Source organism: Chryseobacterium sp. LAM-KRS1, from assembly GCF_013184525.1.
Lineage (GTDB): Bacteria > Bacteroidota > Bacteroidia > Flavobacteriales > Weeksellaceae > Chryseobacterium > Chryseobacterium proteolyticum.
On the sequence record NZ_JAAOIZ010000005.1, the window covers coordinates 57672 to 115342 of the forward strand.

Annotated in this window: 55 protein-coding genes and 1 pseudogene (2 of these 56 cut by a window edge); 13 read left to right on the top strand and 43 right to left on the bottom strand. The window is 38.3% G+C overall.

Annotated elements, in window-relative coordinates; genetic code table 11:
* The 4 genes from G9C87_RS14865 to G9C87_RS14880 form a co-directional block, all read right to left on the bottom strand.
* On the bottom strand, positions 1–378 hold the start of the coding sequence (locus G9C87_RS14865) for a sulfate adenylyltransferase subunit 1 (RefSeq protein ID WP_172282545.1). 861 nt of this gene lie to the left of the window's left edge; only the first 378 of its 1239 coding nucleotides appear in the window; it begins with the start codon at positions 376–378; its stop codon lies off the left edge, out of view.
* A 54-nt stretch (positions 379–432) separates the two neighbouring features.
* Positions 433–1341 (bottom strand): sulfate adenylyltransferase subunit CysD, encoded by a 909-nt coding sequence (gene cysD / locus G9C87_RS14870; protein WP_172282547.1) that lies wholly within the window; start codon positions 1339–1341, stop codon positions 433–435.
* Positions 1342–1350: 9 nt separating this feature from the next.
* On the bottom strand, positions 1351–2064 hold the full coding sequence (locus tag G9C87_RS14875) for a phosphoadenylyl-sulfate reductase (RefSeq protein WP_172282549.1): 714 nt from the start codon (positions 2062–2064) through the stop codon (positions 1351–1353).
* A gap of 79 nt (positions 2065–2143) precedes the next feature.
* Positions 2144–2560: an RrF2 family transcriptional regulator gene (locus tag G9C87_RS14880; RefSeq protein ID WP_172282551.1), complete on the bottom strand. Its 417-nt coding sequence runs from the start codon at positions 2558–2560 to the stop codon at positions 2144–2146.
* A 230-nt stretch (positions 2561–2790) separates the two neighbouring features.
* On the opposite strand from G9C87_RS14880, the gene G9C87_RS14885 reads away from it, so the two are divergent.
* The gene (locus tag G9C87_RS14885) at positions 2791–4119 is read left to right on the top strand and encodes a hypothetical protein (RefSeq protein ID WP_172282553.1); all 1329 of its coding nucleotides are present in this window, start codon (positions 2791–2793) and stop codon (positions 4117–4119) included.
* Positions 4120–4163: 44 nt separating this feature from the next.
* Here the strand turns inward: G9C87_RS14885 and G9C87_RS14890 are convergent, their stop codons facing one another.
* Entirely contained in the window at positions 4164–4658 is a 495-nt protein-coding gene (locus tag G9C87_RS14890) for a GNAT family N-acetyltransferase (protein WP_172282555.1), read from the bottom strand.
* Positions 4659–4881: 223 nt separating this feature from the next.
* Between G9C87_RS14890 and G9C87_RS14895 the strand changes: the two genes are divergently transcribed.
* The 3 genes from G9C87_RS14895 to G9C87_RS14905 all read left to right on the top strand — a co-directional run bounded on the left by G9C87_RS14895 (position 4882) and on the right by G9C87_RS14905 (position 9305).
* Complete coding sequence (locus tag G9C87_RS14895; RefSeq protein ID WP_172282557.1) at positions 4882–6276, top strand: aminopeptidase P family protein; 1395 nt, start codon at positions 4882–4884, stop codon at positions 6274–6276.
* 11 nt (positions 6277–6287) lie between these two features.
* A complete protein-coding gene (locus G9C87_RS14900) occupies positions 6288–8459 on the top strand; it encodes a S9 family peptidase (RefSeq protein WP_172282559.1) in 2172 nt (723 codons plus the stop codon).
* Positions 8460–8699: 240 nt separating this feature from the next.
* Positions 8700–9305: a DNA-3-methyladenine glycosylase gene (locus G9C87_RS14905; protein ID WP_172282561.1), complete on the top strand. Its 606-nt coding sequence runs from the start codon at positions 8700–8702 to the stop codon at positions 9303–9305.
* A gap of 19 nt (positions 9306–9324) precedes the next feature.
* Here the strand turns inward: G9C87_RS14905 and mug are convergent, their stop codons facing one another.
* The 3 genes from mug to G9C87_RS14920 form a co-directional block, all read right to left on the bottom strand.
* Complete coding sequence (mug, locus tag G9C87_RS14910) at positions 9325–9825, bottom strand: G/U mismatch-specific DNA glycosylase (protein ID WP_172282562.1); 501 nt, start codon at positions 9823–9825, stop codon at positions 9325–9327.
* A 129-nt stretch (positions 9826–9954) separates the two neighbouring features.
* On the bottom strand, positions 9955–10791 hold the full coding sequence (locus G9C87_RS14915) for an SDR family NAD(P)-dependent oxidoreductase (RefSeq protein WP_172282564.1): 837 nt from the start codon (positions 10789–10791) through the stop codon (positions 9955–9957).
* 76 nt (positions 10792–10867) lie between these two features.
* Positions 10868–11773 (bottom strand): helix-turn-helix domain-containing protein, encoded by a 906-nt coding sequence (locus G9C87_RS14920; RefSeq protein WP_172282566.1) that lies wholly within the window; start codon positions 11771–11773, stop codon positions 10868–10870.
* Positions 11774–12167: 394 nt separating this feature from the next.
* Between G9C87_RS14920 and G9C87_RS14925 the strand changes: the two are divergent.
* Positions 12168–12485 (top strand): annotated as a pseudogene (locus G9C87_RS14925) (DMT family transporter).
* Positions 12486–12769: 284 nt separating this feature from the next.
* Positions 12770–15661, top strand: coding sequence for an AsmA-like C-terminal region-containing protein (locus G9C87_RS14930; RefSeq protein WP_172282568.1), 2892 nt, complete (start codon positions 12770–12772; stop codon positions 15659–15661).
* A 73-nt stretch (positions 15662–15734) separates the two neighbouring features.
* Here G9C87_RS14930 and G9C87_RS14935 read toward each other — a convergent pair whose 3' ends face one another.
* From G9C87_RS14935 to G9C87_RS15065, 27 genes are all read right to left on the bottom strand, one after another.
* Complete coding sequence (locus tag G9C87_RS14935; protein ID WP_172282569.1) at positions 15735–16160, bottom strand: hypothetical protein; 426 nt, start codon at positions 16158–16160, stop codon at positions 15735–15737.
* A 109-nt stretch (positions 16161–16269) separates the two neighbouring features.
* A complete protein-coding gene (xth, locus tag G9C87_RS14940) occupies positions 16270–17055 on the bottom strand; it encodes an exodeoxyribonuclease III (RefSeq protein WP_172282571.1) in 786 nt (261 codons plus the stop codon).
* Between the two features lie 33 nt (positions 17056–17088).
* Positions 17089–17550 (bottom strand): PA2169 family four-helix-bundle protein, encoded by a 462-nt coding sequence (locus G9C87_RS14945; protein WP_172282573.1) that lies wholly within the window; start codon positions 17548–17550, stop codon positions 17089–17091.
* A gap of 146 nt (positions 17551–17696) precedes the next feature.
* Positions 17697–19991 (bottom strand): multicopper oxidase domain-containing protein, encoded by a 2295-nt coding sequence (locus tag G9C87_RS14950; RefSeq protein ID WP_172282575.1) that lies wholly within the window; start codon positions 19989–19991, stop codon positions 17697–17699.
* Between the two features lie 23 nt (positions 19992–20014).
* Positions 20015–20467 (bottom strand): heme-binding domain-containing protein, encoded by a 453-nt coding sequence (locus G9C87_RS14955; RefSeq protein WP_172282577.1) that lies wholly within the window; start codon positions 20465–20467, stop codon positions 20015–20017.
* Position 20468: 1 nt separating this feature from the next.
* Positions 20469–21113 (bottom strand): DUF3347 domain-containing protein, encoded by a 645-nt coding sequence (locus tag G9C87_RS14960; RefSeq protein ID WP_172282578.1) that lies wholly within the window; start codon positions 21111–21113, stop codon positions 20469–20471.
* Between the two features lie 57 nt (positions 21114–21170).
* Positions 21171–21665 (bottom strand): DUF305 domain-containing protein, encoded by a 495-nt coding sequence (locus tag G9C87_RS14965; RefSeq protein ID WP_172282580.1) that lies wholly within the window; start codon positions 21663–21665, stop codon positions 21171–21173.
* Positions 21666–21680: 15 nt separating this feature from the next.
* On the bottom strand, positions 21681–22559 hold the full coding sequence (locus tag G9C87_RS14970; RefSeq protein WP_172282582.1) for a DUF3347 domain-containing protein: 879 nt from the start codon (positions 22557–22559) through the stop codon (positions 21681–21683).
* Between the two features lie 120 nt (positions 22560–22679).
* Positions 22680–22985: a hypothetical protein gene (locus G9C87_RS14975; protein WP_172282584.1), complete on the bottom strand. Its 306-nt coding sequence runs from the start codon at positions 22983–22985 to the stop codon at positions 22680–22682.
* A gap of 441 nt (positions 22986–23426) precedes the next feature.
* Positions 23427–24866: a SusD/RagB family nutrient-binding outer membrane lipoprotein gene (locus G9C87_RS14980; RefSeq protein ID WP_172282586.1), complete on the bottom strand. Its 1440-nt coding sequence runs from the start codon at positions 24864–24866 to the stop codon at positions 23427–23429.
* An 11-nt stretch (positions 24867–24877) separates the two neighbouring features.
* Entirely contained in the window at positions 24878–27898 is a 3021-nt protein-coding gene (locus G9C87_RS14985) for a SusC/RagA family TonB-linked outer membrane protein (protein WP_172282588.1), read from the bottom strand.
* A 147-nt stretch (positions 27899–28045) separates the two neighbouring features.
* Positions 28046–28747 (bottom strand): LytR/AlgR family response regulator transcription factor, encoded by a 702-nt coding sequence (locus G9C87_RS14990; protein ID WP_172282590.1) that lies wholly within the window; start codon positions 28745–28747, stop codon positions 28046–28048.
* On the bottom strand, positions 28728–29798 hold the full coding sequence (locus G9C87_RS14995) for a sensor histidine kinase (protein WP_172282591.1): 1071 nt from the start codon (positions 29796–29798) through the stop codon (positions 28728–28730). The genes G9C87_RS14990 and G9C87_RS14995 overlap by 20 nt, the downstream gene beginning before the upstream one ends.
* Positions 29799–29876: 78 nt before the next feature.
* The gene (locus G9C87_RS15000) at positions 29877–30272 is read right to left on the bottom strand and encodes a DoxX family protein (protein WP_172282593.1); all 396 of its coding nucleotides are present in this window, start codon (positions 30270–30272) and stop codon (positions 29877–29879) included.
* 77 nt (positions 30273–30349) lie between these two features.
* Positions 30350–31384, bottom strand: a complete 1035-nt coding sequence (gene arsB, locus G9C87_RS15005; RefSeq protein ID WP_172282595.1) for an ACR3 family arsenite efflux transporter — start codon at positions 31382–31384, stop codon at positions 30350–30352.
* A 10-nt stretch (positions 31385–31394) separates the two neighbouring features.
* Positions 31395–32012 (bottom strand): protein-tyrosine-phosphatase, encoded by a 618-nt coding sequence (locus tag G9C87_RS15010; RefSeq protein WP_172282596.1) that lies wholly within the window; start codon positions 32010–32012, stop codon positions 31395–31397.
* 33 nt (positions 32013–32045) lie between these two features.
* The gene (locus tag G9C87_RS15015; protein ID WP_172282598.1) at positions 32046–32519 is read right to left on the bottom strand and encodes a DUF6428 family protein; all 474 of its coding nucleotides are present in this window, start codon (positions 32517–32519) and stop codon (positions 32046–32048) included.
* 57 nt (positions 32520–32576) lie between these two features.
* The gene (locus G9C87_RS15020) at positions 32577–32903 is read right to left on the bottom strand and encodes an ArsR/SmtB family transcription factor (protein WP_172282600.1); all 327 of its coding nucleotides are present in this window, start codon (positions 32901–32903) and stop codon (positions 32577–32579) included.
* 127 nt (positions 32904–33030) lie between these two features.
* Positions 33031–34155 (bottom strand): ABC transporter permease, encoded by a 1125-nt coding sequence (locus G9C87_RS15025; RefSeq protein WP_172282602.1) that lies wholly within the window; start codon positions 34153–34155, stop codon positions 33031–33033.
* A complete protein-coding gene (locus tag G9C87_RS15030) occupies positions 34152–35258 on the bottom strand; it encodes an ABC transporter permease (protein ID WP_172282604.1) in 1107 nt (368 codons plus the stop codon). Before G9C87_RS15030 ends, G9C87_RS15025 begins: the two co-directional genes overlap by 4 nt.
* Positions 35259–35260: 2 nt before the next feature.
* On the bottom strand, positions 35261–36004 hold the full coding sequence (locus G9C87_RS15035; protein ID WP_172282606.1) for an ABC transporter ATP-binding protein: 744 nt from the start codon (positions 36002–36004) through the stop codon (positions 35261–35263).
* A complete protein-coding gene (locus G9C87_RS15040; RefSeq protein ID WP_172282608.1) occupies positions 35994–36935 on the bottom strand; it encodes an ABC transporter ATP-binding protein in 942 nt (313 codons plus the stop codon). Before G9C87_RS15040 ends, G9C87_RS15035 begins: the two co-directional genes overlap by 11 nt.
* 77 nt (positions 36936–37012) lie before the next feature.
* A complete protein-coding gene (locus G9C87_RS15045) occupies positions 37013–37942 on the bottom strand; it encodes an HlyD family secretion protein (protein WP_172282610.1) in 930 nt (309 codons plus the stop codon).
* A 15-nt stretch (positions 37943–37957) separates the two neighbouring features.
* Complete coding sequence (locus G9C87_RS15050; RefSeq protein ID WP_172282612.1) at positions 37958–39244, bottom strand: TolC family protein; 1287 nt, start codon at positions 39242–39244, stop codon at positions 37958–37960.
* 99 nt (positions 39245–39343) lie between these two features.
* Positions 39344–39970 carry a TetR/AcrR family transcriptional regulator gene (locus G9C87_RS15055; RefSeq protein ID WP_172282614.1) on the bottom strand — a complete coding sequence of 209 codons (627 nt, stop codon included), beginning with the start codon at positions 39968–39970 and terminating at the stop codon, positions 39344–39346.
* Positions 39971–40116: 146 nt separating this feature from the next.
* A complete protein-coding gene (locus G9C87_RS15060) occupies positions 40117–41250 on the bottom strand; it encodes an FAD-dependent oxidoreductase (protein ID WP_410499371.1) in 1134 nt (377 codons plus the stop codon).
* A 52-nt stretch (positions 41251–41302) separates the two neighbouring features.
* Positions 41303–42133 (bottom strand): AraC family transcriptional regulator, encoded by an 831-nt coding sequence (locus G9C87_RS15065; RefSeq protein WP_228457022.1) that lies wholly within the window; start codon positions 42131–42133, stop codon positions 41303–41305.
* Positions 42134–42257: 124 nt separating this feature from the next.
* Here G9C87_RS15065 and G9C87_RS15070 point away from each other — a divergent pair, with 124 nt between their 5' ends.
* Positions 42258–42536 carry a hypothetical protein gene (locus G9C87_RS15070; protein ID WP_172282617.1) on the top strand — a complete coding sequence of 93 codons (279 nt, stop codon included), beginning with the start codon at positions 42258–42260 and terminating at the stop codon, positions 42534–42536.
* A gap of 106 nt (positions 42537–42642) precedes the next feature.
* On the opposite strand, the gene G9C87_RS15075 is transcribed toward G9C87_RS15070, so the two are convergent.
* Positions 42643–43833 (bottom strand): MFS transporter, encoded by a 1191-nt coding sequence (locus tag G9C87_RS15075; protein WP_172282619.1) that lies wholly within the window; start codon positions 43831–43833, stop codon positions 42643–42645.
* Between the two features lie 87 nt (positions 43834–43920).
* Here G9C87_RS15075 and G9C87_RS15080 point away from each other — a divergent pair, with 87 nt between their 5' ends.
* The 5 genes from G9C87_RS15080 to G9C87_RS15100 all read left to right on the top strand — a co-directional run bounded on the left by G9C87_RS15080 (position 43921) and on the right by G9C87_RS15100 (position 47448).
* Complete coding sequence (locus tag G9C87_RS15080; RefSeq protein ID WP_172282620.1) at positions 43921–44769, top strand: AraC family transcriptional regulator; 849 nt, start codon at positions 43921–43923, stop codon at positions 44767–44769.
* Positions 44770–44876: 107 nt separating this feature from the next.
* Positions 44877–45164, top strand: coding sequence for a DUF6150 family protein (locus G9C87_RS15085; protein ID WP_172282622.1), 288 nt, complete (start codon positions 44877–44879; stop codon positions 45162–45164).
* Positions 45165–45342: 178 nt separating this feature from the next.
* On the top strand, positions 45343–45762 hold the full coding sequence (locus tag G9C87_RS15090) for a cupin domain-containing protein (RefSeq protein WP_172282623.1): 420 nt from the start codon (positions 45343–45345) through the stop codon (positions 45760–45762).
* 219 nt (positions 45763–45981) lie between these two features.
* Positions 45982–46734 (top strand): SDR family oxidoreductase, encoded by a 753-nt coding sequence (locus G9C87_RS15095; RefSeq protein WP_172282625.1) that lies wholly within the window; start codon positions 45982–45984, stop codon positions 46732–46734.
* A 39-nt stretch (positions 46735–46773) separates the two neighbouring features.
* Positions 46774–47448: a succinate dehydrogenase cytochrome b subunit gene (locus G9C87_RS15100; protein WP_172282627.1), complete on the top strand. Its 675-nt coding sequence runs from the start codon at positions 46774–46776 to the stop codon at positions 47446–47448.
* Between the two features lie 227 nt (positions 47449–47675).
* On the opposite strand, the gene G9C87_RS15105 is transcribed toward G9C87_RS15100, so the two are convergent.
* The 6 genes from G9C87_RS15105 to G9C87_RS15130 all read right to left on the bottom strand — a co-directional run bounded on the left by G9C87_RS15105 (position 47676) and on the right by G9C87_RS15130 (position 56033).
* A complete protein-coding gene (locus G9C87_RS15105) occupies positions 47676–48425 on the bottom strand; it encodes a DeoR/GlpR family DNA-binding transcription regulator (RefSeq protein WP_172282628.1) in 750 nt (249 codons plus the stop codon).
* A complete protein-coding gene (locus G9C87_RS15110) occupies positions 48419–49603 on the bottom strand; it encodes an MFS transporter (RefSeq protein WP_172282630.1) in 1185 nt (394 codons plus the stop codon). Before G9C87_RS15110 ends, G9C87_RS15105 begins: the two co-directional genes overlap by 7 nt.
* 146 nt (positions 49604–49749) lie before the next feature.
* Positions 49750–50442: an MgtC/SapB family protein gene (locus G9C87_RS15115; RefSeq protein ID WP_172282632.1), complete on the bottom strand. Its 693-nt coding sequence runs from the start codon at positions 50440–50442 to the stop codon at positions 49750–49752.
* Positions 50443–50713: 271 nt separating this feature from the next.
* On the bottom strand, positions 50714–51373 hold the full coding sequence (locus tag G9C87_RS15120) for a phosphatase PAP2 family protein (RefSeq protein ID WP_172282634.1): 660 nt from the start codon (positions 51371–51373) through the stop codon (positions 50714–50716).
* A gap of 232 nt (positions 51374–51605) precedes the next feature.
* On the bottom strand, positions 51606–53069 hold the full coding sequence (locus G9C87_RS15125; protein WP_172282635.1) for a RagB/SusD family nutrient uptake outer membrane protein: 1464 nt from the start codon (positions 53067–53069) through the stop codon (positions 51606–51608).
* Positions 53070–53075: 6 nt separating this feature from the next.
* On the bottom strand, positions 53076–56033 hold the full coding sequence (locus G9C87_RS15130) for a SusC/RagA family TonB-linked outer membrane protein (RefSeq protein WP_172282637.1): 2958 nt from the start codon (positions 56031–56033) through the stop codon (positions 53076–53078).
* Positions 56034–56597: 564 nt separating this feature from the next.
* Here G9C87_RS15130 and G9C87_RS15135 point away from each other — a divergent pair.
* The gene (locus tag G9C87_RS15135) at positions 56598–57416 is read left to right on the top strand and encodes a DUF2490 domain-containing protein (protein ID WP_172282639.1); all 819 of its coding nucleotides are present in this window, start codon (positions 56598–56600) and stop codon (positions 57414–57416) included.
* Between the two features lie 4 nt (positions 57417–57420).
* On the opposite strand, the gene G9C87_RS15140 is transcribed toward G9C87_RS15135, so the two are convergent.
* Positions 57421–57671 carry the final stretch of a DNA polymerase III subunit alpha gene (locus G9C87_RS15140; protein WP_172282641.1) on the bottom strand. It continues 2803 nt past the right edge of the window, so only the last 251 of its 3054 coding nucleotides appear in the window; the start codon falls outside the window, past its right edge; its stop codon occupies positions 57421–57423.

A 57671-nucleotide genomic window follows, 5' to 3' on the forward strand; every position in this document is an offset into this window, starting at 1 on the left:
AGAATGTCTTCTTGTTTGTTCAATGACTCCTTTACGTGCATCAATAAGGATGACCATCAGATCCGAATTGGAAGCTCCTGTGATCATATTCCTGGTATATTGCACATGGCCGGGAGCATCGGCTATAATAAATTTTCTTTTAGCTGTTGAAAAGTACCTGTAAGCGACGTCAATGGTAATTCCCTGCTCTCTTTCAGAACGTAAACCATCTGTTAAAAGCGCCAGGTCCACTCCATCTTCATTTTTATTTTTAGAATGTTTTTCAAGGACTTCCAACTGATCCTGTAAAATACTTTTGCTATCGTACAACAGTCTTCCGATAAGGGTACTTTTACCGTCATCAACACTTCCTGCTGTTATAAATCTTAAAATATCCATATCTGTTAGTTATAAATGATAAATGATTAGTGATAAATGATAGATGATACACGATTAAAAGTAGCCTCCTTTTTTTCTATCTTCCATAGCGGCTTCTGTTACACGGTCGTCGATCCTTGTTTCTCCACGTTCGGAAATGCGGGTTGCAACAATTTCTTCGATCACTGCATCTATGGTTACAGCATGAGATTCAACCGCTGCGGTACAGGTCATATCGCCTACCGTACGATACCGTATTTTTTTTGTAGTAATAAAATCGTGGCTTTCTAAGGAAGCATGTTCCGAATTGGCAATCCATTGTCCGTTAAAATCTACCACTTCCCTGTCATGCGAAAAGTAAATTGATGGCAATTCAATTTTTTCTCTTCGGATATAATTCCAGACATCAAGTTCGGTCCAGTTGCTGATCGGAAAAATTCTTACATTTTCTCCCTTATGAATTTTTCCATTGAAGATATTCCATAGTTCGGGGCGCTGGAGTTTAGGATCCCATTGTCCGAATTCATCACGCACAGAAAAAATTCTTTCCTTCGCCCTTGCCTTTTCTTCATCTCTGCGGGCACCTCCTATGCAGGCATCAAATTCAAATTCTTCAATGGTATCCAGTAAAGTATAGGTTTGCAGCCAGTTCCTGCTTGGAAATTTGCCTTTAGGTTCTGTAAGGCTTTTAGCTTTTATCGTATCTTCTACTTTTCTTACAACAAGGTCCACTTCCAGCTCTTTCACCAGTTGATCCCTGAAATTAAGGACCTCCGGAAAGTTATGTCCGGTATCCACATGAACAAATGTAAAAGGGATCTTCCCATGACGGAATGCTTTTGAAGCAAGATGAGCCAGAACAATACTGTCTTTTCCTCCACTGAACAACAATGCGGGCCGCTCAAACTGTCCCGCGACCTCCCTTAAAATATAAATAGACTCAGATTCTAACTGGTCGAGATAATTTAAATGATATTTTGACATGTTTTTTCTTTATTTATGGATATGTAAACCGCATTCTTTTTTACTGGCATCTTCCCACCACCAGCGGCCTGCCCTGAAATCCTCACCTTCTTTTACGGCTCTTGTACAGGGCTCACAGCCAATGCTGACGAATCCTTTTTTATGCAGATGATTATAGGGTAAGTGGTTCGTCTGAACATACTCCAGGACCTGGTCTGAAGTCCAGTGAAGCAATGGATGGAATTTGATGATCCTGTTATCTTCGTCCCATTCCAATTGCGGCATATTTTGTCTGTTGGCAGAATGTTCGGATCTCAATCCTGTAATCCATACTTTATAACCCTGCAATGCCTTTTTCAAAGGGTGTACTTTACGGATTGTACAGCATGCCTTCCTCTGCTCCACCGATTGATAAAATGAGTCCGGTCCGTTTTGTGAAACAAACTCTCTTATTTCTTCCGTATCGGGATAATAGGCTTTGATGTTCTTTTTAAAGAAAGCCCTGCTGGCTGTCCATGTTTCATAGGTTTGTTCAAAGAGCCTCCCGGTATCCAACGTGAAAATATCAATATCAAGATTTTTTATCAGGTGAGTGATTATTTGATCTTCGTAGCTGAAGCTTGTTGAAAAAATAACCTCACCCGGAAACCTTTCTGCAAGTAATTGTAGAAACTCAGTATTAACAGCATGGTCAGAGACTTCTTCAAGCAGTTTTTCGAATTCTTTTTTCAGATTATTTTCCATTTGAGATTGAAATTATTCCTGCAAATATATATAATCCTATTAATCCTACCAAATTAGTAGTATTTAAAATTAAAAAAAACTAACTTTTTTTCATAAACGTAGTCAGAGTGGCCTCCATCATGCTTTTTCTTGTTTTTTCCCTTACGATAATAAATTCATTTCTTAGATAACAGGTTTCTTCATCCACACAATCATCACAGGGTTCATAAAAGTTTAAGGAAACACATGGCGCCAATGCAATAGGACCGTCGAAAATCCTGTAAATATCAGCCAGAGAGACTTCGTCAGGAGATTTCAGTAAATAATATCCTCCTGTTTTTCCCTGTTTGCTGTTCACCAGTTTTACCCTCTTCAGCTCTAAAAGAATTTGTTCTAAAAATTTTCTGGGAATATGCTCATCTTGTGCTATAACAGACGTAGGCAGAAAGCCCTGATTGTAATTTCTTGCTAACCTGACCATTGCTTTTAAAGCATATTTGCAACGTTTGGACATCATAATGACTGCAAGTTATAACATTTTCTTTTATTAATGAAATGTTTTTCAGGTGGGAATATATAGCCATTTTGTAAAATTGTTGATTGGCCACCCGTCAGGACAGTAATTATTTATTCCGAAGAGATCTTGAAAAGCTGCATAGAGAACTTTTTTCATAGTACATATTAAGTTTTAAAAGACCCCTACTCGCTTTAAGATTAACCTGTTATCTTTATGATCAAACTATTGATATGAGACAAAGACTAGAGTTCTTAAGTATTTTAATGGTACTTATTTTTCTGGTTGGCTGCCAGCAATCCCTTCAAAATAGAGTGTCTTCCAAGAAAGGAACGATAACAAAAAAGATCATATATACTGCACCTTTATATCCAAGCTATAATGCTAATTATGTGCCTCCTGTGGGATTGAAACCTTTTGAGCTGAGCCAGGACTATCCTAAAGAATTGGTTTTAGAAAATTATCCCTGGCAAAGTATTGATTTCACCAAAGATCCTCAGCTTTACATGCATACGGTTTTACACTATTGTCTGGAAGGTAATACAGACGTGAATTTCAGAGGTCAGGAAAACCGGATCAGAAAATGGTACCATGCTCCATGGCTTCACGATGATGAAAAATATGCAGGTACTGACTATATAGGAAATGGTCGGGAGTATATCCATGGCCTGACAAGAGAATTTGCAACCCCAAAATACAAACTGCACGATCTTCAGGATGTTGAGCTGGAAAACTGGGCAGTCGGTATGTATAATTCTCCGGGAGGATATACGTTAGGGCAAGTCTGGCCGGGAGCAAAACAAAGTCCTGATCCCGGGAAATCCCATTTCCCCGAAGGAACGGTAAGTTTTAAGCTGCTGTTTACGGATGCCGATACCAAAAAGCTTCCCTTCCTGAACAATACGCTTGAATGGAAAGCAAATATCTATTTGTGCAATCCCAATGCCGAGTGTGCCAACAAAAAAAGGATTGATCGTACTGTTCGGTTACTGCAGATCGATATTGCTGTAAAAGATCATAGAGCATTAAAAACGGGTTGGGTATACGGCACATTTATGTATGACGGATCAGCGAAAGGAAAAACAGTCTGGGAGAGAATGGTTCCGGTAGGATTAAGTTGGGGGAATGATTCGGGTGTGGTGAAGGATCTTAACCGGGATGGTGCATTTATCAACCGGAAATTAACGGAATCATTTATTAATCCTGCATTGATCGGGTCGAAAGAAAATTATTATGCTGCTTTTCTCAAATATCATGGATTGGGTGGAAGGCTTAATGGTCCGATTGATAATCCTGTCTCATCCTGTATCTCTTGTCACGGAAATGCAGCAGTAAATGATAGAGGCGTTACTTTGCCTCTTGGTGATTTTAAAAGTTCTACAACACGGCAGAATTATTCCCCGGAATCATTCAGGCAATTTTTTAAAGATATCGCGCCGGGTGCAAATGGGATCAGCTACAAAGGAGAAAATTATGTAACCACCGATTATTCATTGCAGATTTCAACAGGGATTAGAAATTACTATGCAAATAAGAAATCTCTGAGTGGGAATGAGAAGTGAGATGTTTTTCCGCAAACCGGGCAGAATTAAACAAACATACTTATTTAATTTTTCTGAAATATAAAATAGGCCAATTCCTCATTTTCCCTTGCCAGGTTTTCCATCCTGTTAAAGCCATTTTTAACAAGAACTTTTTGTGATGCGATATTATCCAGATCAGTTACGGCAACGATATCTTTTGTTTCTCTTAGTGAAAGACAATACCCGACAAGGGCTTTGCATACAAGAGTTGCTACCCCTTTTCCCCAATAATTTTCACTGAGTACGTATCCGATTTCGGTTTGTTCAGGATGATCTGCAAAGATTCTGGCAACCCCCATTCCTATAAAGTCATTATTTTCAGCATTAAAAATTCCCCATCTGCTGAGTGAACCTTCTTTGTAATCTGATAAAGCTTTTTCGAACATTTCTATATATTCCTGATGGGTTTTATGGGGCAGAAAGCTGGTAACATTTTTATTTTCGAAAAGAGAAAGAAAAAGAGGTAATTCCTGAGGAGTAAACTCACGTATGATGATGGTATCGTCTTGATAATGCATAAGAATATTTTAACGATTATAAAATTACATAAATAACTGTAAAATGGGTAATGATATTAATCAGAAAATGTTTAATATCATTGCTGCTTGTTAAGCCCTGTCATAGGTTTGTTATCCTTTTAAAATCCAATTTTCACCTGTTGTTTATTTTTTCAGGGACAAGGTCTTTGGGAATATAACAAAATCGTAACTTTAAACCTTACCAAAAAATTGTATTTATCTTATGTTTTCAGTACAGACTTATCAGGATAGACGAACTGCATTACAAAGCAGTATAAAGAACGGGATTCTTTTGTTTTTAGGGAATATAGAGAACCCTGTTAATTTTGAACATAATCCTTATTATTTTCGCCAGGATAGTACTTTTCTGTATTATTTTGGAATTCAGGAACCTCGTATTGCCGCTATCATTGACATCGATGAAAATAAAACGATTATTTTCGGCGACGAGTTGAGCATCGATGATATCGTATGGATGGGAAGACAGGAAACACTGAAAGAGAAAAACCAGAAATCAGGAGTATCAGAAACTTTACCCTACAGGGAACTTTCCCAATACATTCTGAAGGCAAAAACATCTAACCGGAAGGTGCATTATCTTCCACCATATCAATCTTTCAATAAAATTTTGCTAAGTGATCTTTTGGGAATTAAAGTAGCAGAATTACAGCCCTCTGTGGAGATGATCAAATCGATCGTAAAACAACGTTCGGTAAAGGAACCTCAAGAGATCCTTCAGATAGAACAGGCTGTAAATGTATCCAATGACATGCATCTGCTGGCAATGCGTATGGCAAGACCCGGAGTTAAAGAATATGAAATTGCCAATGCAATTCAGCACCTGGCAGGAGATAAAGAATGCCAGATGTCCTATCCGCCAATCGTAACGATAAACGGAGGCATCCTGCACAATCACTACCGCCTTAATACTTTGAAAGAGGGAGACCTTTTCCTGAATGACTCGGGAGCTGAAACAGCAATGGGATATGCCGGGGATCTCACCAGAACATTTCCTGTGAGTACAACTTTCAGTACCCAGCAAAAGGAAATCTATGAGGTAGTTCTGAATGCTTTTGAAAATGCCCAGCGTCTTTTAAAACCAGGCGTAAAATTCAGGGATATTCATTTACAAGCGTCCCGGCATCTGGTAGACGGGCTTGTCGATTTAGGATTAATGAAGGGAAATCCGGAAGAAGCAGTAAAAAATAATGCCCATACCCTATTCTTTCAGTGTGGATTAGGTCATATGATGGGGTTTGATGTTCATGATATGGAAGACCTTGGGGAACAATATGTAGGATATACCGAAGATGAACCAAAGGATACAAAAACATTTGGGCTAAAATCTTTACGCTTAGGTAAATCTTTAGAAACCGGGTTCGTGGTAACGGTTGAACCGGGTATTTATATAATTCCTGAATTGATCGATATATGGCAGGCTGAAAATAAAAATGCAGAATTTATTAATTACGATAAAGTTAATGAATACCGGAATTTTGGAGGCGTACGTATCGAAGATGATTTCGTGATTACGAATGAGGGATACAAACTTCTGGGGAACGGATTGATTAAAACTGTGGAAGAAATTGAGAATTACAGAAAAGAACATATATCTTAATTAATTATTATATGAGAAGCATAAAAAAACTGATTAACATTGCACTGTGTTTCCTGTGTCTGTCGCCTCTTGCGGCGCAAAAAACACAATGGACGCCTGATGGCAATGCTTATTATTCATTTACCAAAAACGGAATTGAAACCGTAAATTTATTAAATCCCGGAAAGAACCAGACATTTTTAAGTTCGAGCGAATTAATTCCACCAGGAAGTTCAGAAGCTCTGGATGTACAAAGTTTCGAAGTGTCTCCGGATGAAAAAAGCCTTTTGCTTTTTGCCAATACCCGGAAGGTATGGCGGGACAATACCCGTGGTGATTACTGGATTTTTGATAAAGCCAGTAAAAAGCTGACACAGCTTGGAAAAGGATTACCCGGTGAATCGCTGATGTTTGCCAAATTCTCACCGGACGGGAAAAAGGTAGCTTATGTATCTAAGCATAATATATACATCGAAGATCTTTCCAACAACAAGTACAGTAAAATTACGAATGACGGAACAGACAGGATCATCAACGGAACTTTTGACTGGGCCTATGAAGAAGAATTCGGGACTCAGGATGGATTCAGATGGTCTCCGGATGGAAGTAAAATTGCTTATTGGAAACTGGATGCGCGTGGAACCAAGAACTTCCTCATGATCAATAATACCGATAGCCTATATTCTTTTACGATTCCGGTAGAATATCCTAAAGTTGGAGAGAACCCTTCTGGTTGTAGCATTTGGTTATATGATTTGGCTTCAAAGTCCTCAAAAAAAGCAAATATTGCAGGGGATGAAATGCAGAACTATATTCCGAGAATGGAATGGGTGTTGGATTCCAAATCTATTATTTTACAGCAGTTGAACAGAAAACAAAACCAGAGTAAGGTAATTGTGGCCGATGCCAATTCAGGAAACAGTAAAACCATTTATACCGAAACGGATCCTGCGTGGATCGATATCAAATCCCGTTGGAACGACAATGATCCGAGCGGATGGGACTGGATCAACAATGGTAAAGAATTTTTATGGTTATCTGAAAAAGACGGATGGAGACACATTTATAAAATAGACCTGAACGGAAAAGAAACACTGATTACAAAAGATGATTTTGATGTGATAAAACCGGAATTTTTTGATGTTCCAAACAAACTGATTTACTTTTTAGCATCACCAAAGAATGCCACTCAGGAATATTTGTACAAAGTGAGCATGAACGGTGGGAAATCCGAAAGGGTTACTCCTGAGTCTTATCCTGGAACTAACAAATACAGCATTTCATCCAATGGAAAACTGGCGATATTTAGTAACAGCAGTGTTAATGCCCGTTCCAATGGTTCCATTATATCGCTTCCTGATCATAAAGAACTGGTAGCTGCAAAAAATTCCACCAAAGCAGACCCTTCGAGATCTAAGGCAGAATTTTTCCAGATTACAACACAGGATGGAATTACTCTGGACGGATGGGTGGTAAAACCTAAAAACTTTGATCCGAATAAAAAATATCCGATCGTCTTTACAGTATATGGAGAACCTGGAGCCCAAACTGTAACCGATAGCTTTTATACGGGCTGGAACGGCTTATATATCGGAGATATGGCACAGGATGGCTATTTATATGTTTCACTTGAAAATCGTGGGACTCCGGCTCCAAGAGGTCGTGAGTGGAGAAAATCTGTTTACCGTAAAATAGGACAGCTGAACATCCGTGATCAGGCAATGGGAGCTAAAGCTTTATTTGCAAAATGGCCTTATATTGATACTTCCAGAGTTGCCGTATGGGGCTGGAGCGGTGGCGGTTCTTCCACACTGAATCTTTTGGGACAATATCCGGACATTTATCAGACAGGGATAGCGATTGCTCCGGTGGCTAATCAATTGTTCTATGATAATATCTACCAGGAAAGATATATGGGACTTCCACAGGAAAACAGAGAAGATTTTGTAAACGGATCTCCTCTTGCTTATGCTAAAAATCTGAAAGGAAACCTTCTGCTGGTTCACGGAACAGGAGATGATAATGTGCATTATCAGAATACAGAGGTCTATGTGAATGAGCTGATCAAGTACAACAAGCAGTTCCAGCTGATGTCCTACCCTAACAGGACACACTCAATCAGTGAAGGAGAAGGAACTTCGCTTCACCTGGCTACATTGTTTACTCAATATTTAAAAGAACATTGTCCTCCCGGACCTAGATAAAAAGAATCCCACAGTAATGTGGGATTTTTTATTTCTTTTTATAGCAGATGTAACCTAAGAGCTATTTTATTTTAAAAACCAGTGTGCAGATTCCACGGCTAACCTTGTTATTATGCACTACTTTTATTTTAGTGAATAGGTAGGATCTTAAAGTTCAAATCTAATAAGAATCTACAGACGATTAGCAGATTGCTGTTTATATCGTTAATTTTGTTGTATTAAATTTTAAAACCCATTGTTTTGAAACTACCACTCTCCTATTATCAGAACCAGGACGTTATATTTCTCGCTCAAAACCTTTTGGGAAAAGTGCTTTTCACGCAGATCAGTGATCAGGTGACGGCTGGTATTATTGTTGAAACTGAAGCTTATTTCGGTGCTCTTGACAAGGCTTCCCATGCCTATGGAGGACGGCGTACGGACAGAACAGAAACACTGTATCATGAAGGAGGTGTTTCGTATGTATATCTGTGCTATGGAATTCACCATCTCTTCAATATTGTAAGCTCGGTACGGGATGAGCCGCACGCGGTATTAGTAAGGGCAGTCGAACCATTGGTAGGGAAAGAAATTATGGAACAAAGAAGAAATATGCCTTTTACAAAAGCAGCAATCTCTTCCGGACCGGGTTCAGCAGCCAAAGCTCTGGGAATTGACCGCACATTCAACAAAAAAGATTTGACGGGGGAAGAAATCTGGATCGAAGATCATGGTATTCGTTATTCGCCTGATGATATCGTAGCATCTCCACGTGTAGGAGTTGCTTATGCCCAGGAAGATGCCCTTCTGCCCTGGAGGTTTTTTGTGAAAAGCAATCAATATGTAAGCAAGCCAAATAAAATATAAAAATTTATATTAGTACTTTTTACTTTTGAATTTCGTGATACAATTCTGAATAAGAGTGAACAAGATCTTCAAAGGTAAAGCCACGGTTCAGGCCACTTGGATTTGGTAATATCCAGACTTTAGCTCCGCAGAAATCCTCGGATTGTTTTCCCCATGAGATTTGTTTTTTTCCAGAAAAGACCTGATAAGCTGCCTTCCCCAAGAAAGCTACATATTTGGGGTGGAAAGTTGTGATTTTAGATTTAAAAATTTCAAGAGACTGGTCGAATTCCTCCTTTGAAAGCTCATCTGCCCGCGATGTGGGTCTTGCTACAGCCGTAGTGAGACCATATCCAAAATCCAGAATCGTGGTATCATGTACTGCTTCAATCTGGTAGGGAGTAAAACCGGATTGATGAAGAATCTTCCAAAAACGATTGCTTCTGCCTGAAAAATGGTGGCCATCGTCCGCAGATTTTAAGCCCGGATTGATTCCACAGAAGATAATATTGAGATCCTTTGCTATAATATCGGTCAGCATTGTAAGAACTGGATGTTATTGTTTAATGATCGCAATTTAGAAATTTTTAATGGTCCGCTCCTGTTTTATATAAAACAACCTCCATAAAAAAGCTTGCTGGTTTATGGAGGGTCTTGATAACTTAGTTTTTTATCCGGGAAAATCTGTAGAAAAAGAAATATCTTTCCATCTGCTCATTTCCTGGGAAAGCTGTTCTATTTTACTTTGAGCTCTGTTGAAAGAATCACTGCCCAAAAATAAATTGACAGCCGGTGCAGGGTTATTAACTATTTCTAAAAATACATCTGCTATTTTATCCGGATCTCCCGGCTGGTTTCCGTTCAATTTATTCATTCTTTCATGGGCCTCCCGAAGGTAATCATAATCCTTTATGCTGTTTTTATTATAAGCTATGGAATCTGTATTGGCAAAGTTTGTCCGGAACCACCCGGGAAGTACATTCGTTACATAGATGCCAAGAGGTTTAAGGTCATTGGAAAGGGCTTCAGAAAGTCCGCTAACTGCAAATTTTGCAGCACTATACATCGACCAGCCTGTTCCGGGAGCAAAGCCGGCTATAGATGAAATATTAATAATATGCCCTGATCTCTGATCTCTTAAATACGGTAAAGCCTGCTGAATAACTTTAACGACAGCAAAAAAGTTAACTTCAAAATTGTCATTAATTTCCTCTGACGTAAGTTCTTCCAACGCACCGCCAAGTCCGTACCCGGCATTATTGACCACAACATCCAGCCTCCCAAACTTTTCATAGGTTGTCTTCAGGGATTGAGCAATAGAACTCTCTTTTTTAAGGTCAACTTCCAGTGGAAGAAATTTTTCTCCATACTGAAAAAGTGGTTCTAATGAGCTTACAGACCTGGATGTAGCGGCAACGCAATGGCCTTTAATTAATAATTGTTGAGCTACTGCAACCCCCATCCCTTTTGAAGCTCCGGTGATATACCAGATTTTTGTACCTGTCATGATTTCTTTTTTTTTACAAAGGTAGATCCCGTTACCCGGCCTTACTTTGTGATATTAAAACCATTTTTTGTCAGATTCAAACCTGTCTGAAGGCAGATGGATTCATACCCGTTTGTTTTTTAAAGAAATTATTAAAGTGAGCCTGGTCCTCGAACCCCAGAACATAGCTTATTTCTGCGATATTCCATTGGGTATGTTTTAGCAGGGATTTACCCTCTGAAGTGAGCTTAGCAAAAATGTGTTCCGTAGTTGTAAGGCCTGTTACAGTTTTTATAGCTCTGTTGAGTGAGTTGACATGGATTGAAAGCCTTTTGGCAATTGTACGCGGAGATCTTAACTCGAACCGGTCTGTTTTGGATTCTATCGGGAACTCTCTGTCGAGCAATTCGTGGAATAGAGCCGTAATGCGTGAATTTGCATCGGAATGTAAAGAAATATCTTCACTGGGACGGAATTGCATGGCAAGATAAATCACTTCACTGATATAGCTTTTGATCAGTTCATGTTTGTAGATGTATTCTGTATTATTTGCTTTATAGATTTTTTCGAAGATCATACGTATTTCTTCAGACTCTTCGGAATTGAGTTTAAATACAGGATGGTCTGCCCCTGAAAATAAAGGCAGTTCCCTGAGGTTGATCCGCTGGGTATCCTGAAAAAACTCTTCTTTAAAGACACAAAACCATCCGCTGCTTTCGGGTTTCAAAGGATCGTAAGTATAAGGCATTTTAGGATCAAAGAATAATAAAGTATCTCCTTCAACTGGTATGCTTTTGTCACTGTAATGGAATACATTATTCCCTTTAAAAAGCATGATCTTGTAAAAGGTTCTCCGGATATAGCTTGGTGAACTTGTTCCGTTAATCATATTTTCTTCAATACTAAAAATATTGAATAGACCACTGTCCTTTCCTGGACTCTGGGAAAGATGCTTAAGCTTATGTTTGTAAAATTCCTCAAGTGATTCCGTTGATTTTCCCATGGTAATGCTAAGAATGAAAATATCTACCTAAAGATAAGCTATTCTCCCTAAATCTGCTATTGTGTAAAAAGGAAGATCTACAGTAAAATATATATGTGACGTTTCATCCGTTGAAAACTACACTTCACCCGCACATTATGTCAGATCACTTTATTTAATCTGTTGAAAACTAGTATTTACTATTACTTTTACAAAGTAAAAATGCTGTACACTTCATTACTCAAAGTTTTCAGTTTTTATGATTGGCAAACATGATTAAGAATCAATAAAAATCTGTACAGTCTATCCTTTCATGCCGGAAAGGTTCATTCTAATTTAATCATGTTTGGTAGGATTGGTGTATTTCCAATCCTACTTTTTGAGAACATTATAACAGACGAAAAAATAATAAATTATGAACTGGATTGCATTAATTATCGCAGGGATTTTTGAAATCGGATGGCCTTTGGGAATCAAAATGTCGCAACAGCCTGATAGCAATAAATTCGGGTGGATCTTTCTATCTGTCATTTGTATGACGATCAGCGGTGCTATGCTGTGATATGCACAGAAAACCATTCCTATTGGGACAGCCTATGCGGTATGGACAGGAATCGGTGCGGTAGGCACTTTATTGGTAGGGATTATATTCTTTCAGGATTCGGCTAATATCTTCAGATTGTTGTCTGCATTGCTGATTGTAGTTGGAATTGTAGGACTTAAATTGTTTTAGAGTTAAAACTCTTTCGAATTTATAGAATTTAAAAGTACCTCCTAGAGGTACTTTTTTGTTAAAATTATTGTAAACTTTCATAGATCATATAAACTATAATTTGATTGCAATCTATTGTTGTAATTATTTGTTTATTAATGTATTGTTGTTTTTATAGTGAAGTATTTGTTTACATGTTTGAAACAGTGCTTTAGTGATGAATGGCTTGATTTTAGATGGTTGTTAATTATTATTTACTCATAAGAGGAAAATAATATCGAAATCAAAATTATAATAGCAATTTTATGGAAAAGTTTATAAAAATAATTTTGAAAGTTTTGAAATGGCTGGGAATTTCTATAGCATCCATTCTTTTTCTGATGTTCATCATCCCTATATTGTTTCCGGGAACTATTTCCCAGCAGGTAAAAATATTTGCCAATAAACATCTTGCGGGTAAACTGGATTATAAAAAGACCCGCCTCTCCTTTTTCAGGCATTTCCCATCGCTAACGGTTTCTGTGGATCAGCTTATCCTGAAAGGTTCAAAGCCATTTCAGGAAGATACTCTACTTGCCGCTAGAGAAGTGGCCGTGGGAATCAATCTTAAAAACCTGATCTTTGACCGTGAGGTGAAGATTGATGAAATATATGTAACGAATGCCAACGCGAATGTTTTCGTCAACAGTAAAGGAGAAGCCAACTATAATGTTTATGTTTCCAAGCCCTCACAAACACCTAAGGATAGTACAGAAGAAGGGGCATCTATAAAGCTGGACCTTATCAAATTCAGAAACTGGAATATCAAATACAATGATCATTCTGCCAGAGTGCTGGTAGATGCCAAAGGCTTGAATTACACAGGTAAAGGTGGATTCAGCAAAGATATTTTTGATCTGCAAACCGATCTGGAGATCAATAAAGTAGACTTTGCCCTCAATAGAATCTATTACGCCAAACAAAAAAGTTTGCGTGCAGATCTCATTACGCGGATCAATACGAATGCATTAACTTTTGTATTAAGGAAAAACGAATTAAGGATCAATGATCTGCCCTTAAAATTTACAGGTTCTCTTAGTATTTTGAAAGACGGATATAATCTCGACATCAATGCTGCATCTGAAAAGACAACGATCCGTGATATGATCTCGGTACTGCCGCCGCAATATCTGGACTGGGCAAAAGACACTAAAATTGAAGGAAACAGCGATCTGTTTTTCAGCCTGAAAGGAAGATTCAGTGAACCTAAAAAGCTGAAGCCAAGGTTAAATGCCAGACTGCTGGTAAAAGATGGATTTGTCTCCAATGGAAAAGCTCCTGTTCCTATGAACAACCTGAATATGGATCTTATGGTAGATCTTCCTTCATTAGATGCGGAACAGATGAATCTGAATCTCAGGAATCTGAGTTTTGATCTGGGTAAAAATAATAATTTCCGTGCGGTTGTAAGAACGAAAGGGCTTAATGAAATGATGGTGAATGCCGATGTAAAAGGCGCTGTTGATCTTCAGACTCTTGATCAGGCATTAGGTTTGAAGAATATTGATGTTCGTGGGCTTATGGATACGAATATCAAGGCAAACGGGATTTTCAGCCTGGATAAAAAATTATTCCCAAAGACGGAGGGTTATCTTCATTTAAAAGACGGTTGGCTGAAGACGAAATATTACCCTAACCCTATTCAGAATATCAACCTGATCGCCAACATTAATAATACAGACGGAACCTTTAAAAGCCTTGGAGTGAAATTAGATCCTTTTAGTTTTGATTTTGAAGGGAATCCTGTCTATGTTAATGCTGATCTGCATGATTTTGAAGACCTGCTTTATAAAGTTAAAGCAAAAGGTGTTTTGAATGTGGGCAGAATCTATAAAGTGTTTGCAAAAGAAGGATTTGATGTAAGCGGACTGATTATGGCGGATCTTTCCCTGAACGGACGTCAGAGCTATGCAACTACCGGCCAATACAGTAAGCTGGATAACAAAGGAACTTTGATTCTTAAAAATATAAAGGCTACTACATCGTATCTTCCCAAATCATTTTATATCAAAGAAGGAAATTTTCAGTTTGAAAATGAGAAAATGTGGTTCAGAAAGTTTTTGGCCACTTATGGAAAATCGGATTTTGCATTAAACGGATATCTGCTCAATACGATCAACTATTTTATTGAAAGAAAGGGAACCCTTCACGGAAAGTTTGGGTTAAACTCCAATTATATTCTTATTGACGAGTTCATGGCACTTAAGGATGGAGATAATGCAGATAAATCGATTGAAGTGGAATATGCAAAAGTTGAAAATCCTAAAAGCAGCGGTGTGGTAATTATTCCGAAAAACCTTGATGTCTCTTTGGAAGCCCATGTTAAAAAAGTCGAATTTAAGGGACTTGATCTCAATCATCTTCAAGGTCTGGCTTCTGTAAATATGGGTCAGGTGTATCTTAAAAATACTTCTTTTGATATCATTGGAAGCCGCATGAATATTGATGCACGTTATCAGGACGAATCTCCATTAACGGCTAATTATGACATTGCGCTTAAGGTACTGGATTTTGATGTACAAAGGGCTTATAAAGAAATTGATATGGTCCGGGAAATGGTTACTGCTGCTAAGAATGTAAAAGGGATTGTGTCTCTTGATTATAAACTTAAAGGAGATTTTGATAAAAATATGAGGCCTATTTATCCGTCCCTTGAAGGGGGTGGTATTGTAAACCTCCGGGATGTAGAGGTAAAAAATCTTAAGATGCTTTCGGTAATTGGTGATAATGTTGGTGCAAACGCTTTTAATAATCCGGATATGAAAGGAGTTAATATCGAAACCGTGATCAAAAATAACCTGATCCACGTTGATAAATTCACCTTTAAAGTATCTGTCCTAAGACCTTCTATCAGTGGAACAACAAGTTTCAACGGGTTACTGGATCTGCGGGTAAGAATAGGTCTTCCTCCGGGAGGATGGATCGGCTTTCCGGTAGTTGTAACGGGGACCCATGACAAACCTAAAATAAAAATCTTCAGTAAAACCGGACAAGGAATCGTTGATGCTTTGTATAATACGAAATCGAATAAAGTAATACGCCAGGAAAGGCGTGCTGAAAAAAAATCCAGAGTGCAGCAGCGTAAAGAGAAGGAAGCACAGGAAAAAAAAGCTGAAAATGCTGAGAAGCAGATTAAAAAAGATATTAAAGAAAAATAAATAAAATCAGAGCCCGCTATAAACAAATAACGGGCTCTGGTCATCAACAGCCTGACCGGCAGGCTTTATTTTTTTAAATACTGTAAATGATTTTCTTACCTTTCCTTAGTGTATAACTATCCTTTTCTTTATTCAGGTTATACGTTCCTTTTTTACTTTTATACACCGATGTGTTTAAGTATTCAAGGGTTCTGTTGAGAATGATACTTCCCTTGGATTCAGGAAGGAACAATTCCGCCTTTTTCTTGTCCTTACTCAAGATAACTACAGCATTGGAAACGTAGGATTTCTGAGGATTAGCTTCTCTCAGCTGTATCTTTTCTTCAAAAAGCTTTACGCAATCATCTTTTAGAACGGAATAGGTATAACCGGCTGAACCGATGCACCCGTGTTGGTCTTTATCCCCACCTGCTACTTTTGGAGTTGTTTTCTGAGCCCATCCTGTAGTGGTAAACGTCGCAGTGATCATTACTGCCAGTAATAATTTTGTATTTTTCATGTGTTTGTATTTTATAAAACGTTCTATAATATTACGAAAAATCTTTTAACTAAAATTAAAAGATTTATTATTAATATGCCTGGAATAAAAGATAACAGGAAAGATAGGGTTATTGTTTCCCTTCTTTTTCTAATTCTATCCACACCGGGGCATGATCACTGCTCTTTTCCCAGCCACGAACATGCCGGTCAACACCGCCCGATTTTAACCTGGATGATAGATAAGGGCTCAACAGAACATGATCAAGCCTGATTCCGGCATCGCGGTCATATGCTTTGTAGAGGTAATCCCAGAATGTATAGATCTTTTCTTCAGGAAACAAGGTTCTGATAGAATCAAGCCAACCTTTTTTAAGCATTTTCTCAAAAGCTTTTCTTACTTCGATCCGATATAATGCATCATTTTCCCATCGTTCGGGTTTATGTACATCAAATGGTGTCGGAATAATATTAAAATCACCAATAACAACGGCGGGCAGGTCCATTTTTATAAGCTCATCTGTTCTTTTTTTCAAACGATCGATCCATGCCAGTTTATATTCGAATTTTGGTCCCGGATAAGGATTGCCATTGGGGAGATACAAACAACAAATAACAATCTGATCAATGATTGCTTCAATATAGCGGCTTTGAATATCTTCCGGATCCCCTGGCAAAGCCCTCTGAACCTCTGTGATTTCATATCCTTTTGAAAGTATGGCTACTCCATTCCAGCTTTTCTGGCCATGCCAGATGGCATTATATCCTGCATCATTTATTTCTTTTAGGGGAAAACGTTCCTGTGGCGCCTTCAGTTCCTGGAGGCATACCACGTCCGGTTGTGCTTCTTGTAACCAGCGAAGCAGAACAGGCAGCCGCCCATTTACTCCGTTTACATTATACGTAGCTATTTTCATGGTCCTTATGAGTTGTTGAATAGTATTTATAAGTTAATCCTTTTTTTTATAATCCTCAATTTTTTTAAACTGGGCGTAGGACTGTTTTATGTTGTGCAGTTGTTCTTTTACGGTCTCCAGGCTCTTATCATAAAGGTGTCCGCTATCGATAGCTTGTTGATAGGCCTCTATTGCCGCTTTTTCTCCAAAAGCAACATTTTCCAGGGTAGATTCTACCTTGTCCCCTACGAGAAAAGAGTTTTTAATGTCAATCCATGTTCTGTGAAGTGATCCTGCAACAGAAGGTGAATCTTCGGGAGTTCCTCCTTTTTCGGTAATCAGGTTGATCAGTTCATTTTTCATGATTTTTGATTGGGTGATCATCTTATCGTAATCATCTTTGATGTCCGGATAAGACTCCCATACCTTTCCTTCTACTTTTTCAAATCCGGCAATCCGGTCGTTGCTGATGTGCAGCAGATCGTTAAGGACTGCTACGGTTTCTTGATTTTCCATATTTACTTTTTTTTTGTGGTGTATTCAATTCGTACAAGAATTATGCCCCAAGGGTTAAAATATTCTGGATTTCAGGCATATATTCATTCAATAAAAATGGCTCGGGAGCAAAGCTCCCGAGCCATTTTGTTTTTAAAGTACCACCTTTAATAATTTAAGGTAATACCTGCTCCAAAGCCCATATCACTATCATAATGGGTTCGGATGTTGATATTTTTGTTGATGATATAGCTGAGCCCTGCCATATATTCCCTATCGGTATTTATCATGAAGTCTCCTCTCAATCTTCTGGAGATCGGAATGTCTTCACGCATGAGCTGCAGACGCACAATACCATCATGATACACTTCTGCCTGAAAATTAACCAGCATCGGTAAAGTGTACATAAAACCTAAACTGAATGCCCTGCGGCTATCTTTTTCGTTTTTTTGCCCGAAGATATTGGTTTCGTGTTCGTCAATTCCCATTTTCCGGTAACGGTAGTCAAAACCAATAAACGGCATAAACCACTGCATTTTACCTATATATCTGCCCAGATGGGTTTCTACTTCATAACCGTGCATGCTGTTGTATCCCAGACGCCATTCCGTTCCTAAAGACCATCTTGCATTCTGCAGCATGGCCTGTCCGTCATTACCATTGGTAGCAAAATCATTCTGCGCCATAAAGTGTGGCATATTGCTTTCCATCTGCAAAGCCATATAGGCTTTTTCCTTGTCTGGGAGTAAAGGATTCTTATAATCACCAACAGCAAATACCCTGTTCATTCCGGACATCATATGGTAAAGAATATGACAGTGGAAGAACCAGTCCCCTTCTTCATTGGCCAGGAATTCGATGGTATCGGTTTCCATCGGCATAATATCGAGAACATTTTTCAGAGGAGATTTTTCCCCCTTACCATTGATCACCCTGAAATCAAATCCATGCAGGTGCATCGGGTGTCTCATCATGGAATTATTATAAATCGTAATACGCAGGATCTCTCCTTTTTTAACCGGAATTTTATCTGTTTCGGAAAGAACTTTATTGTCCATACTCCATACGTATCGATTCATATTTCCTGTAAGCGTAAACCTGAGTTCTTTTACCGGGGCATCTTTGGGAAGCGTGGTATCGAAAGGAGATTGTAGCATGGCATAGTTTAGCGTTTTAATTTCACCCAAAGCATTGGCATTATACCGGTTGGGATCATTATCCATATTCATGGTATGTTTGCTGTGGTCTTCTTTTGGTTCTTCCTTTTGCTTGCCTTTTTTCTTAGCTTCTCCTGTAATTTCGGGATACATCACGACATTCATATCCATTTGGTTTAAGCTCATTTTCATGCCCATATCATTCAGGTCTCCGTTCATTTTCATCATCCCGTTCATCATTTTCATTCCTTCAAAATATTTTAATTTTGGAAGTGGTGAAATAAGCTGTTTTATCCCATTTCCAATGTAATAACTGGCTGACTGGGTTCTGTCTTCAGTAGTAGCTAAAAACTCGTAAGAAACACCATCTTCAGGAATTGTTACAACTACATCATAAGTCTCGGAAACGGCAATGATCAAACGGTCGACTTCTACCGGTTCAACGTCATTTCCATCGTTGGCGACAACCGTTATTTTTCCTCCTGCATAGCGAAGCCAAAAGTAAGATGATGCACCACCGTTTGATATTCGTAACCTTACTTTATCGCCGGCTTTTAATGTTTTACCATCAACGGTTTTTAAATCTGTAGCGTTATTCCCGTTCATTAATATTTTATCGTAATACACATCACTTACATCCATTGCTGTCATACGCTTCCATTCATTGGCGATTTTGGTTTTAAAATAACCTTCCTTGATAGCTTCGACATAAGATTGTGTTGCATTCTTTTTTATTCCTGCCCAATCATTGGCGTTATGAAGCATTCTGTGAATATTGTCCGGATTAAGGTTTGTCCATTCACTTAAAATAACAGGAACGGTTGGCAAATCGTCGATTCCTTTTCTAAATCTTTTATCCTCTTCACGCTTTTTCAGGATGAGGCTCCCGTACATACCAATTTGCTCCTGCATTCCTGAATGAGAATGGTACCAGTGAGTACCGTTTTGAATCACTGGAAAGCGATAAGTGTAGGTTTCACCTGGTTTTATTGGGTTTTGGGTGAGAAAAGGCACACCATCTTCCTTATTGGGTAAAAAGACTCCGTGCCAGTGCAGCGAAGTATTTTCTTTTAACTGGTTGTGGACCACTATTTCAGCAATGTCACCTTCCGTAAAGGTCAATGTAGGCATCGGTATTTGCCCGTTTACTGCAATGGCTCTTTTTTCTTTACCTGCGTAATTAACTATGGTATCTTTTACATATAGCTCGTAACGGACGACTTTTTGCGCGAAAATAGTCTTCGAGCACAGGAGTATAAATACTGTCAGAAGTACCTTTAACGAGATATTTTGGGATATATTCATTGTATATTTCTTTTATATGAAACTTATTCTTGCTTTTCCAGCCAATCTGTTATCAGCTTTATCTGCCGGTCATTCAGTTTTGCATCTTTATGCATAAGCGTGTAGGATGACATTGGCATTTTTTTAGTTTCAATCTGTTTTTTAATTGAGTTTATTAATCTTTCCTGCTTTCGACCCGAGTAAGTGGCCCATTCGTTAAAATTCAAATCCTCTTTTGCATCTTTAATGTGTTTGTCTACTAAACTTCGTGCAGGCTGTATGTAATCGTACCACTGATAATTGGTATTGTTACTATGACAATCATAACACGAGGTCTGTAATAGGGTTTTTACTTCAACGGGCATTGTCTTATGGGTCTTTATAAAATCGGTTTTGTAAACCTGCCTTTTATCTGCATTCCGGGCAGGCTGATAAAATTGTACAGCAATAAAAACCAGCAGCATAATAGCTGCAAAAATCTTTAGTACTATCTTCATTTTAATATTCCTTTTTTACGGAACCACAAGTGAGCATCTTATTACCGTAATAAGGGTTTTTAATTTCTTTTGCTTCGCTGATCCAGATGGCACCTTTTCCATCGTTGAACATCGGGCAGTAATCCTGATACAATTTTTGGGTCGTTCCAAATGTTGCAATAAGATCAGCCATGTCATTACTTAATGACATCATGTGTTCCCTTTGGTGATCTATTTTTCCTGCATTATCTCCAATATGCTCCGCATTCTCTTTAGCGTCTTCTGCAATTTCCATATATGCTTTATGCTTATCTGCAGGGATAGTTTTCATATCTACCTTCTCTAGGGTAGCTAATAACTGTTTTCCGGCAGTAGCAACAGCTTGATCGTTATCGGCAACAAGTGCATTTTTTAAAATTAAATAATCTTTGATTAAAGGATCTATAGAAAAATTCTTAACAGGGTCTTTGACAGCTGTCTTTTCATTTGATTTATTGTTGATTTCTTCTACTGTATTGGTATTTTCTAATTGGGCAGCTGATTGTGTTTCTGTTGCAGAAGCATGGTCTGTATGTTGTTCCGCATTTTTATCCGGTGATTTTGTACAGGAGAATAAAGTAATTGCCATCATTGAGACAACACTGATTGATAAGAATATATTTTTCATGGTATATGTACGATTAAATTTTTTTGATTTCATAATTGTTATAATATGAGTTTTACCTTATTTTTTGTTGAGTTCTTCAAGCTTCCGCTTCATGAGTTCGATTTCATTGGCCTGGGTTTCCAATATGTTTTTTTGGAGTTGTATCAATTCCGGGTCAGTAAGTTTTGTCTTTTCTGACATAAGAATAGCGGCCGCATGATGAGGAATCATTCCCTTTACAAATTCTTTATCATCCACCATAATCTGTTCTCTGATTCCGAACCAGGAAAAAATGCCTAAAGCAAGAGAAAATACAATGATGATCCCATTGATTTTCTTGTTTTTATACATATCCTTCATGATCAATAATTCAATAATTAACATGACGGATACCATAAGCAAGGTCATATAAAAGTTATTGATATTGGGAATGAGATTTTGTATTCCGTCGATCATTGAATACATAATGAAGTACATGGCAACAAACATAGCAACAGCCATCATGATAAATCGTTTATACATTCCTGTATGGTTTTTATGTTGCATTCCGTGATGATCTGATTGATTATCCATAACTGATATTATTTATTAGTTACCAAGTGTTTCTACTGTGCTGCCACAAGTCATCATCTGAGAACCAAAATAAGGGTTCTTGATCTCATTTTCCAGGCTCAGCCAATCAGCTCCTTTCCCATTATTGTACATAGGACAATGCTGATAATATATAGGATTACCCTGTTTGGATACCTTTGCGAGGTCGTACATATTTTTAGATAATACAGCAAATATTTCTCTTTGTTTGGCAACATCTTTAGCAGAGGAAATCTTTTCTGCATTAAGGGTCAGGTCCTTCATTACCTTCATCCAGACCATATGTTCTTCATTTGAAAGTTGGTTCATTTCCACTGCTTTAATTGCTTTTGACAGTTCAGAAGCTTTAGTTGATGCATTATCGGCATCTGTTTTAACCAGTGCATTTTTTAAAGAGAAGTAGTTATCGAAAACAGCTTTTAGCTGAGATGTATTCTGGGTAGCTATCATGTCGTTTTCTTCCGTTTTTTTCTGGTCATGGTTCATATGGTCAGTCTTCATATTCATGTCCATAGCCTTATTTTGAGAAGCGGGTTTTAAATCCCTTTTGTAATGACAACATTCCGGTAATGCTGCATAAGCATTGTCAGGAGCTAAAAAATTTTCACTGTCATACCCTGCCAGAGCTATTCTTTTTAATATTTCGTCCTGATTGGTCTTCTGAGGATCGTAGGTTAAAGTAGCCATTTTGGTATCTTTGTTCCAGCTTACTGTGGCTATTTTTCTTAGGTTTCCCGCTTTTTCTATATTCGCTTTACAGATGTCACAATTCCCATAGATCTTTACGGCTTCTGTTTTTATATTTTGAGATTGGGCATAGATTAGTAATGAAAACAGCAAGGTGAATGCTATCCATATTTTTGATATTGATTTCATTGTATAGAGTATTTTATGAACAAAAGGAATATTCCTGTTGTTTCAGTTAATAAATTGAATGGAAAAAAATTGAAATGTATCCTTACAAAAAGGCACACTTTAGGCTATAAAATACAGGATCTAGCCTATTTTAGGGATTAACCAAATGGATTGAAAACCTTTAGAAACAGCACTTTCATAAGTTAAAAAAGAAACAGGAGAAAAGACTTCTACTGTAAGAAAACTAAAATCATGTCTGTCCGGTAAAGTTGGATTTAAATTGGATGCCGGGCATTTGCATAAAGGATTATTGCATTTTCCTGGACATTTTTTAGAACCACAGGAATTACACTGATCTTTTTTAATAGATTTTGAAATATTGAGTTCACAATGCGATTTCTCTTGTAAGGAAATTTTTACAGCACATGCATAGATTTGCTTGGGCATGAATAAAAATCCCAATAGAATAAAAATCAATATGTACTTACGTTGAAACATAATAATATACAAAATTAATGTTTTTTTTTAATCGAACATCAATTTATGCCTCACATCTTTGTTTTTTACTCTACGGATCATGAATTATTATAGGACAAAAAAAAAGACTTAAGAGTCTGAAAACTCATTAAGCCTTAACGATTCACAGCGTGAATACTAACCTATATATTGTTATGTTCTTTGGAAAAATAAGGTATGATAGTGTTTTTGCCAACCCTGATTCACAGTTCAAAGATGATCAATTGGTGTGTAAAAAAAATAAAATGATCTACGAATACAAGAGTCCGGTCTATAAAAGTTTTAATAAAAAACCTGCATGAGTCATGCAGGTTAAAATCACAACTGAAAAAATTTAATATGAAGTTGATTGAGTGAATTTATAAATGCTGTTTAATGGATATCCCAGAAGATTTTAGTCGTTAATTTATCTCCTCCGATAGCGGTGGCGGCTTTGGAATAATTGGTTCCGTTCGTAGTTGCTTCAAGCGATGGATATTGCAGTCGTACAGGGACTTTTCCTTCTGCATTGTTAATGGCGGTAGGAGGAGCCTGAAGAGCGGGATAATCCAGCCTGCGGTAAAAATTCCATGATACTACAGGATGATTATACAGGGCAATCCATGCCTGTTCTCCGATTGATTTTTTCCAGTTGCCGGGGTTATAAGGGTGGGCTGTCAGGTAAGTTTCAGCCTCCTGGGCAGAAAGTTCCCATTCCAGGAATGAGGCCCGGACAGCATCTTTATAAAGCGTCTCCGGATTTCCTCCGATTCCAAACCGGGCAGCTGCTTCTGCAAGATAAAATGTTACTTCTGTATGCATCATCAAGTTTCCCGGAGTCACCGGAATATAAGCAAAGATTCCGGGAGAGGAAAAGGCGAAAAAGTTTCCGGGAGCTCCAATGGTCTGTCCCAGATAAACTCCGTTTACATCTCTGAAGTACTTGGTTACCCTTTGGTCGGAAGTAGCATTGAGATAATCTATAAAAGGTTTTCCTCCAATAAAATCGTTTCTTCCGTTATTAGCCAGATTTTCGAATATAGGGCTGAAATTGGGTGTCTCCGCAAGGTATCTGAAAATACAGTTCTGGGACTGATCCGTAATTACTCCTCCGGAAATTGCTGTATTGATTGCTGTCCTGGCCAGGTTTGCATCAATATCGGAAATAGCGATTCCCAGTTTCAGAAGTAACGAGTTCCCGAATTTTTTCCATTTTGCGATATCTCCACCATACAAAATGTCTCCGGAGCCAAAAGTCCCTTCTCCTTCCTTCAGTCTGTTAATGTCAGCCATAAGGCGATTAATCATACTTTCATAAATTTTTTGGTCATCGTCATAAACCGGAAGCGGGTATTTTTCATTGTTGAGAGCCTGGCTGTACGGAATATCTCCATAAGTGTCTGTCAAAGTCTGAAATGTATAAACTGATAAAATATCAATAATGGCCAGCTGATTCTGCTTTTTAGCCTGCCAGCTGGTCACTTCGGAAGCGGAAGGCTGGTACTGCTCTATCAGTTCCTTAGCTTTATTGAGGCTGTTAAGCACATTTACATAATTATCCGTCCATACATTATTGGAAACATTTCTTGCTGTAAAATTATAGTTGCTTTCATTCACATAAACGGTTTCCTGCCAATACTGCATAATAAGGCGAAAATTATTTTCGTTCACACTGGGAGTGTTCATATAATCGCTCAGTTCCTTTTCTGCATAAGTAATAAGAGTTTCCGGGATCGTGTTATAAGTGACATGGGGATCATTATTTACATCCTCCGATGTGCAGCCCATTAATACCGAAAATAGTATAGAGCTTATCATTATTTTATTTTTCATTTTCATAGTTTTTAAAAATTAACTTTCAGGTTAAATGCAAAATTTCTGGTTGCAGGCATCACTCCGGACTGATATCCCTGAATATTTCCCGATGACAAACCTGCTTCGGGATCTGAATAAGGAAGATTTTTGTGGATGATCCAGAGGTTACTTCCCACAACACCCAATGTGAGACTTTGAATGCCTATATTTCCCAGAGATTTCTTATCGAAAGTATAAGAAACGGATACCTGGCGGAGCTTTATAAAGCTGGCATCATAAACAAAGGCAGAAGAAGGTGGGTCGGTTTCAATGATCTGGCTGGATCTGGAACGATCCAGACGTATCGTGTTGGGAATATAATGTCCCGGATTATTAGGATCCTCCATCACTCCGGGTAATATAACTCCTCCTCCATTAGATAATGTGTTTCTTATAGGATTACCTAAATCATTCAATCCCACAGAGTCGGGATAAAGTCCTGTTCCATAGCCGAAATATTGGTCCAGTGAGAAGATCTTTCCTCCTTTTTTCCAATCGATCTGAAAGCTTACATTAAAATTTTTATAGGTAAAAGAATTGTTGAGTCCGGCAATAAAGTCAGCCTGGAAACTTCCCAGGTTGTGATTGGTATCATCCGTGTGAAGGTAAGCCCCGTTTTTTCCTATGATCTTATTTCCATTAGGATCATACACAAAATCTGCTCCCCAGATGCTTCCATACTCCTCATTAAGTGGCGCGTTGATAGAAATCCCTCCCGGAAGCGTTCCTATTGAAATGTTTTCTGTCCCTTCTCTTAAGGCGGTAACTTTTGTTTTAGGATTGGACCAGTTGATGCTCATATCCCAGTTGAAGTTGTTCAATTTTAAAGGACTTATATTGAATGAGACTTCAAATCCTTTGGTGGTAAGCTCCCCTGTATTCTGAATTTTGCTTCCGGAGCCGTTGGCAAGAGAAATAGGAAGTGGTAAAATCTGATCAAAGGCAATATTTCTGAACCAGGCAACGTCAAAACCTATTCTGTTTTTAAAGAACTGCATATTGGTACCCAATTCAAGGTTTTTAAGCTTTTGCGGAAGCAGGTCGGCATTCCGCAAGACCGTATTGTAAGAATATACAGGGTTGTTTCCAAAGGATGACTGAACAATGAACCTGTTTCTCAACTGATCTGCATTGGTGTCAGAACCTACTTCTGCGTAGGCAGCCCTTACCTTTCCAAAACTCAGCCATTTTTGTTGCAGCAGATTGGAAAATACCATGCTGGCTGAAACGGATGGATAGTAGTAAGCTTCTTTTCCTTTAGGCAATGAACTGGATTGGTCTCTTCTGAAAGTCCCTTCAATGTAATACGTATTTTTATATCCTAAGGAAGCCTGGACAAACGCTCCGTAAACATATTTTGATGTATCCGATATCAGGGGTTTTGCAGGTGTTGCTGCAGAATTGGAAATGGTATACAGGTCATCGATGTACAATCCTCCGGATGTGGTCTGGGCATTGGAATAGCTGGACTGGACATTAATATTTCCCCCGATCAGTGCCTGGATATTAAAATTTTCTCCAATATTCTTTTTGTAGGTTGCGATAAGGTCGTAATTGGTTTCTGTAAAGCGGAAATCGGTAATAGCATATCCGGAAGGCTGTTCAATAGGATTAAAACTAAAGAATGCAGGTATTGAGCCTTTGGCCCTCCGCTCTTCTGTGATCATCGTATATCCGTCAGTACCTACCCTTCCCAGTATATTGATGCTTTTGGAAAGATCATAGCTCAGGCTGAAGTTTCCTGCAAAACGATCCCTTTTATCGTTTTGATAATTTTTATAGCGTGTAAAATAAGGATTATCCCAATAACCCGGACGTAAATCATCAGGAGAAAGGATGTTCCAGGTATAGTTTTTATTAAATGTTTCATAAAGATATTTTTGGTATTGAATATCGACATTGGTAGGCCACCACTGCCTGAAATTACCCATAATATTATCCCCGTAACCCGTAGAGTTCCGGCCTTTGGTATTTTGGGTTACATAATTGGCAAAGATTGTAGCGGTAAGATTATCCGTTATTTTATACGACGCATTGCCCCCGAAATTATTTTTGATCAGGGAAGAGTTGGGAAGAATATCTGTCGCATTGATATTGGAATAGCTTAATCTGAAGGTAGCACGGTCATTTCCCCCGCTTAGTGCGATATTATTGGTTTGATTAATCGCTTTCTCAAAAAAAGTTACCGGTCCGTTTTTGGCCATTACCCATGGTGTTCTCTTTCCAAAGTTGCGTGAACCGGGAATAAATGCATCATATTGCCACACCATAAGGTTAGGATCAAATGGTGCTCCATAGGAAGAATCTGAAAAAGAGGAAATCGGATGCCCCTGGTAAGAATTGAAAAAGTTTCCATCGTATCCCTGCCCGTATTCTGTCTGATATTCTGGAAAGGTTGACTTATCCACAGTAGAAACGGAAATGCTTCCACTGTATTCCAGACCGATCCCCTGGGTATTTTTCCTGCCTTTTTTCGTTGTGATGATTATGGCTCCATTCTGTGCCCTGGATCCGTACAATGCGGTGGCTGCAGCTCCTTTTAATACATTGAGTGTTTCAATATCATTGGGATTGATATCGGAAACCGGGCTGCCGTAATCATAGCCTCCAAAGCCATTAACCTGAAGCGGGGAATTGATATTCCTGTTGATGATGGGAACTCCATCTACCACAAACAAAGCCTGGTTATCTCCAAGGATAGATTTATATCCCCTGGAAACAGCATTGACTGATCCTCCGAAATTGGTAGACTGCTTGATCTCAAGACCAGCCACTTTACCGGATAGATTATTAATGAAATTGGTGGTAGGATTTTTATTGATTTCTTCGCCTTTTACTTCCTGGGTAGAATATCCTAAAGATCTTTTTTCTCTCTTTATTCCTAAAGCAGTTACCACCACACCTTCTATATCCTGAGTTTTAATGGTATCTTGCTTTCCCTGTGCAAAAACAAGCCCGTGTCCTATAAAAAAGACGACACCTGCGCTGAGAAGCTTTATCCGGTAATTCATAATTATTGATTTTTTTAACTGTTATGAGTCAAAATTCAATAATTGGTGAATATTTTAATGAAATGTATATATCAACAGCTGGATAACGTCTACTAAAACTGGAGGCCGGAAAAATGATACCATTACAGAATAAAGGCTTAAAGAATGCTACAATTCAACAAATGGTTTATACGTTCTGCCTATGGGAAGCTTTTTACCGTTTATCTGAATCATATTGGCTGATTTAACTTCTATTTTTAATTTAGAAACAATATAGGATTTATGAATACGGAAGAATATTTTTGAAGGTAGGCTTTTTTCAATTTTACTGATGGGCATTTTAAAGGTGAGCGTTTCTGCTTTTGTATGAATATTGATATATTCGCGCAGACTTTCAATATAAAAAATGTCCTGAAGTGTGATCTTAACCTGTTTTTTTCCGCTGTTAATGAAAATATAATCACGGTCGGCAATTTCCAGTAAAGCTTCTTCGGATTCCATAATGTGTCTGAATTTACTGATGGCAGTAACAAACCTATCGTAAGGAATGGGCTTCATCAGGTAATCCACGACATCGAGCTCATACCCTTCTACCGCATATTGATGATAAGCTGTGGTTACAATGACAAAGGGAGGATTCTTTAATTTTTTCAGAAAATCAAATCCTTTTATAACGGGAAGGTTGAGATCCAGAAACATAAGATCTACACCATGAATGTTTAAAAGGCTGCTTGCGTGTACAGCATCGGCACATTTTCCAACAAGGTTGAGTTCTTCGTTCCGGATTACAAAATTTTCCAGAATTTCAGCTGCAATGGGCTCATCTTCCACGATAATGCAGTTGTATTTTTTAGATGCTGAATGTATCATTGAGGTCAATGGTTAGTTTAACGTTATACCGATCATTTTTATCTTCCACAGAAAGGATATGTTCCGGATACAATAATTCCAGTTGTCTGCGGATATTTTTTAATCCTATTTTAGTAGAATCACCGGCTATCTGTTCTTTGGAGTTTTCTACAGAATAATGGAGGATGCCGTTTTTCAGGCGAATATCTATATGTATAAATGAGTTGCCCAGACTTTCGGATACGCCATGTTTAAATGCATTTTCAATAAACTGAATCAGTATCAACGGTGAAATTTCCTGCGACGGATTATCGATGTCTTCTTTAAAATTAACAAAAAGCCGCCGGTGACGGATTTTCTGAATTTCAATAAAATCTTTAATGTTCTCAATATCTTTTGCAATGGAAATGTGTCGTTCAGCTGCTTCATAGATATTATAACGCATGATTTTGGAAAGCTGGAGAATGACGTCTGGGGTCTCATCGGCCTTTTTCAGGGCCATTCCGTAGATGTTATTAAGCGTATTGAACAGAAAATGCGGATTGATCTGGGCTTTCAGCATGGTGAGTTCCTGATCCAGTTTTTCCGATTTCAGCATGGATATCTGGTTCTTGAGAAGGTTCTTCTGCCGGGTAATTTCAACTCCGAATACCAATCCGACCATAAAAATAAGATCCATGAATGAATTGAAAGCAACAAGTCCGTTGATAAACCCCGAAGGTTGTTTTCCGTCAAGGGTTTCCGTAACTCCGTATATGTAAGGATAAATGATATAATGTGTGAAAAACCGATGTCCCAATACGGCAAAGATCACAATGAGAATAGAAAAAAGATACTTGAGAAGCTTACTGATGCCTGTTTTTTCGTAAACATAGAGTAACGCATAGGCAAGAGGGACTTTGACAAAAAAATATCCCAACTCAAGAGTCAGTGTGTTCTGAAGCCTGATTTGCCATTTGAAATCCGGAAACTGATACCGGGACCAATAGAAATCAAGATAAGCCTCAAGGATATAATACAATATCCAAAAAACCAGATGGGTATATAATTTCGATTTTATATTGGCTTTCAAGCTGTCGATTTAAAACTACAAAATACTATTTTTCAAACCAATATAAAAGCAGAAAAGCTATGAAACGAAACTTTTTGTCTATGAACGACCTGCTTCTTTCTTTCTAAAGGAAATTTCCGGAAACATAAGATTCAGAAAACAAAAGATCAAAAGGAAATTAAATTCAATTCCGTTGGTACCCCCTCCTACCACAAACCAGCCGTTTTGTGCGTGGACATAATAGATCCCTGATATAAAGATCAGTATATTGCATATCGCGACCGGTTTTATATATTTGTTCAGTACCAGAAATGGGACGGATAAAAGATGGGTTAATTTAACCATCCACGCGATATACAAGCCCCAGGGACTGAAACCAATGGTATTCAAAAAATGGATGCCAAATTTATTAACATCCCCGCTTACAATGGAGTCAACACTGTGCATCAATAAAATCACGGATAATGCAAACCTAAGGAAAAAAGACTTTTTCATATAATCAAAAATAGGTTATAGGAAAAAGTCTGGTTTTATTTCAGGTATCAACAACCCTGAAGTGCATACAAAAATGGTTATGGCTTGTTACTATAATTTTTTAACCATAAGCTGACCTTAACTAATAGTATCAGAACCGGAACTTCAACCAAAGGTCCGATCACACCAACAAATGCCTGTGGAGAATGGATTCCGAACACGGCGATAGATACGGCGATGGCAAGTTCAAAATTGTTTCCTGTTGCAGTAAATGCGATGGCTGCATTTTTATCGTAAGGAATATTCAACAGCTTATTGATAAAGAAACTCATCATAAACATCACTATAAAATAGACGATAAGCGGAATGGCTACTTTTAGTGTATCTAAAGGGAGTTCCAAAATTTTGTCCCCCTTAAGGCTGAACATAAGAATGATGGTAAACAATAAGGCATATAGCGTTAAAGGTGATATTTTAGGAATAAACTTTCTCTGGTACCATTCCTTTCCCTTCAATTTTGTAAGTAAGTAACGGCTCAGAAAACCGGCAAAAAACGGGATGCCCAAATATATCAAAACACTTTCTGTTACTTCTGATATGGATACGCTGATATTAAAATTAGCAAGGCCGAGTTTTCCGGGTAAGACATTGATGAATAACCAAATCATAAAACTGTAGCTGAATACCTGGAATATGCTGTTAAGAGCTACCAGCAAGGCTGCATACTCACGGTTACCTTTTGCAAGGTCATTCCAGACAAGGACCATTGCAATACATCTTGCCAATCCTATGAGAATCAGGCCGACCATATAATCAGGTTCATTCCTTAAGAATAAAACAGCTAATATGAACATTAAAACAGGGCCAATCAGCCAGTTCAGCAATAGTGAAACACCGATAACCTTCTTATCTTTAAATGCTACAGGGAGAAGGGAATAATCCACCTTTGCCAATGGCGGATACATCATTACGATTAGACCGACAGCTAAAGGAATATTGGTTGTTCCCACTGATAATGAGGTGATCATATCCGGGATTCCGGGAAATACATTGCCCAGGATAATTCCTGAGATCATGGCAATGAATATCCATAAAGTGAGAAACCTGTCCAGGAATTTTAATTTTGGCTGCATAGTATTGATCTTAATGGAGTTGTTTTACCTGGGAAAAAACATGCCACATTTCTGCCCCTATCTCCAGACTTCTTTCATCATAAACTTTGGACTGTTCAGGAGTATTGTCTGAAATTTTAGGATCTTCAAAAGTGATGGGGATACGCTTTTCTGCACCTGGAATAAAAGGGCAGCCTCCATCTGCCTGAGAACAAGTCATGATTGCTGCAAAACTGTTGGCCGGATTAAACGCACTGTCATATCTTTTAGAAAAAGCAATAATGGGTTGGGACTCTTCATTATACCTGATTGAATAAACAGGATTTCCGTTCTCAGCTATTTTCAGGATCTGGAATCCCTGTTGTTTCAGAGTTTCTATAACCGTAGGAAATACAGCTGTTTCTTCCGTCCCTCCCGAATAGCAAGTTACTTTTGGAATGGCAAAAAAATCGGCTGCTGCTTGTGCCCAGACCTGTGACAAATGGCTCCTTCTGGAGTTGTGTGTACAAATAAAGTTTAGATTTATTGGATTTCCGGCATTGAATTTTGCCTGGATGAATTCTGTAAGAGGTTGTAGCAGGACTTTTCTTTCCTGGGTAATTTCAAAGGCCTTTAATTTTTCTATAGTTTCTAAAACGGATGGATACATAATTTTTGTTTATTTTTAAGATGGGACAGTTGATTAGCAGCATCCTGATTCTGGTGTACAGCAAGCACCTGATTGGGAAGAAAGGTCTGATAATTTGAGTTTTTTCTTTTCAGTTGGTAGCCCACAAGCTTCCTGAGCCAGGCAGGCTGTGGTTTTATTTTTAAGGACAAAGGTTTTTCCATTGAAATCCAGATCATACTTTCCGATGGTAACGTTCTGATATTCCACTTCTATTTCATGGTCTTCAATTCCTAATTTTTCCTCGGATAGTGCGATGATATTGAGAAGCTTTTCGGGTTTTAAGCGATGTTCATAGTCATTGGCATTCCAAAGCTGGAAATTGACTACTTTTTCATTTCTTATGGTTCCTCCGCAATCAATAAAGGATTTTGTTATCGTTCCGACCTCGGTAACATGAAAATGCTCAGGTACAAATGTTCCGTCTTCGAATTGAAATTCAACATTATGTAATGTTGGTAAGATGTTTTTGATTTCAGATAATTTCATTGTTTTTATTTTATTTGTTTATTGCAATATTGCGATTAATAAGGTCAAAAAAATGCATTAGCAGCATTTTTGTGTAGTAACAGTGGAAATAATCCCCGAGAAATATTCGTTCAAAACTTCAAAAGTTTTTTCATCAATGCAATAGCAAATTGCAGTTCCTTCGATATTTCCTTTGATGAGCCCTGCATTTTTTAATTCTTTTAAATGCTGGGAAACCGTAGCCTGTGCCAGCGGAAGTTCATTAACGATATCCCCACATATACATGCGTTTACTTTTAAAAGGTATTCTATAATAGCAATCCGTGCAGGATGTCCCAATGCTTTGGCAATAGTGGCTATTTTATTCTGTTTATCCGTAAAATGGTCTGTCTTGGTTGCTCCCATAATGATAACTTTATATTGCAATATTACGATAAATATGTTACACTAAAAATATTTTTTCCATTTTAACAATTGATTATTAGAAATACGAACAAAATAATTTTACAATTGTCGTTGATTTTCAGTACTTTCAACTCGTTTTCCTGTAATTGTAAATTGCCAGTGAATTCAGGAGCAATGCGAATCCCAGCAGGTAGAAAAACTCGGTTTTGATCTCAGAAAATCCACTTCCCTTCAGTACAATAAGCCTTACGACTTTAATGAAATGGGTAACAGGGGTGAAATTGGATATCTGTCCCGCCCAGTCGGGCATACTTTCGGTGTTGGTGAAAAATCCGCTCATCAACATAAAGATCATCATGAAGAAAAATGCAATGAACATTGCCTGAAGCTGTGTATCAGCAAAAGTAGAGATCAGGAGGCCCAACCCTAATAATGCAATAAGGTAAACTGCTGCAAAAAGATAAAGAGTCAAAAGGCTTCCTTCAGGAAATATGCCGTAAATAATGTACATTACAATGAGTCCGATGGTAAAAACAGTCATTCCTACAATCCAGAAAGGAATCAGTTTCCCCAGGATAAATTGCCATTTTTTTATAGGGGTAACATTAATTTGCTCAATGGTTCCGATTTCTTTTTCCTTGACAATATTAAGAGCCGTAATGAATCCTCCGATTAGTGTCAGAAGCAGGACCAGTATTCCAGGAACCATATAGTATTTGTATTCTGCCCTTGGATTATACCAGTTGGTACTTGCCACTTTAATGGTTGCTGGAGATACAGTGGTGGTTTTAACCGGTGATTTAATATTAATATCCAGATTTTTGTTAAAATCTCCGATAACCGATACCAGATAGCTACCTCCCAGAGAAGACTTTGTCCCGTTGATCGCATCTACCGATATATTTATTTTCTGGCTTTCCTCGCGGACCAAATTGCGTTCAAAGTGAGCAGGGATCTCCAGAACAAGATCGGCATCACCGTGTTCAATCATTTTCAATCCTTTTTGGTAGGAATCCGGGTTTCCTGCAATTTTAAAATATCCGGATGAAGTAATTTTGTTGATCAGTCTGTGGGAATAGCTACTTTGATCATGATCAACATATGCAATATTAATATTTTTTACCTCAAAGTTAGCCGCCCATGGCATGATGATGAGCTGTATTGTCGGCATCATGAACATCATTGCCAGGATAATCTTATCCCTGAAGATCTGACGGAATTCTTTTCTTAAAATAAAGCTTAATACTTTCATGACAAGCGGATTTTAAATTTCTTTAAGGCAAGCGTTAAGAGTCCACCTGCCATAATGAGTAAGACAAGAGTTTCTTTCCATACATAACTAAAGCCCAGTCCTTTCAGCATAACTGCTTTTACGATATCATAGTAATATCTTGAGGGAAGGATGTGTGATACGACACGGAATATCCAAGGCATATTTTCTATAGGGAACATAAATCCTGTAAGCAATAATGTAGGTAACATCATTCCCATCATAGAAATCAGCATGGCTGTCTGTTGGGAGTTGGTTACATTCGAGATAAGCAATCCCAGGGAAAGACATGTGATAATGAATAAGATGCTTTCTCCAAATAATAAAAGCAGGCTGCCCCGGATTTCTACATCCAGCAGATACACAGATAGCAGCAGGATGATCACAAAATTGACCAAAGACAATACAAGATAAGGAATGGCTTTGGCCATCAGAACCATAACGGGCTTAAAAGGAGAAACCAATAAGATTTCCATGGTTCCCATTTCTTTTTCACGAACGACAGACACAGAGGTTAAAGCCGTACTCACAATCATAAAAATTAAAGCAATCACTCCCGGAATAAAATTCAGTGATCCGTTTTGTTCTTCATTGTATAACAGCCTTATTTCGGGAATTATTTTATATGTGATTTTGATATGGGGATTAAGTTGTTGCTGATAATCATTAATGATATTGTTGAGATAATTGGTTAATATCGTTGCGGTATTGGGATCTGATGCATCCGCTATAATCTGAATTTGCGCTCCGCCTGTACGATAGAGATCTTTTCCGAAATTGACTGGGAATATAACTGCACATTTGATGCTTCCTTCTTTAAACCTTCTTTCCACATCCAGATAATTCATGATGGGTCCATGCATTGTAAAATAGGGGCTTGCCTGTATTTTGGAAATGATCTGGACGGAATGGATGTCATGGGCATTATCCTGTATGGCAATGCCTATATTTTTTACCTCGCTGCTTAATGCATATCCAAATAAGATGATTTGAACGACAGGCAAACCAAAAAGGATAAGTAAGGTTCTCCGATCTCTGAAAACGTGGTAAAATTCTTTCCTGATAAATACGAGTAACTGTTTCATAACTAATCTCCTGATCTTTTGGCACTTCTTGCCAACTGGTAAAAAACTTCGTCCATCGAGTGGGTTCCAAACTGGTTCTTCAGGTTAGCGGGGGTATCCATGGCTTCTACTCTTCCGTCCACCATTACAGTAATCCGGTTACAATATTCTGCTTCATCCATATAATGGGTGGTCACGAACACCGTGATCCCATCCGCTGCCGCCTGATAGATCATATCCCAGAACTGCCTTCTTGTAATGGGATCTACTCCACCTGTGGGTTCATCCAGGAATACGATTTTAGGCCTGTGAAAAACAGCTACTGAAAAGGCCAGCTTTTGTTTCCAGCCCAGCGGTAAGGAACCTACCAGTTTTTTAGCCTCGTTTTCCAGTCCTAATCTGGAAATAAGTTCATTGCTTCGTGTTTTTATATCTGAACGCGATACGCCATATACTCCTCCATAAAACTCAATATTCTCCAATACAGTAAGATTATCGTATAAAGAGAACTTCTGACTCATATAGCCTATATTTTTCTTGATCTCTTCCTGTTGTTTGTATACATTATAACCGGCTACTATTGCTTTTCCTGAGGTTGGAAAAGAAAGGCCACAAAGGATACGCATGGCAGTGGTCTTCCCTGCCCCGTTGGCTCCTAGGAAACCGAATATTTCGCCCTGATCTACATCGAAGGAAATACCGTCTACGGCCTTAAAATCTCCAAACTGCTTGGTCAGATCTTTACATATAATTGCTTTATTTTCCATGGTTGGTTTCTCTTATTTCTTTTTGTTCACGCATCAGACGAATAAAACTATCCTCAATAGTGGGGGTAATTTTTTTGATCTCAAGTTCATCAGGATGATACGATTGGGCTAGTTCTGTCACCTCCTTTTCAGTTGCCGTATCAGAAACCATAGTAAGATGAAGATATTCTCCGAATGCATAGCAACTTTCAACAGCTTGGTCAGATCTCAGGTTTTCCAACAATTGATACATATTGGCACCTTTAGCTGCAAAAAGGGATTTGGGAAAATTGGAGACGATTGTTTCGGGTTGATCTACAGACATGATCTTTCCTCCCTGTATCAAGGCGATCCGGTTACAAAGTCTGGCTTCATCCATATAAGGTGTAGAAACAACGATACTTATATTCTGCTCCTTTAATCTTCCTAGCATTTCCCAGAATTCTTTTCTTGAAACCACATCCACACCGGTGGTTGGCTCATCCAGAAACAGCACTTCCGGTTTATGGATCAATGCACAGCACAAAGCGAGTTTTTGCTTCATTCCCCCTGAAAGCTTACCTGACCTTCTGTTGTTGAATGGTTTGATCTGCTCATAAATATCTTTAATGAGGCTGTAATTTTCCTCTATGGTTGTTCCAAATAAGGTAGCGAAGAAGTCCAGGTTTTCTGCCACGGTGAGATCCTGATATAGTGAGAATTTTCCTGGCATGTAGCCTACTTTATTTCGGATCATCTGGTAATCATTTACCACATCATGTCCTTCCACAGTGGCTGTTCCACTATCAGGAAGTAAAAGTGTGGTAAGAATCCTGAAAATAGAGGTCTTACCGGCACCATCAGGACCGATTAGCCCAAAGAGTTCCCCCTTTTTTACTTCAAATGAAACCTCATCAATGGCTTTTATATCGCCGTAGGACTTGGTCAGGTTTTTTACTATTACTGAATTCATTTTTATTTTGAATTATGAATTATGAGTTGAGGGTTGAGAGTTGAGAGTTGAAAGAGGAAAGAGATTGTACTTTTTAATTAAAAAACTACCTCACCATACATTCCAATTTTCAAATAACCATCATTCTTTACACGTACTTTTATAGCGTAAACGAGATTGGCTCTTTCGTCCTTAGTCTGAATATTTTTTGGAGAGAATTCGGATTGAGATGAGATCCATTGTATGGTTCCTTTGTATTCCCTGAATCCATTCTTACCCTGATCGATTCTTACTTTTACCTGCTGCCCTATTTTAACCTGAGGAAGCTGGACTCCCGTTATATAAGCCCGTAAATCAAGGGTACTGATATCGGCTATTTTATACAAGGGCTTACCGATCAGCTGCATTTCTCCTTTGAGGGCATAATTAACAAGCACTACTCCATTAACAGGGTTAATGATCTGTCCTTTGTTAATCTGTTCCTGAAACTGGGCCGCTGTTTTCTCCAAAGGAGCTTTTTCACTGAGAATACTTCTGTTTTGGGTATTGACATTGGAGTTATTGACTGATCGTTGCTGGCGGGTGGCTTCAATCTGTTTTCTTAGTTGATCAATGGCGGCATCGATATCGTCGAGCTGTTTCCTTGTAGCAGCATCTGCTTTCAATAAGTTAGCTGTACGTATTCGTTCACGGAGCTGTTGTGCCAGTTGAGCTTCCTGTACAGCAAGCTGCTTTTTGATCAGCAGATTCTGCTCATCTGCATTATTGGTTTTTTGGTTTAGGGCTCCAATGCTTGCTTCGGCCTGCTCTTTCTGAAGAGTGGCTACTTTTACATCTATTTGTCCTACTTTACTTCCTGCATGAAGTTGCGATCCTTCCTGAACGGAATAAGAAATCAGCTCACCGTTTTGCTGTGCGGATACAATAACCTCATCGGCTTCAAAGTTTCCTGAAGCATCAAAATTATCTTTTTGTTGACATGCCGTCAAGAGTAAAGTATAGGCTAAGGGGATGATTATTTTTTTCATTGTAACAATGGATTATTAATTTCCGGTTATGAATTTCTGATTGTATCTGGCCTGTAATAATTGAATCTGATGAAGAACCAGGGTTTGTCTTGCAAAATGTTCAGCATTGAGTTTCTGAATGTATTCATGGATGGTGATTACTCCATTATCAAGCTGTGCTTCTGCAGATTGTTTTACAGATTGCCGCAGGGCAATGATGTTTTCATCCTGTGTGATCAGTTGGGTGTATTTTTTTACCTGTTCATCCTGCTGCGTAAGATCCAGTTTTGTGTTCAGAAGGAATGTATCTCTGTCTGCATCCGCAGTTTTTTTGTTTAACTCCAGTATTTCTTTTTTGTTGGATGAGGTATACAAACTGTCAAGAGACCAGCTAAACCTTACTCCTGTAATAAACCACGGACCGAACTTATTCTCAATGATCTTAAGTGTAGGCCTTCCATATGCTCCCTGGAAGAATGCACTTACCCTGGGGAGAAAATCGGATTTCAACTGTTTTTTCTGGAGGTCGTAAATGGAGTTTTGGAGATCAAAAGCTTTGAGCTCAGGCCTTCTAATTTCTGTTTGAAAATAATCACTGTCGGGAGTTTCAAGTTTCGTAGAATCTGAAAGTTCTTTCCCAATGAAAATGGAAAGCATCTTAAGATAGGCTTCCCGGTTAGCTTTATACTCTGTTGCCATCATATCGATATTGATGATCTCTGCTTTTAGTTCATCCAGATTGCTTCTGTACGCAACACCATATTTTAATGCAGCTTCTGTCTTCTGGATCTGGGTATGAAGGTTGGATTTGTTGAGGTCGTTTTGTTTTAGCTGTGCATCCATAAGCAGGATGGAGAAAAACAGATTATTGACCCTTTGCTTTAATGTATAAAGGCTTGTTTCAATGTTTTGTTGCTGTAATTCAGTATTGGCTTTTATCAGTTCCTTCTGGTTGTGAGTGGTTCCTCCATCGTACAATACCTGGTCTATCTCTCCCTGAATTTTGTATTGGTCTTTACTGAGTGAAGGAAGTGCGGCATTGATCGGGAGTGCTCCCAGTGCATCCGAAAAACTGATGGTTTGAGACTGGTATGTGGCCTGGCCGGAAAAAGAAACCTGGGGAAGATATTTCTTATTGGCGTTTTCAATATTGTAACCGGCTGTTTTTGCAATCATCCCTTTTTTTCTGATCAGCGGGTAATTGTCTTTTGCCTGCTGATAACATTCTTCAAGACTAAGGCTTTGAAGCTGAGATTTAAAAGAAGTTGTGGAGGCACAACCCAGAACGAAAACCAGCAGGTATTTTTGAGCATTTTTGTACATAATCACTCATCGTTTATAGGTTAAAAATCATTTTTTTATTTTTCAATTCTTGTTTAAAATTTCGTTTTAATCATTTGATTAAATTAGGGTCAAAAAAAATTAGCCTGCCGCCATCATGGCTTTTACCCAGATCGGGATAAGCTTTTTACGTTGAATCATTAAGGTATTGAACTCTTTATCGTTCAGTTCACTGCTTCCAATCAACATTGGTTTTGCTATGAAGGGAAATACGGTAAGCCCCAACAGGTTAATTAGAAAATGTAAAGGATTAGGCTCAATAATACTACCCTTTTTCACCGCTTCCTGATGTTGCTTTAAAAAGACAGAAGATTGAATCACTTCTTTTAAAGGGATTTTTTGCAATAGAAGATTAGGATTGTTACGAAGCTCACTGATGATGAATGTCGGAATTTCCGGCTCTTTGATGATCAGGTCGATATACTTCCCTACTACCTCTTCTACTTTTTTTTCGAGAGTTGTTTTCTCTGTATTTAGCACCACTAACAAGCTTTGAAAGAATCCAGCCATAGTTTCGAGCATGATAATCTCAAATAATTTGGCCTTGCTTCTGAAATAATAATTGAGCAATGCCAGGTTGATATCTGCTTCTTCAGCAATATCCCTGGTTCTGGTTGCAGCGAATCCCTTTCTGTAAAATACGATTCGTGCGGCTTCCTTTATTTTTTCTTCCGTTGAGGTATCTATTTTTTTAGATTCTTCTTTCATATTACAATCGTTCTTCTGTTGCAAAGGTAGAAAATATTTTTTAGGTTAAACAAGTAATTTAATCAAATGATTAAATTTGTTTTTTATAAAGATATAACCTGAGTTGCGTCAACCCAGGCTATATCTCTTTATGCAGAAGGTTATTGTTATTCAAAAAGCTGTAGAAAAGAAAAATCGGGATCGCGCATTTCTGCCTCGTTAACGGCTGATTCCTGTTGGGCTTCAGCTGCATACTTTATCATTTTCTGTTCATAATCTTTTATAGCTGCTTCTGCGGTTTCAAAACTACCTTCAGTAAGATTTTCAGATAAGGTAAGGGCATCTACCAGGCCAATGTTTACCCCCTGTCCGGCAAAAGGAGGCATCAGATGGGCTGCATCACCGATCAGAGTTATGGGAAGCGGTCTGCTATCTTTCCACTGTTTTAATGGTAATTTTCGGGTTGGTAATCCAACGAAGAAGGAAGTTGCCTGAAATACTTCCTGATAAGGTTTGCCCCAATCCGGTAATCTTTCGGAAAGAAACTGAATTACACTTTCTTTATCCTGAAAGTCCAAAGCATGGCCCTGATCCCATTCTTGAGGTTTTTGTATAATTAAACCATAAGTGAGCGAACCATTGTTATAAGGATTGGCAACGAATAAGCTTCCTTGGTTTGAAGTCATGAGTCTGCTTCCATCACACAGCCCGTACATTTGAGGAGAATTGATCTCAGGCTGCGGAACATCACCCTGGATAATAAAGCTACCGGTTTCTTCGATTTCGGCATCGGTGACATAGTTTCTAACTTTTGACATTCCTCCGTTGGCAACAATCACTAGATCAGCTGTTGCATCGGGCTGGTTTTCGAATTGTAGCAACCATTTGCCATTATGTTCTGTGAGGTTGGTCAGCTTTCTGTTCCAGATAACGGTATCTGAAGCTAAGCTTTCCAGCAGGATCTTTCTTAGCTGATTTCTGTTGATTTCAGGGTTATCATACCGGTTTTCCGGAGTTGGCTTTCTGATATGTAAAGTATTGCCTTGTCGATCGGCAAATATAATTCCCATGGGAATTGCGGTTGTATAGTAGTTTTCAAGCAGTCCGGCCTTTTTAATGGCCTCCTGTCCTGAACCTTTATGAAGATCGAGCGTCCCACCCCATATTCTGGTTTGGGCGTCAAAGTCTCTTTCATAAACGGCTACATTGACTTCTTTTTGCTGAAGTAGTCTGGCCATAGTTAAACCTACAGGTCCGCCACCGATGATCGCTACTTTTTTGTCTTTTAATAAATATTGCATGTCTTTTAATTTGTATGTTAATTTCCATACAAATGTCAGAAATGCAGTAAGCTTAGGATTGTACAAATGCGACAAAATCATTGCTTACCACTCGTTGTCCTTTTTTAGCTTTTTTAGCGAACGCAGCAGGAGTAATACCGGTATACCGTTTAAACTCTCTGCTTAAATGGGATTGGTCCGTATATCCAAGATCAACAGCCAACCCGGCTAGATTAACATCAGGATGCAGCCATAAATGATTTCTGGCCTGCTCAAAACGCATCAGACCCGATACATCCTTAACGGTGTGGCCGGATGACTCTTTAAATTTTCTTTCTAAAGTTCTTACTGTTGCATGAGCCGCTTCAGCAACCTGGCTGACGGGTAAAGTACCATTGGCCTTTGTCATGGCAACTCCTGCTTTGAATAGCATGCTGTCGGTAGAAACATGTGAACGCAGTGTAAGGAAATATTGTTTTAGCTGATCTATAGCTTCTTCTTTTCTACCTTGCTGAATCAATGCATCCAATGTGGAATGAAGCTGTGCTATTGGGTGTTCAAAAGTATGTACCCCTACTTTACCGGAAGGAAGTTCCAGCAAATCGAAAACCGTCCATGGGAAACATCTTACCGCGATAATCTCCAACCGGTTGGCCATATGGAAATGAACAGGCTGATTGAGCAGTCCCATCATAAATGGCGAAGGTAACGGATGAAGAATTCCGTTTTGAACAACGCTGCATTCGCCACTGAAATAAAAAATAATTTCAGCATAGCCATCAGGAGTTACTTCAAAGACGGATTGAACTTCTGTTGAATCCCTCCTGTTGTACCAGAAACATTTTATAGTATCCTGTAACTGTTCCGGGACATTAAATTCCTGATGATACATTTCGGGAGACATAATAAATGGATGTTGGTATTAAAGCTATATTTAAAAAGTAATACTAAATTAAAAATAAAATGGTCACGATTGATCATAGCCCAAGAAGAAATGTTTTAATTTAATGAATGAAAATTTTAAAAATATGAATGAAAATAAGCAATACGTAACTTATGCGGTATCAAAAGACGGGATCCGGACAAAGATTGATGCCGGATCGATTATCATACAGATCGAAGAGGAAGAAATTGAAATCGCCCTGATTCCTCCGCATCCTGCCTGGAAAGGGAAACTGACATTATCCACGGGATCAGCCATTGACGGGCGACATGAGGAAAGAGAACCCGGAGTACAATTTGTTATAGAACCCGGAGCATCTAACGTTGTACACATTACGGCAAAGAAACCAGATAAAAGCTTTTAGAACCGATATCAAAAATAATCTCAATACAATCTTTTTCTATAGAATATTCAGAATAAAAACTGTATTGAGATGATGAGAAAAAATTTATTATTTAGTCAAATAGGATTTATTCGCAAACTGCAGGAGAAATTGTTATTTCTTCTTTTTCCTCAGCTTCTGATTCTATTTCTATTTTTTTCGGAAAAGTAATAAAGCTGATGGCGAGTGTAACTCCCAATAATGCAATGCTGATCCAGACAATTTGATGAATTCCATATTTTGCAATAATTAAACCACCCACAAGAGCTCCTAATGATATCCCGATATTATAGCAGGAAGTCAGCAGGCTGTTGACAAATTCAAGGGCACTGTGAGGGACTGCCTGGGTGGTACGGATATTAGGAACCAGGAAGCCTCCGGTGTGTATCATTCCCCAAAGGGAAAGAATCAGAACCATCGCCACAAAAATTCCCCCGAAGTAATAGGCTAATATCTGAACGGCAATCAGAGACACAAAAAACAATCGTACGGTAACAAGTAAATTTCTGTTCAGTGCAATCCCCATTAGCCAGTTCCCCAGAATTCCCATACCTCCGAATAAAAGAAGCATTACACTTATTTCTGCTCCATTCATCCGTGTAATTTTTTCCAGATAAGCAGCCAGATAGGTATAGCTTGAAAACATAGCAGCTAATGTAAGAATAGTCGAGATCAGATTGACCCAAAGTTGTGGACTTTTTAATACGTATAGTTGATTTTGTGATGTTTTATCTTTACTTGCGGGCATGGACGGAACAAAGAATAATAATCCTAAAAACGCAATCAGGCTCACAAAACTTCCCATATAAAAAGAGGCTTGCCAGTTATTAAAGAAATCCGCTGCATAGGTGGTAAGCGGAACTCCTAAAACGGTAGCCAAACTAAGTCCTGCCATTACCACAGAAACGGCTTTAGCACCACCCTGTTTAAATGCAATTGCCATTGAAATATTCCAGAACAGCGGATGCAAAAACGCAGGTAGAACCCGTGCTACCATCAACATGGTAAAACTGGTTGAAATAGAAGAAAGAAGATTTGATAATACAAATACACCAAGCACCATACATAATAAAAGCTTACGGTTGATCTTAGTGGTAAATGCAGTGATAAAAGGAGATGAAACAGCCACAGTAAGTGCAAAAGCACTTAACAGCCAACCGGCTGTATCTATAGATACATTAAATTCCCTGCTGATGTTGGGTAGAATTCCAATTACCCCAAATTCTGTAGTAATGATTCCAAAAGCTCCCAGAGCCAAAATATAAATCGATCGTTTCATGATGAGTCTTAAAATTATTCCACAAAATTGGACAGATTTTTTTTAATAAATCAGTATATTTTAATGATAATTGAGTAATTTTGCAGGATGAATAAAGAAAATATAGACCGATTGGTAGATGTAGAGTACTGTAAAACAGAAAAGTGCCCCGTAAGGAATCTGCAGTTTTCTTTTTTTCAGATGGTCTATGTTATCTCCGGATCAGGATTTTTAGAAATCAATGATAATAAAGTTACCTACAACAAAGGTAGCCTGATCATGCTCACTCCTAATGACCAGCATTATTTTGAGATTTCTGAGATCTCAGAATTTTTATTTGTTAAGTTCAGTGAGAATTATGTAAGAGAATACAATTGGAAAAGCATAAACTGTATTGAATGCTTATTGTATCATGCTTCACATCTGTCAGGCTGTGTTTTGAAAAACAAACCGGATGAATTTCTGGTAAAATCAATCGTAGATTCACTTCTGCACAATATGAAGCATAGTGATCTTTATCAGGAGGATCTCACACTTCATTATGTAAACGCATTAATTGTGATTGCAGCAAGAAATATTTCCAAGATGAGGCCCGTCAATGCAACGGTGAATGCAGACAAAAGAATGTTATCGATCATCGGTCACATTCAGACCCATATCTATGACCCACAACAGCTGAAGGCTTCTGTGATCAGTCAGAAATTTGGATTATCTGAAACTTATTTGGGAAGCTATTTTAAGAATCAATGTGGAGAAACTATTCAGAACTATATCTATAACTACAAAATGCGATTGATTGAGCACAGGCTGATGTTCAGTGATATGCGGATCAATGAAATAGTAAGCGAGTTTGGTTTTGCGGATGAAAGCCACCTCAATAAGTTTTTCAAAAAGCGCCACAAGATCAGTTTAACCGAATTTAGAAAATCTAAACAGAAGGTTAAAGAAATGGTTTAATGGAAGGAGATGTAAAGCATTGTGATCCATTAAATTATAATTTACTACCTTTAGGCCTACGGAATTGATTCAATACCGAAATATAATAACTCCAAAACACCGAACACATGCCAAGTATTAGTATTAAAAATTTTCAATCTAAAAATGATCTTGTAGTTTATGAAACTGATGTTGAAAGCTCAGCTGATCTACTGGTCTATAAAACAAACTCTAAACTGAAAGCTCTGGAAAATGAAGCGTTCTGGTATATTGAGAAATTGGAGAACAGCTCGGATCGTTCCATTTGTTTTTCCAATTCCAAAGCCGCTGCAGATTTATCAATTCATTATGTGGGTAATGATGCCAGTGCCGGATGGCAGGGCGAGCACCCGTTGAAAGGTAAGCTTAAAAGCTGATCCATTTACTGAATCATAGAAATTATATTTTTATAATAGAAAACCACTGTATTGCAGTGGTTTTTTCTTGGGAACAGAATGAATTTTTAGAACAATATTTCTTAAACCAGTTTAAGCATATATCATGTTTTTATTGTCAGCTTTGCTTTAGTAATAATCAAAGAAAAAACTGGATACAATGAAAAAATCAGCAATCATTCCTATTGCCTTTTGTTTTGCTTTTGTGATGAATGCAAAAGCACAACATTCCGGGGATTCAGCACCTGAAATCCCACCACGTGTTATCTTCAAACAATTCATAGAAACTTCCGGGCTTAAAGAGCAGGAAGTAAAAATGGTTATCGTTAATTTTTCTCCGGGTGAAGTCTCTGCGCCACACCGGCATCCTATTCCTACTTTTGGTTACGTTTTAGAGGGTGAACTGGAATCTACCTTTGATGGTAAAGTATATCATTATAAAGCCGGCGATGCCTTTTATGAAAAACCAGACGGATTACATTCAGGAACGAGAAATATGAGCAAAGATAAGCCAGCCAGGCTTCTTGCCTTTTTTGTCGGAGATAAAGGGAAACCATTTTTAGTTCCGGAAAAAAAATAAAGTTTCTCAATCTGCATTTCACTTGTGGAGAAGGACATTTTACAAATTTGATAAGCCTCATTTTTAATTTTTAAAATGAGGTTTTTATTATTTTATTCTGCTCAGATTATGAATCACATTTTGTAGAAATCTGAATGGTTAGCATTTTCTTAAACCAGTTTAAGCAGATATGGCTTTTTTATTTCCAGTTTTGTTGTATTAATAATCAAAACAAAAAAAATGAAAATTGTAATCATCGGAGGTAGCGGACTTATAGGAAGTCAGCTAACAAATATTCTTAAAAATGAACATGAAGTTATCTCTGCTTCACCAAGTTCCGGCGTTAATACAATTACCGGAGAAGGTCTTGATGAGGCCCTTAATGAAGCTCATGTAGTGATTGATGTATCGAATTCACCATCATTCGCAGATGATGATGTGATGACCTTTTTCAAAACTTCCACCCATAATTTGTTGTCCGCGACAAAGAAAGCCGGACTGCAGCATTATGTTGCGCTCTCAGTAGTAGGAACAGATAAATTGCAAGAGAGTGGATATTTTAGGGCTAAGCAAACTCAGGAAGATATGATCAGGGAGTCTGGAATACCATTTACCATTGTTCATGCCACACAATTTTTTGAATTTGCGGGAGGGATTGCAACGATAGGAACATCAGACGGAAAAGTATGGCTTTCAGATGCATTTGTTCAACCTATCGCAAGTGCTGAAGTCGCTGCATTTATGAGTAAAGTCGCAGTTGAAAAACCCGTCAATAAAATAATTGAAATAGGAGGTCCGGATCAAATAAGACTGGATGACTGGATAAAGCAATATATTGTATCAACCGGAAAAGATATTCAGGTTGAAACCGATGCCGCTGCACCCTATTCAGGAGCTATACTGGAAGAAAAGACACTGGTTCCGGAACATCCTGCTTATGTAGGAGTGATCAAATATTCTGAATGGATTGCAAAGCCCGAAAACAGACGTTGATTATCCGGAAGATCTTACAATTATCTCAGAAAAGCAGCTATGAACTATCAGAAAAATACACTGATTACAACTTCCATAGGAAGAAAAGTTGTAATGGCATTAAGCGGTTTATTTCTAATCAGCTTTCTTATTGTACATGCTTCGGTTAATGCGCTTATTTTTTATAATGATCATGGGGAAACATTTGGAATCGGAGCCCATTTTATGGCTACCAATCCTATAATCAGGACGATTGAGGTATTTCTGGTTATTGGATTTATTATTCATATTGTCCAGGGATATATGCTGTGGTATAAGAATAAAAAATCCAGGCCGGTTGGATATGCAATAGAAAAAAGACTGTCCGGAGTTACATGGTATAGCAAAAGTATGACTTTATTTGGGACATTGCTTTTGTTATTCCTGGTTATTCACACCCGAAATTTTTGGATTCCCAATCGAATTCATCAGTTTCAGTCGGGCGAAGAACTTCCCTTGTATCAAATGATGATTGATAAATTCACGAATCCTGTTGAAGTGGTTATATACCTGATTGGATGTTCATCCCTTGCCTGGCATCTGGCCCATGGCTTCCAAAGTGCATTCCGTTCTCTTGGTGGTAATCCCAATAAATTCAATTCCCTGATTCTCAATTTGGGTTATGCTTTTGCCGTTATAATACCATTTACATTGGCAATGATGCCCATTTCGATTTATTTTGGATGGATAAAATAAGGAGAAGTGTGCTCCGGAATATTGATAACAAAATCAACCTGCTATTGAGCGGGTTGATTTTGTTATCATGATAAATATGACTTATCTTACTTATAATATTATGTATTTTTTAATTATAGAGAATCGGTTGAAAAGAAAAAGCCGTTTATCCTAGAAAAAGAATGACGGTAACATAAGCTTTTAGATTGATTTTTAACATTCAATCGTACAGTTTATAATACTGTTCTCTACACAATCTGAACATTTAACCTCCTGAAAGATTCCAGCTCCTGATGATCGGCAGATAGATCTGTAATTAATACATCAAGATCTTCTATATCACAGATTTTAAGGGGCTCTGTACGTCGGAGTTTATTTTGATTGGCGAGTGCGATTGTTTTTTTTGATGATCTGATCATGGTTCTTTTGGTTTCCGCATCAGTCATAGAAGTTGCTGATGCACCAAAATCTGCATCTATTGCACAGGTTCCCATGATGAAAAGATCTGCAATAAACCGGGACGCTTCATGACAGGTTGCATTTCCTGTAGTAACGGCTAAATCATTATCATAAATTCCTCCCAACAGAATCAGTTCTACCCCTTTGAATGTACTAAGTATAGGAATAAGTGAGGTGTTGTTCGTTATAACCCGGATATTGATAGTTGCCGGCATATAATTCGCAACTGCACAGAGGGTTGTTCCCCCATCTAAAAAGAGAGTCATTCCATCCTTAATGAATTGCTGAGCTTTTAAAGCAATTACATTTTTCTCCTCGGCCAAAAAAGACTGTCTGTCATGAAAAGATAGCGGATCTTTCTCTCTTAAAATAGCACCTCCACGAACCTTGGATAAAAGACCATTGCGGTGAAGCTGCTCTATATCTCTTCGTACCGTGTCTTCAGAAACATTAAGATCTGAGGCCAGGCTCTCAAACATAACTTTCTTTTTTTTCTTTAGCTGGGTCAGGATGACCTCAAAACGTTCTTCTTTTAACATGATGACGAAGTATTTCTGAATTTATATATGATGGCGACCACAACAAATAGCAAAGCTATAATTTCAAATGCGGCAGTCAAAGAAAAATGATGCGCAATAAAGCCTAGTAAAGCAGGACCTGCCAGTGATCCGGCATAACCTATTGTCGTAATTGCAGGAATAGCAACCGTGGAAGAAATTCCTGAAATCCTCCCTCCTTCACTGAAAAATACAGGAACGATATTGGCAGCTCCTAATCCTAGTAATATAAAGCCAAAAAGAGATAGCGGTACCCATGGACTAAACGTTAAAATAATTACTCCCGCTGCAGCAATAATACTTCCGCCTATGACCACTATCCTGCTGTTTAATTTGCTGATAAGGGAGTCCCCCGATAATCTCATAACAGCCATGGCTACAGAAAAAGCAGCATATCCTATCCCTGAAAATTCAGACTCTACGCCTTTATCATCTCTTAGAAATACGGCACTCCAATCCAGCATAGCTCCTTCGGAGAGAAAAACCATAAAGCACATGATCCCCAGAATCAAAACTCTCGAATCCATCCATTGAAAACGGGAAGTCGTTTTACTTTCAGGATCCACATGGGAAAACTGGATAATGCTTTTTCTTTCCGTTTCACGATCAAATAAATATCTGAATTGAATGATCAAAAGGAAAATAAGCAAAACGGATATACTTACTGCCGCATAAATCGGATTTAATCCCAGCTTCATAAGAAAACCCAGTCCTAAAGAACCGAAAAGCCCGCCAACACTAAAGAGTCCGTGTAGGGATGACATAATAGGTTTTCCATATTGATTCTGCACTTGTACTCCATGAGCATTCATAGCTACATCAATCGTTCCTATGCTGCACCCGAATGCGAAAAGAACGGCTCCCATAATATAAACATCCGATACAATCAATAGAAAAGGAAGAAGTAATGCACTCAACAAAACGCTTACAGCTATAATTTTCCGGCTCCCTATTTTATTGATCAGGAGTCCTGATAACGGCATCATCAACAAGGCTCCTCCTCCCAGCAAAAGCAAAAGTAAGCCTAAATCGGCTTCATCTAATCTAAGCCTGTCTTTAGCAAAGGGAACCATAGGTGCCCAACTCGCAATTCCCAATCCACAAACTAAAAATATAAGCTGGGTAGCTATTTTTGCTTTCTTTACCGTTTCAGAGACCATTAATATAATTATTTATTTTGCAAAAGTATGCAAATTTGCATTATATTGCAATATTAATCTTGCTTAATGTACAAATCTGCATAAATGAAGCGGATCATTTTGCTGTATAATTCTTAAAGTTGAAAAAGAATTTAAAGAAAGATTTATTAGATATGAGAATTAATCTCAGTTATCCCTTCAATCGTTTTAAACTCATCTAATGCTGAAAGTATTTGAGATGGAGGGGAATTGTAATCAAAGGTAACCTTTAGTTCATCGGATGAGCTGTCCTTACTGCTGTGTATGAATATTTCACTCGTAACCAATTCATATTTAGTGAATATACTTTCAATCTGAGCAAGGCTGATCAGTCCGGAATTATAGAACAAGGTCATGGTTTTACCTTTTGTACTTTTAAAAAGCTTTCTTTCAAATGGTTTTAAAAGAGCCAGAATAACAAGGATGATCACCGTGGCAATGAAGGCCGGAAAATACAAGCCACCCCCAACGGCTAATCCGATACCTGCAACAGCCCATAATCCTGCCGCTGTAGTAAGTCCGATTATAATTTGTGGTCTGAGAAAAAGAATGGTACCGGCTCCCAAAAAGCCTATTCCACTGATGACCTGGGCAGCAATCCGTGAAGGGTCGAGCACAATAGAAGGTTTTCCCATAATATCATTAAAGCCAAAAGCAGAAACAATCATAATTAAAGAAGAACCTACACAAACCAACATATGGGTTCTTAAACCTGCCACCCCTTCTTTCCTTTGTCTGTCCCAACCGACAAGACCGCCGAATACAGCAGCAACAAGCAGGCGGATGGCTATTTCCTGATTAGCTAAGTTATAATTAAGCATAATGTTAAGAATTAAAGTGTAACGAATATTCAGAGTGTTTTGCTATTGGACTGATTTTCAATAAGCAGAAATAAAACAACTCATAGGGATATGGTCGCAAAAAAGATACCATTTTGAAGTATTGTTACATCGCGAAAAAGCGAAAAGCCGGAATCGAATAAAGCAGGAAGGTAAAATTGCAGATTTATTGAATGGTAAATTTTGTTTTTTGAGAAGCCGGTTTTATGCAATTTTGCCTTTTCGCATTATATCAATTTACTATTCAGCAACTTTATGGTGCAGTTCTTATATTTTTCACATAGACGGATCCCAAAGCAAAGAGACAGAGAATCCCCACAATAAATCCGCCTAAAACATCTGTAAACCAATGTGCTCCCAGATAAATACGGGAAAAAGCTCCTGCAAATATCATCAGCAGACATGCGGCAACAAGGAATATACGTACGGTATATTTTATGGTCTTCATATGAAGGAAAATTAGAATCAGCGCTCCGAAAAAAGTGGTATAAAATAAAACGTGTCCGCTTGGAAAACTCTGGTATTGGGTTTTTTCTAAAAGAACGACCAGATCCTGGGAAGGACGCGGTCTGTTGATGATGATTTTAAGGATTAAGCCTACAAGTCCTGATAACAATGTGGATATAATAAATACGGCTTCTTTTCTATACCGTAATAAAACCAGTACAAGGGCAGTAAGGAAAACCATAACCACTGATACCGGGGTTCTTCCCAACCAGCTGATACCTATCATTAATGCGTCAAGATTCCTGGTTTGATTCTCCTGGATTTCTCTGGAAATATGGAGGTCCAGATATTCGGGAGAAATAAAAGTAACAAAAAGGCTCAACAGAATAAACAGCACCACTAAACTCATAAGTATTGCTTTAAATAGAAGTTTTTTATTGGCCTCCAGATAAGTTAGGAATTTCATATTTTAAAAATTAATCAGGATAAAATAAGTACACCAATTTCAAATTAATTTTGAATTGACCAGAGATCAATTAATTTCATTATGGTAATACTGAGCATCTATCATAACAAAATGTGTGCTAATGCGAGGCTATAAGTTGAATTGCCATAGAAGTAATATACAAAAAAGCCGGAGTGAAAATACTCCGGCTACAAATTGCTAATAATTTGTTGATATGAATGAATGTGTGTTGCTAGTCGTTTTGTTTGATCTGTGGATTGTTATTGATCTCTTTATTAGGAATCTGGAACCTGAATTTATCGGGTGAAAGATTGAATCTGCCAAACGTATGGTTGGTTCCCGGATATATTCTTTCCAGGGGAACATTCAGTCTTTTCATGTCAAACCAGTCATAACCTTCACCCCATAATTCTATCCTTTTTTGCAGGATAATTTCATTGATCAGCTCATTTCCGGTTTTGGTAGATAACGTGTAGGCACTGTTTCTTTTCGAAGTGATTTCATACAATACCTGTCTGGCTTCTGCTTCCCTTCCCTGTCTGGCCAGTGCTTCAGCCTGTATGTAATATAATGATGAAGCCCTGATATAAATATAATCCCCTTCAAAAAAAGTAGGGTCTTTAAATTTCCAGCTCACATACGCAGGATAATTTCTTGTTTCTCCATTAAAAGTATAGGCAGTGCTTTGTGCTCCGTTGAATACTTTTTTGCGATAATCCGTTTCTGGAATAGCTTCATACAACCTTTTGTCGATAAGCTTATAGATACCGGCAGCACCGGCATATCCTTTATTGGTATTATCAAACATAGAGAAGAAAGAAGCATAGTAATTTCCAATACTCATTGTGGATGTCGTATTGTGGAAACCCCATAATACCTCCGGATTATTGATATTGGAAAACCCGGTTGTCGTATACTCATTTTCGGTCATCAGTGCTATTCCCTGCTTGCTTTCTTCAGCATATTTTGCTGCTTTTATGTAATCTCCTGTCTGTAAATAAACTTCTGAGGCTATAGCTTTTGCCGTTCTTTGGTCTATCTGGGCTCTGGATGGGCGGGCATAGCTATCCAGAAGTATAATAGATTCTTCAATATCACTGGCAATCTGTTTATATACATCCGATATGATTGCTCTGGGAAGTCCCTGGTTTGGATTGCTGTTTGTTAAGACCAAAGGAACTCCCGGCTCCGATTGATGACCTTTGTAATCGTTGGCGTAAAACCGTACCAGATAAAAATAGGAGTAAGCTCTGAGGGCGAGAAGTTGTCCTTTAATGGCTTTATTATTATCGTTACCATTTTTCTGCAGACCATCCAGAAGTTTGTTGATGATAAAGATTCTCGCATAAAATGTAGTCCATACAAATTCGGATGCAGAATTATTGGCATTCGTTGCATCATAATTGTAAAACATTCCCAAATGCTGGTTTTTAGCCTGGATAACGTCATTAGACATCAGATCTGATCCTGCTTTTATCGCCATAATTCCAAAATCCGAATGTAAAGTTGTTCCTCCGGCTCCGTTACTGCGGAGATTCAGGTATATTCCACCCAGTATTTTTTCAGGTGATGACTGATCATTATTCAACTGTTCACCGGAGATATCTCCATCCGGATCTGTATTCAGATCATTGGCACAGCTTGTCATCATAACGCTTATTGACAGGGCTGCTATAAAGTATTGTATTGTTTTCATATTTTCTTAAAATGTTAATTTAAAACCTAGGGAAACACTGGATAATAAAGAGTACCGGTATGGATCGGATACGCCGGTTAATGACGCTCTCGGATCATAACCTTTTCTTTTAGACCATAGATAAAGGTTGTTTCCTGTAACGTAAATTTTCAGCCCCGATAAACCTGCCTGCTGCGGAAATCCGTCCGGAAGCTGATAGGATAATGTAACATCCTGAAGACTGATATAATCCGATTTTATAAGATAAAGCGTGGAGTTTCCATTCTGATTCGTAGAGGTAAGATCTACCCTTGGAAGCTCTGCACCCGGATTTTCCGGTGTCCATGTTTTGCTTAGATCTGTAGAATAATTAGAAGCATAGCTATCAGAATGGAATAAAGACCTGTAAATATCATCATAGCCGTATCCACCGAACTGATAAGAGAAATTGACAGCCAGGTTAAATCCTTTATAAGTAAAATCAGTTCCGAAACCACCATATACTTTTGGAATGGCGGATTTACCCGTATTGTAATCTGTTGCATCCTTATAATTCCGGGTAACAGTTGTTTCCTCTTTCTGGGTATTAGAGTTTAATGCTGTACGGTACCATAAAGCATCTCCGTTAGAAGGGTCTACACCTGCAAATTTCTTAAGGTAATAGGTATACCTGTCGCCTCCTTCCGTAAGGATAAAAAGTCCGGAAACAAGACCTGTATTCCTTTGTTCGGCCGGTAATCTGGTGATTTTATTTTTGTAATGGGTGGCATTCGCATATACATTCCATTGGAATTGATCGGAGTGCAGGATTTCAGCGCTTAGATTTGCCTGGACTCCCCTGTTGATCATATCGCCGATATTACCGTACTTTATGTAGGATCCGGCATTGGAAGGCGGTAATGGAAGCGTATAGATCATATCGGATACTTTTCTTTCGAAATAATCCGCATTCAGGCTGATCCTGTTTTGTAGCAGGGATATTTCAAAACCTGCATTCAGGTTCTTGGAAGTTTCCCATTTTAAGTCCTTATTTCCCTGTTTTTTAAGGGAAAGAACGGGCTTGTCATTTCCAAAGTTATTGATGCCATAGATGTCCTGGTATGCATAATAATCCCTTGTTCCGTCATTAAGTAATATGTTATCATTACCCTGTTGACCGTATGAAGCTTTTAACCTTAAGGAGCTGATTACTTTATTATCTTTAAGGAAATCTTCTTTGGCTACATTCCATGCAGCTCCCAGACCATAAAAGGTACCCCATCTGCTATCCGGCGAAAACACAGACGATCCGTCTCTTCGGATATTGGCATTGAAAAAATACTTATTATCATAGTTATAAAGTAATCTGGAAAAGTAGCCTTCTACAGCATATTCATAACCATTCCCCGATAAATCTGTTATTTTTACAGCATTGTCAAAAGATAACGAGTTGGGTAATAACAGTTGTTGTTTTGATCCGGAAAACCCTTCATTTTTTATTTTATTGAGTTCATGCCCAATAAGGATATTGAAATTATGTTTGTCCAGTTTTTTCTGATAAGTAAGAAGCTGCTGATGGTTTAATGTATGCTTGAATGTGGAGCCCATATTGATGGTTCCCCCGACGGATGATGAAGTTCCTCCGACGGTATTGCCATATCTGAGGTCTTTAAGATTTTCCAGATATGCTCCAAAGTTATAGGTGAAATCTAATCCTTTGACAATTTCATAATTGAGGCCCAGATTGATGTTGGTGAGATTGCTTGTTGTGCGGAATTTATCCTGCTGAAGGTTGGCTACCGGGTTTTCATAGACAGCATAAGACCTTCCTGCTCCGTTTGGACCGCTGGAATCCCCGTAATCATAGAGTGGATTTCCATTATTGTCATAAATGATCTGGTAATTATCATTCCTAAGGAAAACAGGATAAAAAGGAGCAATATTTCTTGCAAACTGGAACGGATTGGAAAATCCTCCCGATTCACCAAAATCCTGCTGGCTGTAAGTATAAGACAGGCTGCTGATCAGTTTTAACTTTGAGGTGATAGTATAATCCAGATTGGATCGTATTCCGAATCTTTCAAAACCGGAAGAAATAAGATATCCCTTATCATCTAAATAATTCAGGGAGGTATAGGATTTTACCTGGTCATTATTGGCGCTGATCCCTACATTGGCTTCTCTTCTTAATCCGGGTTTAAAAAGAAGTTTTTTCCAGTTGTCCTGGTAGATAAGTTGGGCACTTTTGTTAAAGGTACCATCCTGCCCTATCATTTGACTGAAAGGGACGTTGTAGGCATTGTATCTCAAGCTGGTCAGAGCAGTTATTCCAACTTCATGAGGGTTAGTACCGGAAGGAACTGCTCCGGGTTGTGTTAATCTGGCAATTTCACCGATCCTTGCCCGGTTATAATAAGCGGTGTAGTAATCCTGTGGTGAAGTATACACTGAATAATCTTCAACAGATCTGAAATTAACCCCTGTTCTGATATCTGCTTCTATATGAAGTCCTTTGGATTTACCCCTTTTGGTGTTTACAATGATCACACCATTGGCTCCCCTGGAACCATATAATGCGTTGGAAGAAGCATCTTCAAGAAAGGAGATGCTTTCAATGTCAGATCCCGGAATGCTGTTAAGGTTTCCGTTATAAGGAATGCCGTCCAATACGATTAATGGATCACTTGAAGCATTGATCGAACCTATTCCCCTCATTCTGATGACAGGCTGTGAACCTGGCTGACCTGAGGATACTACCTGTACCCCTGCTACTTTACCCCCGATTCCCTGTAAAACATTTCCGTTTTGGAGATTAGCAATATCTTTTGTCTTTAAAGACTGTACGGATCCTGTTATTTCTTCTTTTTTCTGTTTTCCAAAGGCTACCACCACAACTTCTTTTATAGACTGCTCTTTGGTGGAAAGGCTGTCCCTGTTTTGTGCAAAGCCAAATTCTGCAATTAAGATCATGGCCAGTGCACCAATTTTACATTGGTTTTTCTTCATTATATATTAATTTAAGTAGGTTAAAAAATGAGATGGATGCTTACTGTTTTTTTCCGGTAAGAAATAATAATCCTCCTCCCTCCTTTTCCGGGACGGCTATAATAGAGTCGTTAAATTGTACGGGAATTACTTCTGTTTAAAAACCTGTAATTATTGGGTTTTAATTTCTACAGTAAAGGTGGCTTATGACTTCATCATCATGTAGCACATCATAAAATCAAAACACATGTATTGTAACATAAGATCGTGTTGTGAAAGACAGTTGCCTGTACTCCATTCGTCTTGAATGGATACCGTTGCTGTCATCGTGCATAAATAAGGATGAGATGAAGTTTTATTCATGAGAATAAAGTTTATTTTTTTAACTGTGTCAAAAGTATTTAATTCTTCACAAATCTTAACCAAGGAAGGACATGAGATAAATCATATTAGTCTATTAATTTTGTAGACTAATTGAAATTATAACATGGATTCCAGAATTCTTCCAGATTTTGTCCCGATTTTCGACACTTTAAAAGTCATTTAAATAATACGTGGAGTTAAAAAGCCTTTAAATTTGTGATAATGAAGAATGTTTTATGGGAACGACCGTTGAGATTAAAAAAAATTGCCGGAGCCTTATTGCTGTTCGGAAGTCTCTTTTTACAAGCCCAGATCAGCCCGCCGGGTTTAGGGGAAGCCAATACAGCATTCTGGGGTGCATTTGGTGTTCGCCGCAGACTGGATTCATTGGGGAAAAAGCAAACTTTAAGTTATGTTGGGATAGGCCGTAAAAGTGAGCCGGACCGGAATAATTTGTTTTCCAGGCAGGCGATCCTGGTATTGAATCATGAGGTGTATCATTCGTTTGCCCCGCATCAGCAGTACAGTTATGCATTCAGTTATCGTCGTCAGCCTCAATATGATGAGGTCTCCCCTTATGAAAAAGAAGGTATAGAGCAGGAATTCAGGATCTATGGGAGGTATGCATATACTTTTAATCTCGGAGAAAGATGGAAGCTTAAAAATACCGTGCGACAGGAATTCAGAAAGTTTTTTGATCCTGACTTCCATAATGTGGAAGAAGATTTTCAGTTGAGGACTCGTCTTAAAAGCCAGATCACCTATAGCCTGCCATCAGAGAATAGCCAGAAATTGATGCTTAGCGTAGAAGGATTATTTTCTGTGAGCCATCTTAATGAGCCGGATAAGGAATGGACTCCTTTTGGATACCGGGAAATGCGTATTGCTGCTTATTATATGTTTGATATTCCCAATTCTCCTTTTACGGTAGATATCGGTTATATGGATGACCTGATCAGAGACAGCCACAGCATACATAAAGGTGGTGTCCATTATCTTGCCGCTGACCTGATCTGGAATCTGCCTTATAAAAAGAAATAAATATTTATTTAAGCTTGTTTCTGGGGAGTCCGATTTCGTGGGCTTGGGGATAAGGAAGCCTGTTTGTCATACTTACGTCCTCTCTGATCTGTTTATGAATATCGTATTGCATTTCTTTGTCATATGCATATCTTGGATCAGGAATGAATGGCATTTTGGCCATTTTGGTAACCGTAATGGTCGGAAAATGAAAATCAACTTCCACAGTTCCTAAAAGAAGATAGCATCCCCCACCCTGAAATGTATACTTTTCAA

Excerpts from the sequence above, each read along its gene's own strand:
- G9C87_RS15070 (WP_172282617.1), top strand. The coding sequence starts at position 42,258 with ATGAATGAAAATAAGCAATACGTAACTTATGCGGTATCAAAAGACGGG.
- G9C87_RS14895 (WP_172282557.1), top strand. The coding sequence starts at position 4,882 with ATGTTTTCAGTACAGACTTATCAGGATAGACGAACTGCATTACAAAGC.
- G9C87_RS15000 (WP_172282593.1), bottom strand. The coding sequence starts at position 30,272 with ATGAAAAAGTCTTTTTTCCTTAGGTTTGCATTATCCGTGATTTTATTG.
- G9C87_RS15075 (WP_172282619.1), bottom strand. The coding sequence starts at position 43,833 with ATGAAACGATCGATTTATATTTTGGCTCTGGGAGCTTTTGGAATCATT.
- G9C87_RS15130 (WP_172282637.1), bottom strand. The coding sequence starts at position 56,033 with ATGAAGAAAAACCAATGTAAAATTGGTGCACTGGCCATGATCTTAATT.
- G9C87_RS14920 (WP_172282566.1), bottom strand. The coding sequence starts at position 11,773 with ATGGGAAAATCAACGGAATCACTTGAGGAATTTTACAAACATAAGCTT.
- G9C87_RS15030 (WP_172282604.1), bottom strand. The coding sequence starts at position 35,258 with ATGAAACAGTTACTCGTATTTATCAGGAAAGAATTTTACCACGTTTTC.
- G9C87_RS14880 (WP_172282551.1), bottom strand. The coding sequence starts at position 2,560 with ATGATGTCCAAACGTTGCAAATATGCTTTAAAAGCAATGGTCAGGTTA.
- G9C87_RS14930 (WP_172282568.1), top strand. The coding sequence starts at position 12,770 with ATGGAAAAGTTTATAAAAATAATTTTGAAAGTTTTGAAATGGCTGGGA.
- G9C87_RS15045 (WP_172282610.1), bottom strand. The coding sequence starts at position 37,942 with ATGAAAAAAATAATCATCCCCTTAGCCTATACTTTACTCTTGACGGCA.
- G9C87_RS15040 (WP_172282608.1), bottom strand. The coding sequence starts at position 36,935 with ATGAATTCAGTAATAGTAAAAAACCTGACCAAGTCCTACGGCGATATA.
- G9C87_RS14875 (WP_172282549.1), bottom strand. The coding sequence starts at position 2,064 with ATGGAAAATAATCTGAAAAAAGAATTCGAAAAACTGCTTGAAGAAGTC.
- G9C87_RS15095 (WP_172282625.1), top strand. The coding sequence starts at position 45,982 with ATGAAAATTGTAATCATCGGAGGTAGCGGACTTATAGGAAGTCAGCTA.
- G9C87_RS14990 (WP_172282590.1), bottom strand. The coding sequence starts at position 28,747 with ATGATACATTCAGCATCTAAAAAATACAACTGCATTATCGTGGAAGAT.
- arsB (WP_172282595.1), bottom strand. The coding sequence starts at position 31,384 with ATGCAGCCAAAATTAAAATTCCTGGACAGGTTTCTCACTTTATGGATA.
- G9C87_RS14985 (WP_172282588.1), bottom strand. The coding sequence starts at position 27,898 with ATGAATTACCGGATAAAGCTTCTCAGCGCAGGTGTCGTCTTTTTTATA.
- xth (WP_172282571.1), bottom strand. The coding sequence starts at position 17,055 with ATGAAAATAGCTACGTATAATGTAAACGGAGTAAATGGGCGGCTGCCT.
- G9C87_RS14885 (WP_172282553.1), top strand. The coding sequence starts at position 2,791 with ATGAGACAAAGACTAGAGTTCTTAAGTATTTTAATGGTACTTATTTTT.
- G9C87_RS14915 (WP_172282564.1), bottom strand. The coding sequence starts at position 10,791 with ATGACAGGTACAAAAATCTGGTATATCACCGGAGCTTCAAAAGGGATG.
- G9C87_RS14980 (WP_172282586.1), bottom strand. The coding sequence starts at position 24,866 with ATGAAAAATAAAATAATGATAAGCTCTATACTATTTTCGGTATTAATG.
- G9C87_RS14890 (WP_172282555.1), bottom strand. The coding sequence starts at position 4,658 with ATGCATTATCAAGACGATACCATCATCATACGTGAGTTTACTCCTCAG.
- G9C87_RS15025 (WP_172282602.1), bottom strand. The coding sequence starts at position 34,155 with ATGAAAGTATTAAGCTTTATTTTAAGAAAAGAATTCCGTCAGATCTTC.
- G9C87_RS14975 (WP_172282584.1), bottom strand. The coding sequence starts at position 22,985 with ATGCCCAAGCAAATCTATGCATGTGCTGTAAAAATTTCCTTACAAGAG.
- G9C87_RS14945 (WP_172282573.1), bottom strand. The coding sequence starts at position 17,550 with ATGGAAAATCAAGAAACCGTAGCAGTCCTTAACGATCTGCTGCACATC.
- G9C87_RS15060 (WP_410499371.1), bottom strand. The coding sequence starts at position 41,250 with ATGCAATATTTATTAAAAGACAAAAAAGTAGCGATCATCGGTGGCGGA.
- G9C87_RS15105 (WP_172282628.1), bottom strand. The coding sequence starts at position 48,425 with ATGTTAAAAGAAGAACGTTTTGAGGTCATCCTGACCCAGCTAAAGAAA.
- G9C87_RS14960 (WP_172282578.1), bottom strand. The coding sequence starts at position 21,113 with ATGAAAAATATATTCTTATCAATCAGTGTTGTCTCAATGATGGCAATT.
- G9C87_RS14955 (WP_172282577.1), bottom strand. The coding sequence starts at position 20,467 with ATGAAGATAGTACTAAAGATTTTTGCAGCTATTATGCTGCTGGTTTTT.
- G9C87_RS15085 (WP_172282622.1), top strand. The coding sequence starts at position 44,877 with ATGCCAAGTATTAGTATTAAAAATTTTCAATCTAAAAATGATCTTGTA.
- G9C87_RS14935 (WP_172282569.1), bottom strand. The coding sequence starts at position 16,160 with ATGAAAAATACAAAATTATTACTGGCAGTAATGATCACTGCGACGTTT.
- G9C87_RS14900 (WP_172282559.1), top strand. The coding sequence starts at position 6,288 with ATGAGAAGCATAAAAAAACTGATTAACATTGCACTGTGTTTCCTGTGT.
- G9C87_RS15015 (WP_172282598.1), bottom strand. The coding sequence starts at position 32,519 with ATGAAATTATCTGAAATCAAAAACATCTTACCAACATTACATAATGTT.
- G9C87_RS15110 (WP_172282630.1), bottom strand. The coding sequence starts at position 49,603 with ATGGTCTCTGAAACGGTAAAGAAAGCAAAAATAGCTACCCAGCTTATA.
- G9C87_RS14950 (WP_172282575.1), bottom strand. The coding sequence starts at position 19,991 with ATGAATATATCCCAAAATATCTCGTTAAAGGTACTTCTGACAGTATTT.
- G9C87_RS15080 (WP_172282620.1), top strand. The coding sequence starts at position 43,921 with ATGAATAAAGAAAATATAGACCGATTGGTAGATGTAGAGTACTGTAAA.
- G9C87_RS15090 (WP_172282623.1), top strand. The coding sequence starts at position 45,343 with ATGAAAAAATCAGCAATCATTCCTATTGCCTTTTGTTTTGCTTTTGTG.
- mug (WP_172282562.1), bottom strand. The coding sequence starts at position 9,825 with ATGCTGACCGATATTATAGCAAAGGATCTCAATATTATCTTCTGTGGA.
- cysD (WP_172282547.1), bottom strand. The coding sequence starts at position 1,341 with ATGTCAAAATATCATTTAAATTATCTCGACCAGTTAGAATCTGAGTCT.
- G9C87_RS15115 (WP_172282632.1), bottom strand. The coding sequence starts at position 50,442 with ATGCTTAATTATAACTTAGCTAATCAGGAAATAGCCATCCGCCTGCTT.
- G9C87_RS15125 (WP_172282635.1), bottom strand. The coding sequence starts at position 53,069 with ATGAAAACAATACAATACTTTATAGCAGCCCTGTCAATAAGCGTTATG.
- G9C87_RS14965 (WP_172282580.1), bottom strand. The coding sequence starts at position 21,665 with ATGGATAATCAATCAGATCATCACGGAATGCAACATAAAAACCATACA.
- G9C87_RS15055 (WP_172282614.1), bottom strand. The coding sequence starts at position 39,970 with ATGAAAGAAGAATCTAAAAAAATAGATACCTCAACGGAAGAAAAAATA.
- G9C87_RS15065 (WP_228457022.1), bottom strand. The coding sequence starts at position 42,133 with ATGTCTCCCGAAATGTATCATCAGGAATTTAATGTCCCGGAACAGTTA.
- G9C87_RS15100 (WP_172282627.1), top strand. The coding sequence starts at position 46,774 with ATGAACTATCAGAAAAATACACTGATTACAACTTCCATAGGAAGAAAA.
- G9C87_RS15120 (WP_172282634.1), bottom strand. The coding sequence starts at position 51,373 with ATGAAATTCCTAACTTATCTGGAGGCCAATAAAAAACTTCTATTTAAA.
- G9C87_RS15035 (WP_172282606.1), bottom strand. The coding sequence starts at position 36,004 with ATGGAAAATAAAGCAATTATATGTAAAGATCTGACCAAGCAGTTTGGA.
- G9C87_RS15050 (WP_172282612.1), bottom strand. The coding sequence starts at position 39,244 with ATGTACAAAAATGCTCAAAAATACCTGCTGGTTTTCGTTCTGGGTTGT.
- G9C87_RS15020 (WP_172282600.1), bottom strand. The coding sequence starts at position 32,903 with ATGGGAGCAACCAAGACAGACCATTTTACGGATAAACAGAATAAAATA.
- G9C87_RS15010 (WP_172282596.1), bottom strand. The coding sequence starts at position 32,012 with ATGTATCCATCCGTTTTAGAAACTATAGAAAAATTAAAGGCCTTTGAA.
- G9C87_RS14970 (WP_172282582.1), bottom strand. The coding sequence starts at position 22,559 with ATGAAATCAATATCAAAAATATGGATAGCATTCACCTTGCTGTTTTCA.
- G9C87_RS15135 (WP_172282639.1), top strand. The coding sequence starts at position 56,598 with ATGAAGAATGTTTTATGGGAACGACCGTTGAGATTAAAAAAAATTGCC.